At 41.9% G+C, this 57,671-nt stretch carries 50 protein-coding genes, 4 tRNA genes and 1 riboswitch; of the genes, 30 read left to right on the forward strand and 24 right to left on the reverse strand.

Translation table 11 applies throughout. The features are described from left to right. Window positions 1-66: 66 nt before the first annotated feature. A tRNA-Tyr gene (locus tag L4C39_RS05105) sits at window positions 67-151 on the forward strand. A 97-nt stretch (window positions 152-248) separates the two neighbouring features. After that, window positions 249-333 (forward strand) — tRNA-Tyr (locus L4C39_RS05110). Between the two features lie 457 nt (window positions 334-790). Here L4C39_RS05110 and yfbV read toward each other — a convergent pair. Continuing rightward, on the reverse strand, window positions 791-1,243 hold the full coding sequence (gene yfbV, locus L4C39_RS05115; protein ID WP_017051502.1) for a terminus macrodomain insulation protein YfbV: 453 nt from the start codon (window positions 1,241-1,243) through the stop codon (window positions 791-793). Window positions 1,244-1,582: 339 nt separating this feature from the next. Here yfbV and L4C39_RS05120 point away from each other — a divergent pair, with 339 nt between their 5' ends. Together L4C39_RS05120 and pta are read left to right on the forward strand one after the other, a co-directional pair. Next, window positions 1,583-2,779 carry an acetate kinase gene (locus tag L4C39_RS05120; protein WP_429744842.1) on the forward strand — a complete coding sequence of 399 codons (1,197 nt, stop codon included), beginning with the start codon at window positions 1,583-1,585 and terminating at the stop codon, window positions 2,777-2,779. 146 nt (window positions 2,780-2,925) lie between these two features. After that, the gene (pta, locus tag L4C39_RS05125; RefSeq protein ID WP_429744844.1) at window positions 2,926-5,091 is read left to right on the forward strand and encodes a phosphate acetyltransferase; all 2,166 of its coding nucleotides are present in this window, start codon (window positions 2,926-2,928) and stop codon (window positions 5,089-5,091) included. 101 nt (window positions 5,092-5,192) lie between these two features. Here the strand turns inward: pta and L4C39_RS05130 are convergent, their stop codons facing one another. The 11 genes from L4C39_RS05130 to moaA form a co-directional block, all read right to left on the reverse strand. Next, window positions 5,193-6,140 (reverse strand): glutathione S-transferase family protein, encoded by a 948-nt coding sequence (locus L4C39_RS05130; RefSeq protein WP_429744846.1) that lies wholly within the window; start codon window positions 6,138-6,140, stop codon window positions 5,193-5,195. Between the two features lie 190 nt (window positions 6,141-6,330). Further along, window positions 6,331-7,326 (reverse strand): murein tripeptide/oligopeptide ABC transporter ATP binding protein OppF, encoded by a 996-nt coding sequence (gene oppF / locus L4C39_RS05135; protein WP_171757065.1) that lies wholly within the window; start codon window positions 7,324-7,326, stop codon window positions 6,331-6,333. Then, window positions 7,323-8,294, reverse strand: coding sequence for an ABC transporter ATP-binding protein (locus L4C39_RS05140; protein ID WP_171757071.1), 972 nt, complete (start codon window positions 8,292-8,294; stop codon window positions 7,323-7,325). Before L4C39_RS05140 ends, oppF begins: the two co-directional genes overlap by 4 nt. 36 nt (window positions 8,295-8,330) lie before the next feature. After that, window positions 8,331-9,233 carry an oligopeptide ABC transporter permease OppC gene (gene oppC, locus L4C39_RS05145; protein WP_113799975.1) on the reverse strand — a complete coding sequence of 301 codons (903 nt, stop codon included), beginning with the start codon at window positions 9,231-9,233 and terminating at the stop codon, window positions 8,331-8,333. An 11-nt stretch (window positions 9,234-9,244) separates the two neighbouring features. Then, window positions 9,245-10,165 carry an oligopeptide ABC transporter permease OppB gene (gene oppB / locus L4C39_RS05150; protein ID WP_017051495.1) on the reverse strand — a complete coding sequence of 307 codons (921 nt, stop codon included), beginning with the start codon at window positions 10,163-10,165 and terminating at the stop codon, window positions 9,245-9,247. Window positions 10,166-10,263: 98 nt separating this feature from the next. Next, window positions 10,264-11,895, reverse strand: a complete 1,632-nt coding sequence (locus L4C39_RS05155; protein ID WP_113799973.1) for an ABC transporter substrate-binding protein — start codon at window positions 11,893-11,895, stop codon at window positions 10,264-10,266. A gap of 578 nt (window positions 11,896-12,473) precedes the next feature. Next, window positions 12,474-12,929 carry a molybdopterin synthase catalytic subunit MoaE gene (gene moaE, locus L4C39_RS05160; protein ID WP_113799971.1) on the reverse strand — a complete coding sequence of 152 codons (456 nt, stop codon included), beginning with the start codon at window positions 12,927-12,929 and terminating at the stop codon, window positions 12,474-12,476. Between the two features lie 2 nt (window positions 12,930-12,931). Further along, entirely contained in the window at window positions 12,932-13,177 is a 246-nt protein-coding gene (gene moaD / locus L4C39_RS05165) for a molybdopterin synthase sulfur carrier subunit (protein WP_113799968.1), read from the reverse strand. Continuing rightward, window positions 13,174-13,653, reverse strand: a complete 480-nt coding sequence (gene moaC, locus L4C39_RS05170) for a cyclic pyranopterin monophosphate synthase MoaC (RefSeq protein WP_171757064.1) — start codon at window positions 13,651-13,653, stop codon at window positions 13,174-13,176. Before moaC ends, moaD begins: the two co-directional genes overlap by 4 nt. Before the next feature lie 34 nt (window positions 13,654-13,687). Next, a complete protein-coding gene (gene moaB, locus L4C39_RS05175; RefSeq protein WP_017051490.1) occupies window positions 13,688-14,200 on the reverse strand; it encodes a molybdenum cofactor biosynthesis protein B in 513 nt (170 codons plus the stop codon). Between the two features lie 86 nt (window positions 14,201-14,286). Further along, on the reverse strand, window positions 14,287-15,276 hold the full coding sequence (gene moaA / locus L4C39_RS05180) for a GTP 3',8-cyclase MoaA (RefSeq protein WP_429744851.1): 990 nt from the start codon (window positions 15,274-15,276) through the stop codon (window positions 14,287-14,289). Next, a riboswitch (molybdenum cofactor riboswitch) is annotated at window positions 15,265-15,428 on the reverse strand. It overlaps the preceding gene by 12 nt. A 180-nt stretch (window positions 15,429-15,608) precedes the next feature. Here moaA and L4C39_RS05185 point away from each other — a divergent pair. Next, entirely contained in the window at window positions 15,609-16,496 is an 888-nt protein-coding gene (locus L4C39_RS05185; RefSeq protein WP_029203240.1) for a YvcK family protein, read from the forward strand. A 67-nt stretch (window positions 16,497-16,563) separates the two neighbouring features. Here L4C39_RS05185 and luxU read toward each other — a convergent pair whose 3' ends face one another. The 3 genes from luxU to uvrB form a co-directional block, all read right to left on the reverse strand. Continuing rightward, complete coding sequence (gene luxU, locus L4C39_RS05190) at window positions 16,564-16,905, reverse strand: quorum-sensing phosphorelay protein LuxU (RefSeq protein ID WP_429744853.1); 342 nt, start codon at window positions 16,903-16,905, stop codon at window positions 16,564-16,566. Window position 16,906: 1 nt separating this feature from the next. Beyond that, on the reverse strand, window positions 16,907-18,307 hold the full coding sequence (gene luxO / locus L4C39_RS05195; RefSeq protein WP_113799964.1) for a quorum-sensing sigma-54 dependent transcriptional regulator LuxO: 1,401 nt from the start codon (window positions 18,305-18,307) through the stop codon (window positions 16,907-16,909). Window positions 18,308-18,584: 277 nt separating this feature from the next. Continuing rightward, window positions 18,585-20,615, reverse strand: coding sequence for an excinuclease ABC subunit UvrB (gene uvrB / locus L4C39_RS05200; RefSeq protein WP_429744856.1), 2,031 nt, complete (start codon window positions 20,613-20,615; stop codon window positions 18,585-18,587). A gap of 522 nt (window positions 20,616-21,137) precedes the next feature. On the opposite strand from uvrB, the gene L4C39_RS05205 reads away from it, so the two are divergent. The 9 genes from L4C39_RS05205 to gloA all read left to right on the forward strand — a co-directional run bounded on the left by L4C39_RS05205 (window position 21,138) and on the right by gloA (window position 28,774). Beyond that, window positions 21,138-21,213: transfer RNA gene (locus L4C39_RS05205), tRNA-Asn, on the forward strand. Between the two features lie 190 nt (window positions 21,214-21,403). Further along, the gene (gene rsxA, locus L4C39_RS05210; protein ID WP_017051484.1) at window positions 21,404-21,985 is read left to right on the forward strand and encodes an electron transport complex subunit RsxA; all 582 of its coding nucleotides are present in this window, start codon (window positions 21,404-21,406) and stop codon (window positions 21,983-21,985) included. Then, entirely contained in the window at window positions 21,985-22,581 is a 597-nt protein-coding gene (gene rsxB / locus L4C39_RS05215; RefSeq protein WP_136994263.1) for an electron transport complex subunit RsxB, read from the forward strand. Before rsxA ends, rsxB begins: the two co-directional genes overlap by 1 nt. An 8-nt stretch (window positions 22,582-22,589) precedes the next feature. After that, window positions 22,590-25,226, forward strand: a complete 2,637-nt coding sequence (gene rsxC / locus L4C39_RS05220; protein WP_429744858.1) for an electron transport complex subunit RsxC — start codon at window positions 22,590-22,592, stop codon at window positions 25,224-25,226. Next, on the forward strand, window positions 25,226-26,272 hold the full coding sequence (gene rsxD / locus L4C39_RS05225) for an electron transport complex subunit RsxD (protein ID WP_429744860.1): 1,047 nt from the start codon (window positions 25,226-25,228) through the stop codon (window positions 26,270-26,272). Before rsxC ends, rsxD begins: the two co-directional genes overlap by 1 nt. Window positions 26,273-26,280: 8 nt before the next feature. Continuing rightward, window positions 26,281-26,916, forward strand: a complete 636-nt coding sequence (gene rsxG / locus L4C39_RS05230) for an electron transport complex subunit RsxG (protein WP_017053478.1) — start codon at window positions 26,281-26,283, stop codon at window positions 26,914-26,916. Next, window positions 26,909-27,598: an electron transport complex subunit E gene (locus L4C39_RS05235; protein WP_171757060.1), complete on the forward strand. Its 690-nt coding sequence runs from the start codon at window positions 26,909-26,911 to the stop codon at window positions 27,596-27,598. The genes rsxG and L4C39_RS05235 overlap by 8 nt, the downstream gene beginning before the upstream one ends. 75 nt (window positions 27,599-27,673) lie before the next feature. Continuing rightward, window positions 27,674-28,309 carry an endonuclease III gene (gene nth / locus L4C39_RS05240; protein ID WP_017053476.1) on the forward strand — a complete coding sequence of 212 codons (636 nt, stop codon included), beginning with the start codon at window positions 27,674-27,676 and terminating at the stop codon, window positions 28,307-28,309. Window positions 28,310-28,363: 54 nt separating this feature from the next. Then, entirely contained in the window at window positions 28,364-28,774 is a 411-nt protein-coding gene (gene gloA, locus L4C39_RS05245) for a lactoylglutathione lyase (RefSeq protein WP_017053475.1), read from the forward strand. A gap of 88 nt (window positions 28,775-28,862) precedes the next feature. On the opposite strand, the gene motY is transcribed toward gloA, so the two are convergent. Continuing rightward, window positions 28,863-29,744: a flagellar protein MotY gene (gene motY / locus L4C39_RS05250; protein WP_113799952.1), complete on the reverse strand. Its 882-nt coding sequence runs from the start codon at window positions 29,742-29,744 to the stop codon at window positions 28,863-28,865. Between the two features lie 185 nt (window positions 29,745-29,929). On the opposite strand from motY, the gene rnt reads away from it, so the two are divergent. After that, window positions 29,930-30,586: a ribonuclease T gene (gene rnt, locus L4C39_RS05255; RefSeq protein ID WP_017053621.1), complete on the forward strand. Its 657-nt coding sequence runs from the start codon at window positions 29,930-29,932 to the stop codon at window positions 30,584-30,586. 55 nt (window positions 30,587-30,641) lie between these two features. Further along, window positions 30,642-31,967 (forward strand): Na+/H+ antiporter family protein, encoded by a 1,326-nt coding sequence (locus L4C39_RS05260; RefSeq protein ID WP_113799950.1) that lies wholly within the window; start codon window positions 30,642-30,644, stop codon window positions 31,965-31,967. Between the two features lie 111 nt (window positions 31,968-32,078). Here the strand turns inward: L4C39_RS05260 and L4C39_RS05265 are convergent, their stop codons facing one another. Both L4C39_RS05265 and L4C39_RS05270 read right to left on the reverse strand, forming a co-directional pair. Then, on the reverse strand, window positions 32,079-32,711 hold the full coding sequence (locus tag L4C39_RS05265) for a DsbA family protein (RefSeq protein ID WP_017053619.1): 633 nt from the start codon (window positions 32,709-32,711) through the stop codon (window positions 32,079-32,081). Window positions 32,712-32,817: 106 nt separating this feature from the next. After that, window positions 32,818-33,153: a Grx4 family monothiol glutaredoxin gene (locus L4C39_RS05270; protein WP_017053618.1), complete on the reverse strand. Its 336-nt coding sequence runs from the start codon at window positions 33,151-33,153 to the stop codon at window positions 32,818-32,820. Window positions 33,154-33,447: 294 nt separating this feature from the next. Between L4C39_RS05270 and sodB the strand changes: the two genes are divergently transcribed. The 3 genes from sodB (at window position 33,448) to L4C39_RS05285 (ending at window position 35,611) form a co-directional block, all read left to right on the forward strand. Further along, window positions 33,448-34,032: a superoxide dismutase [Fe] gene (sodB, locus tag L4C39_RS05275; RefSeq protein WP_017053617.1), complete on the forward strand. Its 585-nt coding sequence runs from the start codon at window positions 33,448-33,450 to the stop codon at window positions 34,030-34,032. A 178-nt stretch (window positions 34,033-34,210) separates the two neighbouring features. Further along, complete coding sequence (locus tag L4C39_RS05280; protein ID WP_429744865.1) at window positions 34,211-34,723, forward strand: VC2046/SO_2500 family protein; 513 nt, start codon at window positions 34,211-34,213, stop codon at window positions 34,721-34,723. Between the two features lie 204 nt (window positions 34,724-34,927). Further along, window positions 34,928-35,611: an SDR family oxidoreductase gene (locus L4C39_RS05285; RefSeq protein WP_113799944.1), complete on the forward strand. Its 684-nt coding sequence runs from the start codon at window positions 34,928-34,930 to the stop codon at window positions 35,609-35,611. 213 nt (window positions 35,612-35,824) lie between these two features. Here the strand turns inward: L4C39_RS05285 and adhE are convergent, their stop codons facing one another. Then, window positions 35,825-38,482, reverse strand: coding sequence for a bifunctional acetaldehyde-CoA/alcohol dehydrogenase (adhE, locus tag L4C39_RS05290; RefSeq protein ID WP_113799942.1), 2,658 nt, complete (start codon window positions 38,480-38,482; stop codon window positions 35,825-35,827). 641 nt (window positions 38,483-39,123) lie between these two features. Here adhE and L4C39_RS05295 point away from each other — a divergent pair. Continuing rightward, entirely contained in the window at window positions 39,124-39,765 is a 642-nt protein-coding gene (locus tag L4C39_RS05295; RefSeq protein WP_429744867.1) for a YchE family NAAT transporter, read from the forward strand. 64 nt (window positions 39,766-39,829) lie between these two features. Further along, a complete protein-coding gene (locus L4C39_RS05300; RefSeq protein ID WP_113799995.1) occupies window positions 39,830-40,687 on the forward strand; it encodes an ion transporter in 858 nt (285 codons plus the stop codon). Between the two features lie 129 nt (window positions 40,688-40,816). Here the strand turns inward: L4C39_RS05300 and asd are convergent, their stop codons facing one another. Continuing rightward, on the reverse strand, window positions 40,817-41,944 hold the full coding sequence (asd, locus tag L4C39_RS05305; RefSeq protein WP_029203471.1) for an aspartate-semialdehyde dehydrogenase: 1,128 nt from the start codon (window positions 41,942-41,944) through the stop codon (window positions 40,817-40,819). Window positions 41,945-42,348: 404 nt separating this feature from the next. Here asd and nhaC point away from each other — a divergent pair, with 404 nt between their 5' ends. Beyond that, on the forward strand, window positions 42,349-43,785 hold the full coding sequence (gene nhaC / locus L4C39_RS05310) for a Na+/H+ antiporter NhaC (RefSeq protein WP_429744869.1): 1,437 nt from the start codon (window positions 42,349-42,351) through the stop codon (window positions 43,783-43,785). Between the two features lie 89 nt (window positions 43,786-43,874). Here nhaC and L4C39_RS05315 read toward each other — a convergent pair whose 3' ends face one another. Continuing rightward, window positions 43,875-45,041: an amidohydrolase gene (locus L4C39_RS05315; protein ID WP_429744871.1), complete on the reverse strand. Its 1,167-nt coding sequence runs from the start codon at window positions 45,039-45,041 to the stop codon at window positions 43,875-43,877. A 330-nt stretch (window positions 45,042-45,371) separates the two neighbouring features. Between L4C39_RS05315 and L4C39_RS05320 the strand changes: the two genes are divergently transcribed. After that, the gene (locus L4C39_RS05320; protein WP_113799936.1) at window positions 45,372-46,898 is read left to right on the forward strand and encodes a YfcC family protein; all 1,527 of its coding nucleotides are present in this window, start codon (window positions 45,372-45,374) and stop codon (window positions 46,896-46,898) included. A 128-nt stretch (window positions 46,899-47,026) separates the two neighbouring features. Here L4C39_RS05320 and L4C39_RS05325 read toward each other — a convergent pair whose 3' ends face one another. From L4C39_RS05325 to yejK, 3 genes are all read right to left on the reverse strand, one after another. Continuing rightward, on the reverse strand, window positions 47,027-47,842 hold the full coding sequence (locus L4C39_RS05325; protein WP_113799934.1) for a bifunctional 5,10-methylenetetrahydrofolate dehydrogenase/5,10-methenyltetrahydrofolate cyclohydrolase: 816 nt from the start codon (window positions 47,840-47,842) through the stop codon (window positions 47,027-47,029). A gap of 15 nt (window positions 47,843-47,857) precedes the next feature. Next, entirely contained in the window at window positions 47,858-49,213 is a 1,356-nt protein-coding gene (locus tag L4C39_RS05330) for an Hpt domain-containing protein (RefSeq protein ID WP_429744874.1), read from the reverse strand. A 96-nt stretch (window positions 49,214-49,309) separates the two neighbouring features. Continuing rightward, window positions 49,310-50,311: a nucleoid-associated protein YejK gene (yejK, locus tag L4C39_RS05335; RefSeq protein ID WP_017053605.1), complete on the reverse strand. Its 1,002-nt coding sequence runs from the start codon at window positions 50,309-50,311 to the stop codon at window positions 49,310-49,312. Window positions 50,312-50,393: 82 nt separating this feature from the next. On the opposite strand from yejK, the gene L4C39_RS05340 reads away from it, so the two are divergent. The 7 genes from L4C39_RS05340 (at window position 50,394) to vpsN (ending at window position 57,665) form a co-directional block, all read left to right on the forward strand. Continuing rightward, complete coding sequence (locus tag L4C39_RS05340; RefSeq protein ID WP_017053604.1) at window positions 50,394-50,621, forward strand: YejL family protein; 228 nt, start codon at window positions 50,394-50,396, stop codon at window positions 50,619-50,621. Between the two features lie 26 nt (window positions 50,622-50,647). Next, entirely contained in the window at window positions 50,648-52,459 is a 1,812-nt protein-coding gene (locus L4C39_RS05345; RefSeq protein WP_429744877.1) for a DUF3413 domain-containing protein, read from the forward strand. Window positions 52,460-52,717: 258 nt separating this feature from the next. Beyond that, window positions 52,718-52,808 (forward strand) — tRNA-Ser (locus tag L4C39_RS05350). Between the two features lie 225 nt (window positions 52,809-53,033). After that, window positions 53,034-53,978 carry a DUF4382 domain-containing protein gene (locus L4C39_RS05355; protein ID WP_113799928.1) on the forward strand — a complete coding sequence of 315 codons (945 nt, stop codon included), beginning with the start codon at window positions 53,034-53,036 and terminating at the stop codon, window positions 53,976-53,978. A gap of 552 nt (window positions 53,979-54,530) precedes the next feature. Then, window positions 54,531-55,931: an exopolysaccharide biosynthesis glycosyltransferase VpsL gene (vpsL, locus tag L4C39_RS05360; protein ID WP_429744879.1), complete on the forward strand. Its 1,401-nt coding sequence runs from the start codon at window positions 54,531-54,533 to the stop codon at window positions 55,929-55,931. A gap of 21 nt (window positions 55,932-55,952) precedes the next feature. Further along, the gene (locus tag L4C39_RS05365) at window positions 55,953-57,140 is read left to right on the forward strand and encodes an outer membrane beta-barrel protein (protein ID WP_429744881.1); all 1,188 of its coding nucleotides are present in this window, start codon (window positions 55,953-55,955) and stop codon (window positions 57,138-57,140) included. A gap of 6 nt (window positions 57,141-57,146) precedes the next feature. Continuing rightward, entirely contained in the window at window positions 57,147-57,665 is a 519-nt protein-coding gene (vpsN, locus tag L4C39_RS05370) for an exopolysaccharide export protein VpsN (RefSeq protein ID WP_017053511.1), read from the forward strand. Window positions 57,666-57,671 lie beyond the last annotated feature (6 nt).

Here is a 57,671-nt window from a genome sequence, read left to right on the forward strand (position 1 = left end):
CACTTGATTGATGTGTTGGGAAAACCTCAATTAAGCTTACTTTGTAAAGAAGTAAGAAAACACCCTGGAGGGGTTCCCGAGTGGCCAAAGGGATCAGACTGTAAATCTGACGGCACTGCCTTCGATGGTTCGAATCCGTCCCCCTCCACCATATTYTCTTAAGCGATTTRTCGTTTAGGAARCACTTGATTGATGTGTTGGGAAAACCTCAATTAAGCTTAYTTTGTAAAGAAGTAAGAAAACACCCTGGAGGGGTTCCCGAGTGGCCAAAGGGATCAGACTGTAAATCTGACGGCACTGCCTTCGATGGTTCGAATCCGTCCCCCTCCACCATATTCTTTTTAAAAAGAACACTAAACCAGCTCATTGAGCTGGTTTTTTTGTATCTATCATCTGGTGATAGGTGATGATGATTTGAAATGGCTAGCGTTTCAAAGCCCGCCCTGATTCAAAACCGTAAACCGCTCGACGCGGCCAAAAGCTCAGAAGTCAAATTACGGATCACAGCTCGCAATCAATTATGACTTATCGAAACCTCGCATTAACCAAAAGATGTTCCCTATCCGAATGGCGGAAAATAAAAAACCTCACTCCCTCCAGAAAAATAATCTGGGTGAAATGAGGCTTATATTTTTTCTTAATGCGTTCCCGCATAAATGTAAGGCACAGTCCTGCTCTCGAATGGATAACACAAGACTCAGTGTTATCTATCTACTAGCCCAGCAATTAGCGCTTTGCCAACATATACATATACAGAGCTCGAATAAAGCCGCTCAACAATATGAATGTCTTAAAACCAACGCTCTAGAGATGATTTATCTAGCTGTCTAAAGGCACGGTTAAGTATGATCGCCAACTCTTTATAGCGAGGCTTAGGTTTCATTGGCTCTAAGGCACACCCTGTTTCGATAATTTTTTGATGAAGCTCTCTATACCAACCAGCCAGTGCTGGGGGTAATTGTGTTTTTGAACGATTGCCCAACCACCACATACCTTGCAGCGGTAAACTGATCGCAAACAGCGCCACTACAATAGCTTGTGGCATCGCTTGGCCATTTTGAAAAACCATTTGAGTTAAAACACTGATCGCAGCAATCGCAGGCATCACTTTGATGCCAAATTTTGTCGCTTTAATAATACGTTGCTCTGGAAAAATAGGGTTCAGTTCTTTACGAACAGGCCAAATATCCATGTAAGCTTGGCCATCTTTTAAGCTATGCGCTAATCCGACTTTGTTGTTCATACGGCTCTCTCACTAAAAAATAATTGAATAGTTCAACTAAAAGCGCAAAAAATTGATAAAAGTTAATATTCTTTCAAATTTTTTTTGTTATATTTGACGATTATCGCTATCCTTTGCAGGCCCTCATCTCATTGTTGCTGTTATTTTCGATTAAGGCAACCATGAGACGACATCTGCAAGGAATGCACTGGTGATTTTTTTGTAAGAAATCGCTTCTCATTATATGGATATTAAAGTTTTTTTGACCAAGACTAGTACGCACTGCCTGCCAGTTCGTCTATTCTTGTGAGTAATTTTAATCCAAACTGATTTTTATCAGACGAATAACAGGTAGCACTCATGTCTAAGCTGGTTTTAGTTTTAAACTGTGGTAGTTCTTCTCTTAAATTTGCTGTAGTTGACGCAGTATCTGGTGACGAGCATCTAACAGGTCTTGCAGAATGTCTGCATCTTCCTGAAGCTCGTATCAAGTGGAAACTTGATGGTAAACACGAAGCTCAACTAGGTAATGGCGCAGCACACGAAGAAGCACTAGCCTTCATGGTAGAAACTATTCTTGCTTCTAAGCCAGAACTTTCTGAAAACCTTGCAGCAATCGGTCACCGTGTTGTGCATGGTGGTGAAAACTTTACTTCATCAGCACTAATCACTGATGAAGTAATTAAAGGTATCGAAGATGCAGCGACTTTCGCTCCTCTTCACAACCCTGCGCACCTTATCGGTATTAAAGCAGCTCAAAAATCATTCCCAGCACTAAAAAACGTTGCTGTATTTGATACTGCTTTCCACACGACAATGCCAGAAGAAGCTTACCTATACGCGCTTCCATACAACCTATACACAGATCACGGTATTCGTCGTTACGGTGCACATGGTACATCTCACCTATTTATTACTCGTGAGTGTGCCACGCTTCTAGACAAACCTATTGAAGAAGTTAACATCATTAACTGTCACCTAGGTAACGGCGCATCTGTTTGTGCAGTCAAGAATGGCCAATCTGTAGATACTTCTATGGGCCTTACTCCTCTTGAAGGTCTTGTAATGGGTACTCGCTGTGGCGACCTTGACCCTGCTGTTATGTTCCACCTACATGACAAACTAGGCATGAGCGTTGATGAAATCAACACAATGTTCACTAAAGAGTCTGGCCTACAAGGTCTAACTCAAGTAACTTCTGACTGTCGTTTCGTTGAAGACAACTACGGCGAGAAAGAAGAAGCTACTCGTGCAATGGACGTATTCTGTCACCGTCTAGCTAAATACGTTGCAAGCTACACTGCAACTCTAGAAGGTCGTCTTGACGCTATCGTATTCACTGGTGGCATCGGTGAAAACTCAGCGCCAATCCGTGAAATGGTTCTTAACCGTCTTGCATTCTTCGGTATCGAAGTAGATAGCGCAGCTAACCTTAAAGCTCGTTTCGGCGGCGAAGGTACTATCACGACTGAAAACAGCCGTGTACCAGCAATTGTTATCTCTACTAATGAAGAGCTAGTAATTGCAGAAGATACAGCTGAACTAGCAGGTCTTTAATCGAATTTTCTGACTAGCTTCACTCGAAGCTAGTCAGATTTTTATCTAAGAAAAATGGGGCTCAACTTTTATTCCTACCCCTATATAAATGTTGGTAGGAACAGGAGTTGAGCTTTTTTCATTCCAATAGTTAAAGGTACTCCTCAATGTCCCGTACTATTATGCTTATCCCTACAAGCGCTGGTGTTGGTCTTACTAGTGTAAGCATGGGTGTTCTTCGCGCGATGGAGCGCAAAGGCGTAAGTGTTTCGTTTTACAAGCCAATCGCTCAACCTCGTAGCGGTGGCGATCAACCAGATCTAACATCAACTATCATTAGCACAAACAGCGACATCAAGATTGGTGAACCAATCGCGATGACTAAAGCTGAAGCGTTGATCGGTAGTGAAAAAATGGATGTACTTCTTGAGTCTGTTGTTGCGCAATACAACAATATCAACAAAGATGCAGAAGTAACGCTAATCGAAGGTCTAGTTCCTACTCGTAAGCACCCATTTGCTAACCAAGTAAACGCGGAAATCGCGAAAACACTTGGCGCGGAGATCGTATTCGTTGCGACTCCTGGTACTGACAACCCTACGCAACTTAAAGAGCGTATCGAAGTAGCATGTTCTAACTTCGGCGGTACTAAGAACAAAAACATTAAAGGCGTAATCATTAACAAGCTAAACGCTCCTGTTGATGATGCTGGCCGTACTCGTCCTGACCTATCTGAAATCTTTGACGATGCAGATAGCGCTCAGCAAGCGAACCTTGAAGTGATGCAGATCTTCAACTCTAGCCCTATCCGTGTTCTTGGCTGCGTGCCGTGGAGCATTGATCTAATCGCAACTCGTGCGGTTGATATGGCTAAGCACCTTAACGCTGAAATCATCAACGAAGGTGAAATCTCAACGCGTCGTATTAAGAGCATCACTTTCTGTGCACGTTCTCTACCGCACATGATTGAGCACTTCAAACCAGGTTCACTGCTAGTAACTTCTGCAGACCGTCCTGACGTTATCGTTGCTGCGGCTCTTGCTGCGAAAAACGGTGTTGAGATTGGCGCAATTCTACTAACTGGCGGTTACGATATCCCAGAAAGCATTGCTAACCTTTGTGCACCTGCATTTGCGACAGGCCTTCCGATCTTCAAAGCGCAAGGTAACACTTGGCAGACGTCTCTTAACCTACAGAGCTTCAACCTAGAAGTACCTGCAGACGATAAAGAGCGTATCGAGTTCGTTAACGATCACGTTGCAAGCCACATTGATGGCCCTTGGATTGATTCTCTATCTGAAGGCACTCAAGGTATCCGTCGTCTAAGCCCACCAGCATTCCGTTACCAACTAACAGAATTTGCTCGTAAAGCGGCTAAGCGCATCGTTCTTCCTGAAGGTGATGAGCCACGTACTGTTAAAGCGGCTTCTATCTGTGCTGAGCGCGGAATCGCAACTTGTGTACTTCTAGGTAACCCTGAAGAAATTCGTCGCGTTGCTGCACAGCAAGGTGTTGAGCTAGGTGCTGGCGTTGAGATCATCGATTCTGCATCAGTTCGTGAAAACTACGTAGCTCGCCTAGTAGAACTTCGTGGCGCTAAAGGTATGACTGAAGTTGTAGCTCGTGAGAAGCTAGAAGATTCAGTATTCCTAGGTACTATGATGCTTGAAGCTGGTGAAGTTGACGGCCTAGTTTCTGGTGCTGTTCACACAACGGCGAACACAATTGTTCCTCCGTTCCAGATCATCAAGACTGCTCCTGATGCTTCTATCGTATCTTCAATCTTCTTTATGCTTCTGCCTGATCAAGTTCTTGTATACGGTGACTGTGCGATCAACCCAGATCCAACAGCTGAACAGCTTGCTGAAATCGCTATCCAATCTGCAGATTCTGCTGCGGCATTCGGTATCGACCCACGCGTTGCTATGATCTCTTACTCTACTGGTGAATCTGGTAAAGGTGCCGACGTAGATAAAGTACGTGAAGCAACCAAACTTGCTCAAGAGAAACGTCCTGATCTCGTGATCGACGGCCCTCTACAGTACGATGCAGCAATTATGGAAAACGTAGCCGCTTCTAAAGCGCCTAACTCTCCAGTTGCAGGTAAAGCGACAGTATTCGTATTCCCAGACTTAAACACGGGTAACACGACTTACAAAGCAGTACAGCGTTCAGCAGATCTAGTATCTATAGGTCCAATGCTTCAAGGTATGCGCAAGCCAGTAAATGACTTGTCTCGTGGCGCTCTAGTAGACGACATCGTTTACACTGTAGCTCTAACGGCTATCCAAGCAGACCAAGCAGCTCAAGCTGAAGAAAAAGTAGTTAACTAATTTTCTTTTATAGAAAACAAAAACCCTAGATTTTTATCTAGGGTTTTTTATATCTGACAGATATCTTTGTTTTGATCTACGACGGTTTGATCGCCGTAACTTTAACCCAACGGTTTTCGACCGTGCGCTGATTCAAGATCTAACTCAGGCCCTTTGGGTACCACTTGTGTTGGGTTGATCCCTGTATGGCTATAATAGTAGTGACGCTTGATATGGTAGAAATCGGTCGTCTCTTTGATGCCTTTAACTTGGTATAGCTCTTTTAAGTAACCCTGAATATGGGCGTAATCTGAAATTCTCTGCTTGTTACACTTGAAATGGCCGACATACACCGCATCGAATCTAACTAGAGTGGTAAACAATCTCCAATCCGCTTCTGTAATCTCGCTCCCCGCTAAATAACGGTGCTCACTAAGATGTGCATCTACTTTGTCTAACGCGTCAAATAACGCGTCATACGCTTCTTCATAAGCATCTTGAGTGGTAGCAAATCCACACTTATAAACGCCATTATTAATATTTGGATAAATATAATCATTCCATTCATCAATTTTCTTCGTCAGTGCCATAGGATAGTAATCATCCGTGTTGCCCGTTAATTCATTAAATTCCGAGTTGAACATACGAATAATTTCAGATGACTCGTTACTCACGATGGTGTTAGTTTCTTTATCCCACAATACCGGCACAGTAACTCGCCCCGTATAATTCGGCTTAGCTTGAGTATAGATTTGATGCATATAGGTATGACCAAACAAAGGCTCAGGCAAGCCCATTTTCCAGCCCCCGCTCATCATATCCGGGCAGACCGCCGTCACATCAATATGCTCGGTAAGATCTTTAAGTTCACGGAAAATCAGAGTCCGATGTGCCCACGGGCAAGCTAATGATACATATAGATGATACCGCCCACTTTCTGGCTGAAATGGTTCACCGACTTTATTCTCTATCCAATGACGAAAACCCGCATCTTCGCGAACAAATTTACCGCCACTTGATTTTGTGTCGTACCAAACATCGTGCCAAACACCTTCCACTAACTTACCCATAATCATCTCCTATCTGCCACTAATTCGATAAGGTTTATGAGCCCATTATAAAAAAAGCCAATTCATTCAAAACTAGAATAAATTGGCTTAGTTGTTCAGATAAATTGAAGAAGTTTAAACACAAAAAAAGCGCGACTCGATATAGCAGTCGCGCTTAAGCCTGTCACAGGCTGAAATAATGCTTATTTATTTAAGCATCGACCATCAAACAAGAAACTGCATGTCTATCCGATCCTTTAATTGCTGGTTTCTGCTTCGCACATGCCTCTGTTGCAATTGGGCAACGAGTACGGAAAACACAACCAGACGGAGGATTAATTGGCGAAGGTAAATCACCTTCTAACATTTCAATTTTCTTGTTACGTTCAAGTCTTGGATCTGGAATTGGTACCGCAGACATAAGCGCACGCGTATATGGGTGCTTAGGATCGGCAAACAACGCATCCGATTCTCCTAACTCAACAGCATTACCTAAATACATTACCAAAACACGGTCTGAGATATGCTTAACAACCGAAAGGTCGTGAGCAATAAAGACAAGACTTAGGCCTAACTCTTTTTGTAACTCTTTCAGAAGGTTAACAACTTGCGCTTGAATCGATACGTCCAGTGCTGATACTGGTTCATCACAGATGATCATCTTAGGTTTAAGGATCAACGCACGAGCGATACCAATACGCTGACATTGACCACCAGAGAATTCATGTGGGTAACGGTTAATTACGTTTGGTAGCAAACCAACTTTAGCCATCATCTCTTTAACGCGATCTTTCACTTCTTGCTTTGAAAGTTCTGGATAAAAAGTTTCTAGCGGCTCAGCAATGATCGCACCCACTGACATTCTTGGGTTCAGTGACGCCAGTGGATCCTGGAAAATCATCTGGATCTCTTTACGAGTCTCACGGCGTTGTACTGATTGCATGCGAGTCAGGTCTTGACCTAACCACATTACTTCACCTTCAGTCGCTTCAACTAAACCGATAATGGCACGAGCAAATGTTGATTTACCACAGCCAGATTCGCCCACTACACCAAGAGTTTCACCTTCATATAAACGAACATCAACACCATCAACCGCTTTTAAGTTAGAAGGCTTAGACCATGGCCACGCAGATTTTGAAGCAATGCTAAAGTGGACTTTAAGGTTCTTAATATCCAGTAATAGTTCTTTATTATCTACACTCATTTTTTCCAAGTCTCCCAGTCAGAAAAACATGCACGCTGACGATCAGTACCAAATGGCTGAAGGATAGGTGCTTCTTGCTTACAACGGTCCATTACGCGGTGGCAACGCTCTTGATAAGGGCAGCCTGGTGGTAGACGAAGTAAGTTCGGTGGGTTACCTGGAATTGTCGGTAAAATTTCACCTTCTGTATCCAGACGAGGAATCGCTTTCAGTAGACCTTCTGCATATGGGTGGCTAGGCTCGTAGAAAATTTCATCAACGGTGCCATATTCCATAGTACGACCAGCATACATAACAAGAACCTTGTCACATGAGCCAGCAACGACGCCTAAATCGTGAGTGATCATGATGATTGCGGTATTGAACTCAGATTTCAGTTCATTCAACAAATCCATAATCTGCGCTTGAATCGTTACATCAAGTGCGGTTGTTGGTTCATCAGCAATCAGCAGCTTAGGGCGACACAATAGTGCCATTGCGATCATTACACGTTGACGCATACCGCCTGAAAATTCATGCGGGTACATCGTAATACGCTTGCGTGCTTCAGGGATCTTAACCGCTTCAAGCATACGTACTGATTCTTCAAATGCTTCCGCCTTACCCATGCCTTTATGCAGCATCAGCACTTCCATAAGCTGATCGCTTACTTTCATGTATGGGTTCAGTGACGTCATTGGATCTTGGAAGATCATTGCAATCTGTTCAGCACGAACTTTGTTCAATGCTTTTTCAGGTAGGTTCAGTATTTCGTTACCTTCAAACTTTGCACTACCAGAGATAATACCGTTCTTAGCCAGCAGTCCCATAATTGCGAATACAGTTTGAGATTTACCTGAACCTGACTCACCAACAATACCTAGGGTTTCGCCCTGCTCTAGTGAGAAATTCAAATCGTTAACTGCGGTTACGATACCATCTTGCGTGGTAAATTCGACGCGCAGGTCTTGGACATCTAATAAGCTCATCATTCTTTCCTTATTGATTCTTATAAACCAAAAGATTTATCTGTCTTTTGGATCTAGCGCATCACGCAGGCCATCACCGATATAGTTGAAACAAAATAGTGTCACAATCATAAATATCGCTGGGAATGTTAATTGCCAAATAGCAACTTCCATTGTTTGTGAGCCTTCTTGAAGTAGAGCGCCCCAACTTGTCATAGGTTCTTGAACACCTAGACCAAGGAAACTCAGGAAAGATTCAGTTAAAATCATGCTTGGAACGAGAAGCGTTGAGTAAACCGCTACAATCCCTAATACATTTGGAATGATGTGGCGCTTGATAATATTCCAAGTACTTACACCAGAAACATGTGCCGCTTCGATAAACTCTTTACTACGTAAACTTAGCGTTTGACCACGTACAATACGAGCCATATCCAGCCAAGCAATTGCACCAATAGCAACGAAGATTAGGAAAATATTACGACCAAAGAAGGTTACTAATACAATCACAAGGAACATGAATGGAATTGAGTACAAAATTTCAAGAACACGCATCATCGCGCGGTCAACCTTGCCACCAATAAAGCCAGAAGCTGCGCCGTAAACAGTACCAATTAATACTGCAACCAGTGCGCCCATAACACCAACCATAAGTGAGATTCGACCACCGATTAAGGTACGCACGAATAAATCACGGCCTAGGCTATCGGTACCAAATAGATGTTCCGATGACGGTGCTGCATGCATTGCATACCAGTCCGTATCATCAAAAGCATATTGGCTCAGCATTGGAGCAAAAATTACCGCTAGTGAAATTATAGTTAGAACAAACAAGCTCACCATTGCTGCTTTATTACGCATAAAGCGAATTCGTGCATCTTGCCAAAGACTACGCCCTTCGATCTCTAAGTTTTCAGAGAACTTTTCCAGCGCATCTATATTATCTTTTTTAGTAATCATAGGAGCCGTCCTTAGTAACGAATTTTTGGATCAACGTAAGCCAGTAAAATATCAACGATAGCGTTGAATACAATGAAGAGGAAACCAATCAAAATGGTCACTCCCATTACTAGCGAGTAGTCACGGTTAAAGGCGGCATTAACAAATAGCTTACCAATTCCTGGCAGGCCAAAAATAGTTTCGATAACAACAGAACCAGTGATGATACCTACGAAAGCAGGCCCCATGTAAGAAACAACTGGCAACATTGCAGGCTTCAGAGCGTGCTTCACAACAATGTATGAATAGCTCAAGCCTTTCGCTCTTGCGGTACGGATAAAGTTACTGTTTAGAGTCTCGATCATGCTACCACGTGTGATACGTGCGAAAGTGGCAACATACAACATCGACATACCTAATACGGGCAAGATCATGTATTTCATTGACCCATCTAACCAGCCACCCGCAGGGAACCAACCTAGATTAATCGAAAACATGTAAATCAACGCAGGTGCTAGCACGAAGGATGGCATAACCACCCCGAGCATGGCCGAGGACATGATCGTATAGTCAAGCCAGGTATTTTGCCGCAGAGCCGCGATCGTTCCGACACTGACACCAAAGATAAGAGCGAAAATGAAGGCTACTGCACCGATTTTTGCCGAAACAGGCAAAGCAGAAGCAACGAGTTCATTTACGGTAAAGTCTTTGTATTTAAAAGATGGACCAAAGTCACCTTGGATAACATTGGTTAAATAGGTGGTGTATTGCTCAAACACAGGCTTATCAAGGCCGTATTTAGCATTAATATTCGCCATTACTTGGGGTGGAAGTGTTCTTTCGCTCGAAAAAGGGCTACCTGGAGCAAAGCGCATCAGGAAGAAAGAAACGGTAATCAATACCAACATAGTGGGTATTGCTTCCATCATTCGTTTTAAAATGAATTTCAGCATAATCTCACTCAATCTGTGACAATTTAAATATGGGAAAAGGCTGCATACACTTACTGTGTATGCAGTCTGATATTAAATTTTATTATTATAGGTAACGTTTACTCAGCGATGATGTACATATCTTTAGAGTAAAGTTTATCTTCAGCGTTGTTTTCTGCGTAGCCACCTACATGAGGGTTAACTAGACGCGCAGTTACGTACTGGTAGATAGGAGCAATCGGCATGTCTTTCGTTAGAAGCGCCTCTTGAGCGTAGTAAAGCTCTTTACGTTCTTCTTCAGAAGTTGCACGAATTGCATCAGCAGTTAGCTTATCGTATTCAGCACTCTTGTAGTGAATACCGCCAGTTGTGTTCTTGCCTTCCATTAATGAAGTAAATGTTGATGCTTCATTGTAGTCACCACACCAACCAGCACGAGCCGCTTCGAAATCGCCCTGCTTCTTAGTTTCTAGGTATGTTTTCCACTCTTGGTTTTCAAGAACAACATCCACACCTAGGTTTTTCTTCCACATAGAGCCAATTGCTACAGCAATTTTCTTGTGGTTTTCAGATGTGTTGTACAACAGCGTAAATTTAAGCGGGTTAGATTTGTTGTATCCAGCCTCTTCAAGAAGCGCTTTTGCTTTAGCATTACGCTCTTTCTGGCTTAGTTTACCGTAATCTGGCGTTTCAGGGCTGAAGTTCGCAACGATCTCAGGCGTTAGGAAGTAAGCAGGCTTCTGACCTTGACCAAGAATCGCATTTGCTACGATGTCACGATCGATTGTGTAAGAAATTGCTTTACGTACACGAACGTCATCAAATGGTGGCTTATGAGTATTAAAGTTGTAGTAGTAAGTACAAAGGTTACCTTTGATTGCTACAGACTCAGAATGTTCTTTTTGTAGACGACGGAAGTGCTCGTTTGGCAGGCTAGATGTAAAGTCAATTTCGCCTGATAGGAAACGGTTCATTTCAGCAACTTGGTTTTCGATAGGAAGGTAAGTTACTTTTGTTAATACTGTATTTGCGTTATCCCAGTATTTTTCGTTACGAACAAGTTCAATACGCTCGTTCACAACCCAGTTACCAACAGTGAATGCACCGTTACCAACAAAGTTTTCTGGTTTCGTCCACTTGTCGCCATACTTTTCAACAGTTGCTTTATGTACAGGCTTAACTGTCGTGTGACCCATCATCATTACGAAGTACGGTACTGGGCTTTCAAGTGTTACTTCAAATGTATTTGCATCAATTGCTTTAACACCTAAAGTTGATTTGTCTTTTTTCCCTGCAATGATATCCGATGCATTAACCATCGTTGTCATTTCTAGGTACCATGAGTAAGGTGATGCTGTGTTTGGATCAACTGCACGTTGGAAGCTGTAGACGAAATCGTCAGCCGTTACAGGATCGCCATTTGACCATTTAGCATCTTTACGAAGGTAGAACGTGAATTTTTTGTTATCTTCTGTTTCCCAACGCTCAGCAACACCTGGAATTGTTTTGCCGTTCGCATCTTGGTTAACTAGACCTTCTAGCAAGTCACGAATAACGTGAGACTCAGGAACACCTTCAGTTTTGTGAGGGTCAAGAGAAGCAACTTCAGTACCGTTACCACGGACGAGTTCTTGTACTTTTGCTAGTTTAGTTCCAGCTGGGACATCAGCTGCGAAAGTCGTAGTAGAAGTGGCAGCAACTGCCATACTCGCGCCTAGAAGAAGGGCCTGAGTGATTTTATTCTTATACATGCATTTAACTCCAAGTTTTATATTTTGCATCCATGACATCTTGGTAAGCTCACATAAACGGATAGTGATTTAGATTTATTTAGCTCAATTCCTAAGCATAAAAATCTAAAAACTTACTAAGATTGCAGCACACACTATCAATCATTGGACTATTTTGCCATTGAATATGGCAAGAAAACGCTAAACAACTACAGATTAAGCGTATATATAGTGTAAATAACTGAAAAAAATTAATGTGCCAGTTTAAATACTAACAATATCTTTCAAAAAACAGACTTTAGTATCACTACATCTAGATTGATGCATTTTTGCAGCATCTTATGCTAGATTTGATACGGAAAATTAACATTTTCCACACGACAGGTCTAATCAAAAGTAACATTTATACTAATAAACACCTTCATTTGTGAGGGTTATCACCGTTCCTAATAAACACCAGTGATAAGCACTTGCTCCTGAGAAATTGCGAAAAAATGTTAAATTTATAGAATTTAAAATGTTATTGCCGCTTATATAAAGCAAAAAAAACCAGCCTAGGGCTGGTTTCTTGATATTCTTTCATCTGGATGTTTTTATCGCTAGGTTTTCCACCGCTCAGCCGCTTTTGCATCTGAATCTCGCGATTCTACCCAACGACTTTCTTGTGTGGTTCGCTCTTTTTTCCAAAATGGAGCACTTGTTTTTAAGTAATCCATAATAAATTCACACGCTTCAAATGAAGCACCTCGATGAGCACTAGAAACACCAACATAGACAATTTGATCGCCAATATCTAAATCACCGACTCGATGAATCACTCGAACTCCAAGCAGTGGCCAGCGAGCCTCCGCTTGGTCACAGATATCAGCAAGTGATTTTTCTGTCATGCCAGGATAATGTTCCAAACGTAATCCGATAACATCATCACCTAAATTCATATCGCGGACTTTACCCACAAAAGTTACAACCGCGCCTGCAGCTGTTCCTTTTGCCAGTATTTCGTACTCATCAGCAATCGAAAAATCATCATATTGAACTGAAACACGTGGATCCATCATTACCCCCCGGTAACCGGTGGGAAAAAAGCGACTTCATCACCACTTTTAATTTCAGATTCCAACGGCACTATCGCTTGGTTTACTGCTGCCAGCAATTTACCAGGTTCTAACGCTAACTCCCATTTGCCTTGTTGAGCAAACAAGTGTGCACGAAGCTGTTCAACTGTCGAGAATTCCTCTTCTAGAGTCAATTCATCGATACCGATAAGTTCACGGGTTTGCGCAAAAAACAAAACTTTAATCATGCATCCACCTTAAAGTGTCCCGATTTTCCGCCAGTCTTTTCCAACAGACGAACACCGTCAATGATCATATCTTTCTGCACCGCTTTACACATGTCATAGATCGTTAGAGCAGCAACTGAAGCAGCCGTTAACGCTTCCATTTCAACACCTGTTTTACCTGCCAATTTACAGACAGATTCAATGCGAACTTTATTTTCTGCTTCAATAGCTTCAAGCTGCACTTCTACTTTTGACAACAAAAGAGGGTGGCAAAGAGGAATTAGATCCCATGTTTTCTTCGCCGCTTGAATTCCAGCAATACGAGCAGTGGCAAACACATCACCCTTGTGGTGTTGGCCGGAGACAATTAACTGCAATGTTTCTGGTGCCATATGAACAAAAGCTTCCGCTCTTGCCTCTCGAACGGTCTCAGATTTTGCAGATACATCCACCATATTCGCCTCACCAGAAGCGTTAATATGAGTAAATTGGTTCATCACTATTTCCTTAGTAAAAACTTAGCGCAACGACTTAAACAGATAAATGCGGCATGAAGTTACAAGGGCGATGACTTGCATCCATTTGCTGTTTGATGATCTTCGTCCAAGCAGTGCGACATGCACCCGTTGAGCCTGGCATTGCGAAAATAACAGTATGGTTAGCAAAGCCAGCGATTGCACGAGATTGAATCGTTGATGTACCGATCTCTTCGTACGAAACAGTGCGGAATAGTTCACCAAAACCTTCTACCTGCTTGTCAAATAGAGGGACCAATGCTTCAGGCGTGCTGTCACGAGAAGTGAAACCAGTACCACCAGTAATCATTACCGCTTGAATTTTTTCGTCTGCAATCCAATTCGATACAACCGCACGAATCTTATACATGTCATCAATTACAATTTTTTTGTCTGCTAGATTATGACCCGCTTCTTGCAACTGCTCAGCTAAGTAACCACCTGATGTGTCATTTTCTTCTGTACGTGTATCAGAAACGGTTAGTACTGCGATATTTGCCGGTTCGAATTTACTTTCAGCGTGACCCATTTGCTCACCTTTTTTAATTTGTTTGGAGTATGTGCACCGCTGACTATGCTCAGCCGTGCATAATTTTATTCGTCTAATTTTGGAGTTTAGCCGCCAATAGAGGCTAGATGTGGTGTCATTCCAGTATTTCCATCTTGCAAAAAGTGGCTTACGGATTTCGTTTGCAGCTGAGCTTGAATACGCTCAATAAGTTCAGCTTCTTGATTGTCCTGCTGCAAGAGATCTCGAAGCTCGACACCATGATCACCAAATAAGCATAGGTGGAGTTTTCCTTTCGCTGAAATTCTCAAGCGATTACAACTCTCACAGAAATTTTTCTCGTACGGCATGATCAGGCCGATCTCACCTTGGTAGTCAGCATGAACGAAAACTTGCGCTGGTCCATCGTTGTGAGAGCGAGCTTTCAAAATCCACCCATTCGCAATAAGCTGGTTACGAATCGCGACACCCGATACATGACGCTTATTAAATAGCTCATCCATTTCGCCCGTTTGCATTAATTCAATGAAACGTAGCTGAATTGGGCGATGTTTAATCCAGTTTAAAAATGCAGGAAGTTCGTGACTGTTTAAATCTTTCATCAGCACGACATTGACTTTAACTTGCTCGTAACCAACTTCAAATGCGCGGTCAATTCCAGACATAACCTCTTTGTATTTATTTTCACCGGTGATCTGATGAAACATACGAGGGTCTAAACTATCAACACTGACATTAATATGCGTCAAACCCGCATCACGCCAGTCAGCAACCTGCTTTTCCATCCGGTATCCATTAGTCGTGGTTGCAACTTTCTGAACACCTGAAGTACTCGCTACAGTTTGGATAATATCGAGGAAGTCTTTACGCAGACTTGGTTCACCACCTGTGATTCGCACTTTAGAAGTGCCACAGTCAGCGAAAGCTTTAACCACCCTTTTGATTTCAGGTAGCGCTAAAAAAGACGAGTTTTTCTGCCCCGAAGGCTGGTAGCCATCAGGTAGACAGTAGGTACACTTAAAGTTACAAACATCAGTAACCGACAAGCGCAAATAATAAAATTTGCGTTGGAATTTATCTTCGAATTGTTGTGCCACGGAACACCTTTCCAAATACGGGAGGCAGAATCATTTCCAATTCAGCCCTTGTGACAACATGTCACTGGCTCAAGTGGCTTATCATAAAAACACTTTACGATTAACGGATGTGCATTTATAACTTAGCCATTAGAGCTCGGAGTTATGGCAGCTATTAATAACTTTGACAGTTCAATAGCAGCTATGGGGTAAAATACTTAAAATCTATTTGTGAATCTAGCCTTAACTTGAAAAAACCTTGCTGATCCCTCAATTTACTCCCTATTGAGTATTAGAGATTAACGAAATATTCTAAATTGTAGTTGGTTATGAATAAAATGAAGAAGAAAAGAATGAATTTATATTCATCAAAGAAAGTGGTCGCAATCGGTGGAGGACATGGATTGGGGCGAATGTTAGCGGCGCTTAAAGATTTTGGTTCCAATGCAACAGGTATTGTCACCACCACTGATAATGGCGGTTCAACAGGTCGTATTCGTCACTGCCAAGGAGGCATCGCTTGGGGAGACACTCGCAACTGCATCAACCAGTTAATTACCGAACCCTCTATCAGTTCGATGATGTTCGAATATCGATTCAAAGGCACAGGTGAACTTGATGGGCATAATCTTGGTAATCTGATGCTAACTGCACTGGATAACTTGTCGGTACGCCCTTTAGAGGCCATCAATCTTATTCGAAATATGCTTGGTGTTGATCTAAATATTGTTCCAATGTCCGAACACCCCTCTGACCTTACTGCACTATCTCTTGAAGGACAGTGGGTAACCGGAGAAACGAACGTTGATGAAATGGAACAAGATCTACGCCGCTTAGATTTATCACCAGAAGTACCGGCAACGAAAGAAGCGGTTTCTGCCATCCTTGAAGCCGACTGCATCATTCTGGGCCCTGGTAGTTTCTTAACCAGTATTATGCCTCCACTCCTCCTGCCCGAGATAGGAAAAGCAATCGCTCAAAATTTAAACGCAAAATTGATATTTGTTGAGAACCTATCACCAGAGTATGGTCCTGCTGGGAGGATGTCGCTGAAACAAAAAATCGAGTGGTGCGAACGTTCATGTCAGGCACGTAAGGTTGACGCTATCTTAGGCGACACACCGCATCCTGAGCTAGAACAAGATTGGAACTGCGTAACGACAGAATTAGCCTCTCCCAACCGCGATTGGCGTCACGATCGAGAGAAACTACAACAAGCCATTGAATCACAACTACTATAATAAGTTGCGGTCATTAAACGGCGCGACCATTAATCCAACACCGTAATGAAATAAAAAGAGTGAATGACTACTGGCTGACTAAGCCTAGATATTTCACTCTTGTTTCTTGAAGTAACTCAACCATTGCCATGAGATCAATATCGGCATCAATCTGCTGATTCAGTTTAACCTTATTATCCACTTCTACCGCATACGCGCATAATTTTTCCGCACCAAAACTTGCTGCACTACTTTTTAAGGCATGGCTGATTTCTGCAAGATTAATCATCGCTTTAGCGTCATCACTGCTTGTTAAGGTTTCAATGTAAGAGCTTAATTCGCCTAAAAATATATCGAGTAGAACCGGGACATTCTCATCACCAATATCTCGAGCCAAATCGTTGATTTTATCTTGATTTAAAATATTCATATTAAGTACTTTGCTGCTCTTTATTATTCCAATTCTGAAGCTTCCGATAAAGTGTAGAAGGACTCACATCCAAATAGCCTGCCGCTCTTGGAATATTGCCATCACACGCTTTAATCGCTTGCTCAATCGCTGTTTTTTCCGTCAACCATAATGGAAAAATATCCTGTACGGAGATCTCTTCTCGGCGTTTTTTCTCTAGTGACATCTGATTTTCAATCGGGCGATTAAGTGGCGGAGGTAACATATTGAGAGTGATCTCTTTACCATGATTAAGAACCACCACGTTTCTCAGAACATTCTGTAGCTGACGTACATTTCCTGGCCATTCATACTGATTAAATCGGTCGAGAACCTCAGGCGCGAAACGAACAAAGCCTTTACCCTCTTCGAAAGACATAAAACCAAGCAATGAGTAGGCAATTTCAATGACATCCTCTCCTCTTTCACGCAGTGGTGGCAGATGAAGCGGAATAACATACAGACGATAGTATAAATCTTCTCTGAAGCGGCCTTCTTGAACTTCTTTCCAAGGATCTCGGTTGGTGGCACATACAAAACGTACATCCACACTCTTCATCTTAGACGAACCTACTTTCTGGAAAGTACCTGTCTGAATAAAGCGTAATAATTTGGTTTGAAGATCCAAATCCATCTCGCACAATTCATCGAGAAAAAGCGTTCCACCATCGGCTAGCTCCGCCGCACCTTGCCGATCAGTTGCCGCGCCAGTAAATGCACCTTTAACATGCCCAAACAGTTCACTTTCAATCAAATCTTTAGGTATCGCAGCACAGTTAATCGCAATGAATGGTTTATCACCACGTTTGCTTGCGGCATGAATCGCTTCTGCACACACCTCTTTACCTGTACCACTTTCACCTGTGATGAAAATACTGGCTTTACTGCTAGCGGCAGAATCAATGGTGCGGTATACCGCCTGCATTGTTTGGCTACTGCCGATAAAACCTTGGTAATTTTGATTATGAGGGTTTTCCGATTCGTTCTTTAATTTCGTCGCTTTACGAATCGCATTATTAACGGTGACTCTTAACCGATCCGCCTCACAAGGTTTAATTAAAAAGTCTTGAGACCCATGGCGCATCGCTTCAACAGCAGTATCAATTGAACCATGTGCAGTCATAAAAATAACCGGAACATCAGGATAAGATTGTTTCACTGCGAAGAGTACGTCCATACCTGTCATATCGGGTAAACGTAAATCGAGTAGAATAAGATCAGGCGTGCGGTGGTTTAAACTATTGATAGCATCTCGCCCAGTGCCAACAATATTAATATCAATACCCAAAGGTGTTAGATAAGAGCGATACAGCGCCGCAACGGAGGCCGTATCTTCGACCATCAGTAAATACTTAGATTTCTGAGTTTCGGGAGTTTGTTGCATAACCTAGCCATTTTATTATTGCATTTTGTTTAATAATCGCATTACGAGTTGCATTATGCAAATATAACAATGTGTACAATCAACTAAATGTTCTAACCATTCGTTTTGTATGGAATTATTGTTGGCATGCCGTATGCAAATATAAAGATGGCCTTCGGGCCACCTAGCCAACTGACGTTGTTAGTGAAGTTATTCTTCACAAATTAAAGCCAGCAGAATCTTTCTACTGGCTATTTTTTTGTTTCAATTTCCGCGAGCATAACCCCAACATTGAAGGTTAGCTATTTGCTATAAACTGAGCCCTTAATTTCTCTATTTCATCACGTTTAGCCGCTGCTAGTTCAAATTCTAAATTCTGCGCATGCTGGTACATTTCACCTTCAAGTTTACTGATCGCTTTATCGAGTTGCTGCGGCGAAAGCACCTCATACGCAGCGGAAGACTCGGCCACTTTAGATAGCGGTACTTGCTTCGATTCACGCTGTTTTCTTGACTTGGTAATATCCCCCAGCTCCATAATATCTTTAATATTACGTTTGAGAGCTTGTGGCACAATTCCCTGCTCTTCATTGTATTGTTGCTGCTTTATACGGCGTCTTCCGGTTTCATCAATCGCTTTTTTCATCGACTTGGTGATTCTGTCACCATATAAAATTGCTTTACCCTCTAGATTTCGTGCCGCACGTCCAATCGTCTGTATGAGAGATCGTTCGGAACGTAAAAAACCCTCTTTATCGGCATCCAAAATTGCCACTAAAGACACCTCAGGCATGTCTAACCCTTCTCTTAGTAAGTTAATGCCCACTAACACGTCAAACTCGCCTAATCTTAAGTCTCGAATAATTTCAACTCGCTCTACGGTATCAATATCAGAATGTAAATAGCGAACTTTGACATCATGCTCATGTAAGTACTCGGTGAGATCTTCTGACATACGCTTTGTGAGTGTGGTAACCAAAACTCGCTCACCTTTCGCGGATCGTATGCGAATTTCAGAAAGTAAATCATCGACCTGCGTAGCAACCGGACGAACTTCGATCTCTGGATCGAGCAACCCTGTCGGACGTACGACCTGATCTGCAATGTCATCGCCTGATTTGTCTAATTCATAATTGCCTGGAGTTGCCGACACAAATATGGCTTGCGGGGCAATGGATTCAAACTCATCAAACATCATTGGACGATTGTCTAGCGCTGACGGTAACCGAAAGCCAAACTCTACCAAGGTCTCTTTACGAGAACGGTCACCTTTATACATGGCACCAATTTGCGGAACCGTAACGTGAGATTCATCGATGACAAGCAGCCCATCCCTAGGAAGGTAATCAAACAGTGTTGGTGGTGCTTCACCTTCTTTACGTCCACTCAAATAACGAGAATAGTTTTCGATGCCTGAGCAGAAACCGAGTTCATTCATCATCTCAAGATCAAACAGAGTTCGCTGCGAGATCCGTTGCTCTTCCACCAGCTTATTATTCTCTTTAAGGTAGGTTTGACGCTCTTCGAGCTCTTTGCGGATTTTCTCTATGGCTTCGAGTATTTTCTCTCTCGGAGTGACGTAGTGAGTTTTGGGATAGATCGTATAACGTGGCAGATCTCGCTGCTTCACAGCCCCCGTCAATGGGTCAAAAATACTAATACAATCAATTTCATCATCAAACATCTCGATTCGAACCGCATCTTGTTCAGATTCAGCAGGGAATACATCAATTACTTCACCACGGACTCGGAACTGACCTCGTTCAAATGTCATATCATTTCGAGAATACTGTAATTCAGCCAAGCGACGTAAAATATCACGCTGATCTAAAATATCGCCCCTGCGTATATGCAGCATCATTTTCAAATAGGAATCAGGATCACCAAGGCCATAAATAGCAGAAACCGACGCAACAATAATCGCATCCTTTCTTTCTAGTAGTGCTTTTGTTGCTGACAGTCGCATCTGCTCGATGTGTTTATTGACTGCTGCGTCTTTCTCAATAAAGGTATCAGTGGTTGGTACATAAGCTTCTGGCTGGTAGTAATCGTAGTATGAGACAAAATATTCCACAGCATTATTAGGGAAAAATGATTTCATCTCCCCGTACAACTGAGCGGCTAACGTTTTATTTGGTGCCAGAATGATCGCAGGTCGTTGCGCTTCTGCAATCACATTTGCAAGAGTAAATGTTTTGCCTGATCCAGTAACGCCTAACAATGTTTGATGAGCGAGACCGTTATCTAGCCCTTCTAATAGCTGTTTTATCGCTGTTGGCTGGTCCCCTGAAGGTTTATATTCAGATACCAAATCAAAAACTTTGCTCATGTTTGTCTCTACCTATTGCTGCTCAAATCCGGAGAGTGACATTGTCGCCATAGGTCACACATAGATGCAACTTAAACCTTTAAAAAAATGGACAACAATGGTTAGAAATAGCGCTAGATTCTGTTTTTTATATTTGCTATTATCTTCGCCCCATCAGGTTTTATTCGTACTTTTCTCAAAATTTTTCATCCACGTCTTTTCCCCAATAGTAGCAATGTTATCCCCAATTTTATTTATCCTAAAAAACAAATAAAACAATAAATCAAATAAAAAACCCTAAAATCAATTAGTTAAAGATAAGGCTGTCTTGCTGTCGCTCTCCTTTATTATGCCCAAAACAGTTATCAAACTTTAACTAACACACTTATCCACAAATTTGGTGGATAAGTAAACCAAGCCCAAAGCCAGCAAGGGCTACGAAAAAGTAAAGTTTTTTTTCAATAAATAATTTTAATTTTATCGCTAATTTTTTATTGACAGGTATTAAATCTGTCGTTAATATTCGCCCCGCTTTCAAGCAATTCCCCCTTAGTTCAGTTGGTAGAACGGCGGACTGTTAATCCGTATGTCGCAAGTTCAAGTCTTGCAGGGGGAGCCAATTTTAAAGAAGCCGTATCTTAGGATACGGCTTTTTGCGTTCTAAGCTGCGGCATTTCATTCTCACCACCGATTTCCATGATTTTGCGACTAATTTTCCATCATCTATATAAAACCTTAGCTTTACTTGGTTGTTATTAAACTCGCAAAGCAGGATAATATTGGGATCGGAATTTCAGACTAAAATTATTATGACCGAATATTTTTTGTTGTTAGTCGGCACTGTGCTGGTAAACAACTTTGTACTAGTGAAGTTTTTAGGGTTATGTCCATTTATGGGGGTTTCTAAGAAATTAGAGACCGCAATAGGTATGGGCCTTGCCACTACGTTTGTGCTAACTCTGGCATCGGTATGCTCATATCTCGTTGAAAGCTATATTCTTGCTCCATTAGGGATCGAATACTTACGAACCATGAGTTTTATTCTCGTGATCGCTGTTGTGGTGCAGTTCACCGAAATGGTGGTTCATAAAACGAGTCCTACTCTCTATCGTTTATTGGGTATTTTCTTACCCCTCATCACCACTAACTGTGCGGTTTTAGGGGTAGCGTTGCTGAACGTGAATGAAAACCACAACTTTATTCAATCCATTATTTATGGCTTTGGTGCTGCGGTAGGTTTCTCTCTGGTTCTTATCCTATTCGCATCAATGCGTGAACGAATTTCTGCGGCTGATGTTCCCGCCCCATTTAAAGGCGCGTCAATTGCAATGATCACCGCAGGGTTAATGTCTCTGGCATTTATGGGCTTTACTGGTTTGGTGAAGTTGTAATGAATAGCATTCTAATAGCAATACTTGCCTTGGTTGTTCTTGCCGCCGTTTTTGGTGTCATTCTTGGTTTTGCATCTATCCGCTTCAAAGTGGAAGCTGACCCAATTGTCGACCAAATAGATTCCATTCTTCCACAAACTCAATGTGGTCAGTGTGGCTACCCTGGTTGTCGTCCGTATGCTGAAGCGATCGCCAATGGTGACAAGATCAATAAATGCCCTCCCGGCGGTCAAGCCACCATTGAAAAGCTCGCTGACCTAATGGGTGTAGAAGCAGAAGACTCCGCCCACGACTTAACAAACAACATCAAAACGGTCGCCTTCATCCACGAAGATATGTGCATTGGCTGCACTAAATGCATCCAAGCTTGTCCTGTCGATGCTATTGTCGGAGGCACTAAAGCGCTTCATACCGTGATAAAAGATGAATGTACAGGTTGCGATCTCTGTGTAGCACCTTGTCCTACTGACTGTATCGAGATGATCCCACTTGAAACAACAACTGAAAATTGGAAATGGCAAATGAACACGATTCCTGTTGTTGATATTACCAACTCAGATGTAGGTAGCTCTCAGCCGCCACACTCTCAAGCATAAGGATTGGTATGTTGTCATTAATTGAACAAATTCGTACTGGCGCACTGTGGGACTTTCCTGGTGGCGTTCATCCTGCCGAAAACAAAAAGCAATCAAATCAACACGCTATTTCAAATGCTTCAACACCAAGCGAGCTAGTTTTACCGGTTAAGCAACATATAGGTAAAGCAGGTGACTTAATTGTTAATGTGGGCGACCGAGTGCTTAAAGGGCAAGCCTTAACAAAATACACCATGAGTTTTATGCTGCCTGTTCATGCTCCAACATCCGGCACGATCACCGCTATTGAACCAAGAACCACCGCTCATCCTTCTGGCTTATCCGAGCTTTGCATCGTAATCAAACCGGATAATAAAGAGGAGTGGATTGAGAGAACGACTCATCCTGATTTTTCACAGCTCCCTTCTGAACAGTTAATTGAGATCATTCGACAAGCGGGTGTTTCCGGTATGGGTGGCGCAGGCTTCCCAACAGCAAAGAAAATTCAATCTGGATTGGCGAAAACCGACATTCTGATCATCAATGCTGCTGAATGTGAACCTTACATCACAGCTGATGATAAATTGATGCAAGAGCACGCCGACGAACTTATCCAAGGCATCGAAATTGTCGAGCAGATTCTGAAGCCTAAACTCACCATTATTGGTATTGAAGACAACAAACCTGAAGCGGTTAAAGCGCTAGAAATTGCAGCGATTAACAAGAATATTGTTATTCGTGTGATTCCAACGAAGTACCCTTCAGGTGGCGAAAAGCAGCTGATTAAGATCCTCACTAACAAAGAAGTACCTGTAGGTAGCATTCCAGCTGACATTGGTATTTTGGTTCAAAACGTTGGATCACTGCACGCAATAAAACGTGCCGTTGTTGATGGGGAGCCGCTGATAAAGCGAGTCATCACACTCACCGGAAAAACATTTAAGCAAGAGCGCAATGTATGGGCGCTTATTGGCACACCTGTTCAGGATTTGCTTAATGAGTTTGGCTATAGCGCAGATAAAAAATTCCCGCGCTTAATCATGGGCGGGCCGATGATGGGATTCACTCTCCCTCATGCGATCGTACCAATCACTAAAACGACCAACTGTATTTTAGCTCCAACTCGTAAAGAGATTGCACCAAATCGTCATGAAATGGCGTGTATTCGATGCAGCCAATGTGCGGAAGCTTGTCCTGCCTCTTTATTGCCTCAGCAACTCCAGTGGCATGCAAGAGCCGAAGAGTACGACAAATGTGAAGAACTCAATATAAAAGATTGTATTGAGTGTGGCGCTTGTGCCTTTGTTTGCCCGAGTGAAATACCGCTAGTGCAATACTACCGACAAGCGAAATCGGAAATAAAGACTCGTAAACAAGAAGCGGATTCTGCCGAAAGAGCTCGAATTCGTTTTGAAGAGAAAAACGCACGTCTTGAACGAGATAAAGCAGAACGAGAAAACCGATTTAAAAAAGCAGCCGATAACCGTCGCCAAGAGATGAAAAAAACGGGCGGTGATGATGCTATTGCAGCTGCAATTGCTCGTGTTAAAGCTCAGCAATCAACGCCAACTGCTCAGCCAGAAAAAGTCGTTAAACCTGCGGTTGCTGCGGCAATCGCTCGTGCAAAAGCAAAACAAGCTGCAGCACAGAGTGACGGTAAATCTGAACCTGATAATTCAGAGATGATGAAATTGCGTGAAGAGCGTAAACGTCAGGCAAGAGAGAAAAAAGCAAACAAGGACATAAAGGCAGACAATTCAGAAGCTCCAAGCAAGCAAGATGCTGTAGCTGCTGCCATCGCCCGCGCTAAAGCCCGTAAAGCGAAACAAGCGGAATCGGAAACCGTTGACGCTGCTGAAACCGTTCAAGCAAGTGATGAGCTAGCCGTCGAAAGCACAAAGCAAGCGCCAGCAGACACGAAAAAAGCTGCGGTTGCCGCTGCCATCGCCCGCGCTAAAGCCCGTAAGGCGAAACAAGCGGGATCGGAAACCGTTGACGCTGTTAAAACCATTCAAGCAAGTGATGAGCTAGCCGTCGAAAGCACAAAGCAAGCGCCAGCAGACACGAAAAAAGCTGCGGTTGCCGCTGCCATCGCTCGCGCTAAAGCCCGTAAGGCGAAACAAGCGGAATCGGAAACCGTTGACGCTGTTGAAACCGTTCAAGCAAGTGATGAACTAGCCGTCGAAAGCGCAGAACAAGCGCCAGCTGCGGATCCTAAAAAAGCGGCTGTTGCCGCTGCCATCGCTCGCGCTAAAGCCCGTAAAGCGAAACAAACTGAATCGGAAACAAAAACCGCCTCAGGTGCAGAGATCGATTCAGAAGCGCTACAAAAGAAAGATTTACTGGCTGACTTAGTCGAACTTGAAGTCGCAGAGCAAGCACCACCAGCCGATCCGAAAAAAGCAGCTGTCGCGGCTGCCATTGCTCGTGCGAAAGCGCGCAAAGCACAAACGGAAAAAACAGAAATGACACCGACATTGGACGCTGATGTCGATACGGTTCAAGAAACATCTAAAACGAAAAACTTACTGGCGGATATCGTGGAACTTGAAACCACGGAACAAACACCAGCAGTTGACCCGAAAAAAGCCGCCGTCGCCGCAGCCATTGCTCGCGCCAAAGCACGTAAAGCAAAACAGATGCAAGATAACGAGGAGAATGAGTAATGGCCTTTTTTATTGCCAGCTCGCCACACGCGCATAGCCGTCGTAGCACACCCGATTTGATGAAGTGGGTTGCAATTTGCGCACTACCGGGATTAATTGCTCAAACCTACTTTTTTGGATGGGGAACCCTAATTCAACTGGTTCTTGCAATTGCTGTCGCTGTTACCCTAGAAGCAGGAGTAATGCTACTTCGAAAACGATCTCCGCTCTCCGCGTTAAGAGACAACAGTGCCTTAGTCACCGCATGGTTACTTGCCGTTGCTATTCCTCCCCTTTCACCTTGGTGGATTATCGTTATCGGTCTGTTTTTTGCCATCGTAATTGCAAAACATTTGTACGGTGGAATTGGTCAAAACCCATTTAACCCCGCAATGGTGGCTTATGTGGTTTTATTGATCTCATTCCCAGTTCAAATGACGAGTTGGATTGCTCCCGACCAATTAGTCGCTGACAGCATGTCATTTAATAACGCTTTTTCATTGATATTCAGTGGCTTTAATACTGAAGGGCTATCTCTGCAACAGATCCGTGTAGGGATTGATGGCGTCACTATGGCAACACCATTGGATGCCTTTAAAACGGCACTTCATGCTGGGAACACAACAAGTGAAGCACTGGCGCAACCACAATTTAGCGGCATCGCTGGAATAGGATGGGAATGGGTTAACCTAGCGTACTTTGTCGGTGGGTTAGCCTTGATAAAACTTAGAGTGGTTCAATGGCATATCCCTGCCGCATTTTTAGGTGGTCTAGTAATTACCAGTGGCTTATTCATGCTGCTTACGCCAGGAGAAACGGCATCGCCTATTTTACATCTACTATCGGGCGCAACCATGCTTGGAGCATTTTTTATCGCTACCGATCCAGTATCAGCTTCGACAACAATTAAAGGTAGGCTCATTTATGGCACTTTCATTGGTGCTTTGGTCTTCATCATTCGCAGTTGGGGCGGTTTTCCTGATGGCGTCGCCTTTGCTGTACTCTTAGCCAATATGTGCGTGCCTCTTATTGATTACTACACAAAACCTAGAACATACGGGCATTAAGGAATCATATGCTAACCGCGATTAAAAAAAACGGTCTGACACTTGCGATCTTTGCCTGCGCATCAACAGGTTTGGTCGCTGTCACCCAGTATCTAACTAAAGATGCCATTCAACAGCAGGAAGAAGCGCAACTATTATCGGTTCTCAACCAAGTGATCCCTCCGGCGCTTCATGACAATGAACTGTATCGTTCATGTACACTAGTAAACGATCCTGCCTTAGGGACGAACCAATCAATGCCCGCTTATATTGCGACTCTGAATGGCGAGCCGAGCGCTATTGCAATAGAAGCCATTGCCCCTAACGGATATAACGGTGCTATAAAACTGATTGTTGGCATTAAGGCAGATGGCAGCATTACTGGGACACGAGTCTTATCGCATCAGGAAACTCCCGGCTTAGGTGATAAAGTCGATCTACGCGTATCGGACTGGATATTAGGCTTTACCGGGAAAAAACTGACTGAGCAGAATGAGTCTGATTGGAAAGTAAGGAAAGATGGCGGACAGTTTGATCAATTTACTGGGGCAACAATCACGCCAAGAGCCGTTGTAGGGTCAGTTAAAGATACCGTCTCTTACGTAAACAAAAATAGTCATACTTTATATAACCAAGCATTTAACTGTGGAGGCAGCGATGAGTGATCATAAAACCCTGATCAAAAACGGTTTATGGGACAATAACCCAGCCCTAGTTCAGTTGCTTGGCCTATGCCCTCTGCTTGCTGTTTCATCCACAGTCACCAACGCTCTTGGGCTAGGTATTGCAACACTACTGGTTCTAGTGGGTTCGAATGTTATTGTCTCATTAGTACGAGATTACGTACCTAAAGAGGTCCGAATTCCAGTTTTTGTCATGATCATCGCTTCTTTAGTCACTTGTGTTCAACTACTGATGAACGCCTATGCGTATGGCTTATATCTATCACTTGGTATTTTCATCCCTCTGATTGTCACCAATTGCATTATTATTGGTCGAGCAGAAGCCTTCGCGTCAAAAAATGCCGTTCTACCTTCAGCCCAAGATGGTTTTTGGATGGGATTAGGCATGACATCCGTTCTCGTTCTGCTCGGTGCAATGCGAGAACTCATCGGCAACGGAACGCTATTTGATGGTGCTGATTTGCTACTTGGTGACTGGGCCGCATCACTTCGAATTGAGGTATTCCATTTTGACAGCAGCTTCCTTCTCGCACTTCTCCCGCCAGGAGCATTCATTGGTGTCGGCTTCCTCATTGCCTTAAAAAATGTCATCGATGCAAGAAACAAATCTAAACAGCCAAAAGCAGAAAAAGCGACGATTGAACGTGCACGCGTGACAAGCTAAAGCTGTTCTCAATCGAACCTAAAACGAATTAACGATAATAAATATAAATAAAACAATACTCTAGAAGCAGCCAACATGAACAAAACAAAACGCCTTGAAATACTCAAACGGCTTCGAGAAAATAACCCGAAGCCAGAAACAGAACTCAACTGGAACAGCCCTTTTGAACTTTTGATTGCCGTTCTTCTTTCCGCTCAAGCAACCGATGTGAGTGTCAACAAAGCAACAGATAAGCTATATCCGGTTGCCAATACTCCTCAAGCGATATTCGACTTAGGTGTCGATGGAGTCAAAGAGTATATAAAGACGATTGGGCTTTTTAACTCCAAAGCTGAGAATGTCATCAAAACCTGTCGCCTATTGTTAGATAAGCATAATGGCGAAATTCCTGAGAACCGTGAAGCACTGGAAGCTTTACCTGGTGTGGGAAGAAAAACTGCAAACGTTGTACTTAATACCGCCTTTGGTTGGCCGACCATTGCCGTTGACACCCACATTTACCGTGTGTCTAACCGCACCAAGTTTGCTATGGGGAAAACAGTGGATGATGTTGAAGCCAAGTTACTTAACGTCGTACCGAAAGAGTTCAAGCTTGATGTTCATCACTGGTTAATTCTTCATGGACGTTATACTTGTATAGCCAGAAAACCTCGCTGTGGCAGTTGCCTTATCGAAGATTTATGTGAGTTTAAAGAGAAAACTGACGTATAGAAAGGCGCTAAAAAATTGAGGAACGATTTCAAATACAATTGCTAGGAGCAAATCATGTCAAACGGTCGTATTCTTCACACAATGTTTCGTGTGGGTGATTTAGACAAATCTATTGAGTTTTACACCAATGTAATGGGTATGACTCTACTGCGTAAAAATGAAAACACTGAATATAAATACACACTTGCTTTCCTAGGTTATGGAGACGAGTCACAAGGTTCTGTGATTGAGTTGACTTATAACTGGGGCACAACTGAGTATGATCATGGTGGTGCATTTGGTCATATCGCTATTGGTGTTGATGACATTTATAAGACTTGCGATGCAATTAAAGCGGCGGGTGGGAATGTCACTCGTGAAGCGGGCCCTGTAAAAGGCGGGTCAACTCACATCGCATTTGTTAAAGACCCTGATGGTTACATGATTGAACTTATTCAGAATAGCCAAGCATCGTCTGGTCTGTAAGCTCGAACGAGTCGTGACCAACATGCTATAAATGATACACGCTATCAATGGCAATAGGGCAGTACAACACTGCCCTATTTTTTTAATATCAGATTTGAGTTCGTCCTAGAGATATCACCACGCGGCGGTTTTTATCTTTACCAATTGGCGATGAATTATCTGCAATTGGACGACGTTTACCATAACCCTGCACTTGAATTCTATTTTCCGGTAATCCCAGCGATTTAAAATATTCGCGTAATGAATCTGCACGACGTTCAGATAAATCCTGAGAGCTAGATTTACTGCCGTTAGAGTCGGTATAGGTCGCCACAAGAACCAAGTCTATATCTTGATTGTATCGTACATAATCTGCAATTTGGCTTAAGCGCTTTCGTGATGCTTTATTTAATTTGTCACTATCGCGCTCATAATGAAGAATCGTAAACGAAATATCCTCGAACGAATAAGGCAATAAATTGCTGATACAATCGCTAAACACATTGTATTTTGCTTGGAATAAAACCGACGACAAAGCGACTTCAATTCGCTGATCACGACTCTGCCAATCTTGATAACTGAAAGTCGGATAGCGACCTTTCTCCAATTCCCCCAAAATCCCCCAAGCAGTTTGCCCACCAATATACCCATCAAATTGTTTAAAGAATTTGATGTTAGTGATTCGATCAGCATTTTCACCCGGCCTCCATGCAGGAGGCATAGAAATGAGACTCACATTGCGAGTTTCCCCCATCGGGCGTCTCATTTTTAGTTCAAAATCGAGATTGATTTTTTTACCCGCGGCTGATGAAAACTCTGCATCACCATAGTTTGGTATTGGGTGAACCAAACGGCACTCCAACGGTGAGTTGGTTACCATTTCCCAAGTAGATTGTTGAGGCGTCGCTACATAACGCTTTTCTATCGCCATAGAAACAGGTGATACCAAAACGGACATCAGTAAACTACTTGTCACGACCAATTTATTCATAAGGGCGAATATCTCTCAATTACGGTTCTACACGGCGACATATTGCCGTTTATTTTTATACCTTCAATTATGCAAAAACCTCGCCAAATAGTTATTTATCTTTTGGTTATTATTCTATTTCTTTGGTTTTTATCACTGTTAGAATCTGCAATAATGCAGGCATTGTTACCCAGATTTGAGCCAACATGACTGTAAAAAATGAAGCACTAACCCTAAAGAAACGCTTTCGTGGCTATTTTCCAGTAGTTATTGATGTAGAAACCGCAGGATTCAATGCGGAAACCGATGCGCTTTTAGAAATTTGTGCTATCACATTACGAATGGATGAACATGGTGATCTACACCCAGCCTCGACTATTCACTTCCATGTTGAACCTTTTGAAGGGGCAAACCTAGAAAAAGAAGCGCTTGAATTTAATGGCATAAGAGACCCATTTAGTCCTTTACGTGGCGCCGTCAGTGAACAAGAAGCACTCAAAGAGATCTACAAATTAGTTCGAAAAGAGCAGAAAGATGCCAATTGTAGCCGAGCGATCATGGTTGCTCATAATGCTACTTTCGACCTGAATTTCGTTAATGCAGCAAGTAACCGCTGCAAATTAAAAAGAGTCCCTTTCCATCCTTTCGCTACTTTTGACACAGCAGCGTTAAGTGGCCTCGCCTATGGCCAAACCGTTCTGGCTAAGGCGTGTAAAACTGCAGGGATGGATTTCGACAATAAAGAAGCGCATTCGGCACTATACGATACTCAAAAAACAGCTGAACTCTTCTGCGGCATCGTCAATAAATGGAAAGCCTTAGGTGGCTGGCCGCTTATTGAAGAGACCGAAACAAATCAATAAAACTTTTACTCTTCTCTAATAAAGACGAGCTAAACACAACTTAACCGAGAAAAATATGAATCCTGTTGTTATTTCCGTATGTATCATGCTGGTTTTAGCATTGATGCGCGTGAATGTCGTTGTTGCATTGACATTTAGTGCCATCATTGGTGGACTGGTTTCAGGAATGAGTCTTAATGACGCTGTTTCTGCCTTTGAAAGTGGCTTAGGCGGTGGTGCTACTATCGCTCTTAGCTACGCCATGTTGGGCACTTTTGCTGTCGCCATTTCTAAATCAGGTATTACCGATTTACTGGCTCAAAACGTCATCAAGCATATCCATGGCAAAGAAAATGCCGCTGCCAGTACTGGCCTTAAATACATTGTATTGGTTGCTCTTGTGCTCGTAACGATGTCATCTCAAAATGTCATTCCCGTGCATATCGCCTTTATTCCAATTTTAATCCCACCTCTTTTGGCAGTATTTGCAAAACTAAAGTTAGACCGTCGCCTTGTTGCTTGTGTTTTGACATTTGGTTTAATCACGCCATATATGGTGCTACCTATTGGTTTCGGCGGGATCTTTCTGAACAATATTCTGCTGAAAAACCTGCATGATAATGGCTTAGAAGGTGTGGTGGCGAGTCAAGTTCCAACCGCAATGTTACTCCCGGCTATGGGTATGATTTTTGGTTTACTGACCGCTATTTTCTTTAGCTACCGCAAGCCACGCGAATACAAAGAGACGGAGTTAACCGTCGTTCATAACGAGCCTGCAGCGATTAACAAAAAACACATTCTGGTTGCCTTAGTCGGTATTATCGTCGCATTAACTGTGCAACTTTATACTGGCTCGATGATTATCGGGGCTTTAGCTGGTTTCATGGTATTTACTTTTGGTGGCGTCATTGCTTGGAAAGAGACTCACGATGTCTTTAGCAAAGGCATTCACATGATGGCGATGATTGGCTTTATTATGATCGCAGCCGCTGGGTTCGCTGCTGTAATGAAGCAAACGGGTGGTGTCGAATCTTTAGTTCAAGCACTATCAACCAGTATTGGAGATAACAAACCTCTAGCCGCATTACTGATGTTGATTGTTGGTCTACTTGTTACGATGGGAATTGGTTCATCATTCTCGACGATTCCAATTCTTGCCACCATTTACGTCCCACTTGCACTCGCTTTCGGTTTTTCTCCAATGGCGACCATTGCTCTGGTTGGTACAGCAGCCGCTCTTGGTGATGCGGGTTCGCCAGCTTCCGATTCAACCTTAGGCCCGACCTCTGGTTTGAATGCAGATGGACAACATGAACACATTTGGGAAACCGTTGTCCCAACTTTTATTCACTATAATATCCCACTGATCATCTTTGGTTGGATTGCGGCGATGGTGCTTTAAACGACACGGGCGAGTAAACATTTTTATTCGCAAATGATACGTTTCACCTGCCGATCAAAAATGCGCTAAATAGTTAGCGCATTTTTTATATCTATTGTTTATTGCTGAGCTTTACTTATTGAGTGACACTAGTTCGACAATTTTCTCTCGAATCACTTTTAATGTCGGCTCTGTAGATTGGTAATCAACTGCAACGGGGAAGTAACTATCATTCACCTGAAGAACTAAGCTTGGGTAAGAGTGCACCCCAAGGCTACGAGATAAGCTTAATTGATCGTCGAATTCTTCTTCTACCACTTTTCCATTAAGGTCGTTAATGAATAACGGTAGGTCTAACCCTAACTCCTCAGCCAACTGCTGATGAGTGTCAACATCGTGCGGAGGCATCGCTCGCAAGTAATAGGCATGTTGAATCGCTTCCAGCATCTCTTGATAGCGATCTTGAAAACCTGCCGCGATAACGGCACGGCACGCAGGATAAGTAGTTCTAACTGGCTGACATGTTGTCCAATACTCATGATTGAACTCCGTGCCTAATTGCTCTTCGATCTGGTGCCAAATACTTTGTAATTTCTGCTGCATTTCTAGCGGCATCGGAACATCAGAGTCAGGAGCAAGCCCTCCCATTAAATATTCAAACTCAATGCTACTCGGCAATTGCTGCTTGAGTAATTCTAACGTTGGCTTATAGCCCCAACACCAACTGCACATTGGATCGTGTACGTAATACAGTTTTACTTTCATCGCCTATCTCCGCCACTCATAATCTTGAGGCATTCGTATTTGAGATCAAAAAAGGAGCTATATTAGCTCCTTTTATACTACTCTGGAAAGTTAATGATCCAGACGATTACTCTTCATCACCAGCAACTTTAGCCACAGCTTCTTTTACTAATGGTTGAAGTTCACCTTTTTGGAACATTTCCAAAATGATATCACAACCACCAATTAGCTCACCGTCAATCCATAGTTGAGGGAAAGTCGGCCATTGTGCATAAGCAGGAAGCTCCGCACGGATATCTGGGTTTTGTAGGATATCTACGTAAGCAAATTTCTCACCACATGCCATTAATGCTTGTGATGCTTGTGAAGAAAAGCCACAGCTAGGTAGCTTAGGAGAGCCTTTCATGTATAAAAGTACTGTGTTTTCTTCGATTTGCTGTTTGATTTTGTCGATAGTTTCCATCGGATCCTCTTAATGGATGTACTGCAGTCATTAAGAACATTCTAACCCATTAGCCAAGAATAAAAAGCACATAATATTTGTGGTTATGAGAGGTAAGTAATAGAAACAATACAATTACAATAATTTTTCATTTATGCCTTTTAATAAAGTAAAAACTTGCTAAAATAAATCCAAGTCAGAATTCGACGAATACCGATGCAAGTAATCAACTCATATTTGGGTCGGTATAACTATAATAAATCATTGGAAGCCACCGAAAGAACTCAATCTTTCAACTATATGGAGACATTCGCAATGTCATTTGAACTACCAGCTCTTCCTTACGCGAAAGACGCACTAGAACCACATATCTCAGCAGAAACTCTAGATTTCCACCACGGTAAACACCACAACACTTACGTTGTTAAGCTAAATGGTCTGATTCCTGGAACTGAATTTGAAGGCAAAACTCTAGAAGAAATCGTTAAGACTTCTACTGGCGGTGTTTTCAACAACGCAGCACAAATTTGGAACCACACGTTCTACTGGAACTGTCTTGCTCCAAATGCTGGCGGCGCTCCAACAGGTGCAGTTGCAGCAGCAATTGACTCTGCATTTGGTTCATTCGAAGAATTCAAAGCGAAATTCACAGATTCAGCAATCAACAACTTCGGTTCATCTTGGACTTGGCTTGTGAAAAACGCTGACGGTTCTCTAGCTATTGTTAACACTTCTAACGCAGCAACTCCGCTGACTGACGAAGGTGTAACACCACTGCTTACTGTTGACCTATGGGAACACGCTTACTACATCGACTTCCGCAATGTACGTCCTGATTACATGGCTGCATTCTGGTCACTAGTAAACTGGTCTTTCGTAGAAGAAAACCTAGCGAAGTAATCTCTCTATTTGAGATAGCGAGCTAAACCGAATATTAAAGCCAGCATCATTGATGTTGGCTTTTCTTTTTCCTATGACTACAGATGCTTACCTCCCATAAATCCTCACTTTTCAACGCAATAAGAGCCTAAAGTTATTTCATCTCCTGCCGCTAAATAATTATCAAGCGAGAGGTCACATGCAATTACACACTTTAGATAAAGCTGGAATCATCAACGAACTTCAATTCGGTACAGGCATTAGCCATGCTGTCGAACAAGGTCGCCGTGCTGATTTCGCTTTAATAATGTCGATGTTCTCCAATGATGTGCGAGACTGCATCCCCGCAGAAACCGTTACTGAATCGCTCAGTAGTGAGTCTATTCTGCGTAATCAACTTGGTGTACCGAAACCGCAAGCTTTGCGTTCTGATAGTGACTCGTACACGATTTCTGCCCGTCAGGCTGAACATTTTTATGAAGCAGGAATGGCAAGTGCCAAACTCAGCCACTACCTCTGCCCGACGCCTCTAGCGTTCATGCCACAAGATACTCAGGACTTCCCTGAAGATGTCTACCACAACCTATCAGGTCATGAACGCCGTATTTTACGTGAATCAAAATCTGAAAAACCCGAGATTTCAGTTCCCACTGACCTCTACGCACAGCTAAATTTTGCTAGTCGCCAGTATCAAATTCAGCAACAAGCCTAATCCCAACCTCCTGCGTTTGTCTTATTTATAATAATCGCTATGTTTTGGCTGGTATTTTTGTGAGGTAGCCCAAGTAAACAAAGCATAGATTTAGGCTAACTAAAAATGTTTGATGCTTTTCACACCACCTAATTAATTTTTCAACCATCCTAGCTTTACCACTTACAAATAGATCAGGATGATGCGGTTCTCGCGTGGAATATTATGGATATAGAAAATTCAATTATATTAGTGACTTCCGCAGGCTCAAGGCTTGGCTGCACACTCGCGACCCATTTTGCCAAGCTGGGGGCAAAGGTAGCGCTTTGTGACCAGGATTCAATATCATTAATGGAAACCTATCATCACTGCTTGCAGATTTCTGATCATGTCGCTCCTTTTCCGATAGCCAGCTCTTCTGAACAATCCATTCACACCTTGCTCGATTTAATTCAAAACCATTTTGATGCAGCTCCCAATGTGCTTGTTAATTGTTGGACAAGCTCACCTATGCCTAAGTTAACGAGCAATCAGCCTGCAAAGCCATTTGTTGAACAGCTCTCAGAGATGGCCTCTACACTTTTTAGTTTTGGGCAAGTTAGCGCAGAAAGAATGAGGTTAGGAGGTAAAAAAGGGGTGATAGTCAATGTAATTTCCCACGACAATTATCACGACTTCTCTGGCGTTGAAAGTGCGACATCGATGGTCTCTGGTTTCACAACAAGTTGGGCCAAGGAGCTCAACCCATTCAATATTCGAGTTGGGGGGGTAGTTCCTGCAATTCATCATTTATCAGGGAAAGTCGATGATCAACACTGGGCTGAAGTTCAAGACGAGTTGATTCGCAGCACTGAGTATATTGTTTCGAATGAATATTTTAGCGGCCGAGTGGTTTCTGCCGAAGTATAACTCTATGCATCGACATTATGTTTCCACAAGCACTATATCTTCACCAGCGATATATCTTCACCAGCGATATATCTTCACAAGCACTATCCCTTCACCAAAATTTTGAACCACACTTTATTCCAAACAAAAAAATGCCCCACCTTTCGGTGGGGCATTGTCTTTTCCCGATAGAGATATTACGTGCTAGCGAAAATATCTCATAAAAGCGTTATCTTACTTTTTAGCTTTCTTTGCTTTTGGCGCTTCAGTTTTTTCACTTACTGTCGCAGTTTCGCCTTCAACAAATGCTTTACCGTAGTAAGAAGCAATTAATACTTCTTTAAGCTCTTTGATTAGAGGGTAACGTGGGTTAGCACCTGTACATTGGTCATCAAACGCATCTTCAGCAATTGAGTCAACTTTAGCCATGAACGCAGCTTCATCAACACCAGCAGCTTGAATTGACAGTGGGATATCCAATGCAACTTTAAGCTCTTCTAACCAACCAAGTAACGCATTAACTTTAGTTTCAGTATTACCTTCACGGTAACCTAAATGCTCAGCAATTTCAGCGTAACGAGCACGTGCTTTAGGACGGTCGTACTGAGAGAATGCAGCTTGTTTAGTTGGGTTGTTAGTCGCATTAAAACGAACCGTGTTCGAGATTAACAACGCATTTGCAAGACCGTGTGGAATGTGGAACTCAGCACCTAGTTTATGCGCCATTGAGTGACACACACCTAGGAAAGACTGCGCAAAAGACATACCAGCAATTGTTGCTGCATTGTGTACTTTCTCACGTGCAATTGGATCTTTCTTACCGTTAGCGTAAGAGCTTGGTAAGTACTCTTTAAGCATCTTAAGTGATTGAAGAGCGTGACCATCTGAGTATTCGTTAGCAAGAACAGAAACGTAAGCTTCTAATGCGTGCGTTACTGCATCGTAACCACCGAATGCACATAAAGACTTAGGCATATCCATAACAAGGTTAGCATCAACTACAGCCATGTTTGGCGTTAGTTCGTAATCTGCTAGTGGGTATTTTTGACCTGTTTTTTCATCTGTTACAACAGCAAACGGTGTAACTTCAGAACCTGTACCAGAAGTAGTAGTAATACAAACTAGTTCAGCTTTTTGACCCATTTTAGGGAACTTGTAAATACGTTTACGGATATCCATAAAGCGCATTGATAGGTCTTCGAAATCAGTTTCTGGATGTTCGTACATCACCCACATAATTTTCGCAGCATCCATTGGTGAACCACCACCAACAGCTAAGATAACGTCAGGTTGGTAGCTTGCACATGCTTCAGCACCAGCTTTAACTACTGCTAATGTTGGATCCGCTTCTACTTCATGGAACACTTCAACTTCCATGCCTTTCTCTTTTAAGATTGCACGTAGGTCATCAATGTAACCGTTGTTGAACAAGAAACGGTCAGTAACGATTAACGCACGTTTTTTACCTTCAAGATCAGTCATTGCGATTGGTAAACAGCCGCGACGGAAGTAGATAGATTTTGGTAGTTTATGCCACAACATATTTTCTGCTCGCTTAGCTACAATTTTCTTGTTGATAAGGTGCTTAGGACCTACGTTTTCAGAGATAGCGTTACCACCCCAAGAACCACAACCTAGAGTTAGTGAAGGCGCTAATTCAAAGTTGTAAAGGTCACCGATACCACCTTGAGATGCAGGCGTGTTCACAAGAATACGAGCAGTCTTCATTTTGTCACCGAAGTACGCAATGCGCTCTTCGTTATTATCTTGGTCTGTGTAAAGTACTGAAGTATGACCAACACCACCGATGTCTAATACGATACCTGCTTGACGTACAGCATCTTCAAAGTTCTTCGCTTTGAATAGACCTAGTGTAGGAGATAGTTTTTCATGAGCAAATTCATCATCCCATGAAGCTTCTAGGCCTTCACCGATAAGAATTTTAGTCGATGTTGGAACTTTAACATTCGCTAGCTCAGCAATCTTGTATGCTGGTTGACCAACGATGTTAGCGTTAAGTGCGCCATTGATAAGTAGTACTTTACGTACTTTATCTGCATCTTCTTTGCTTAGAACGACAGCGCCGTATTGAGCGAAACGAGCTTTAACGTCATCGTAGATTGATTCAACAACGATTGCAGCTTGCTCAGAAGCACAGATAACACCGTTATCGAATGTTTTAGACATAAGGATAGAAGAAACAGCACGTTTGATATCAGCAGTTTCGTCGATAACAACAGGAGTATTACCCGCGCCAACACCGATAGCAGGTTTACCTGAAGAGTAAGCTGCTTTAACCATGCCTGGACCACCAGTAGCAAGGATCATGTTGATATCATCATGCTTCATTAGTGTATTTGACAGTTCAACAGATGGTTGGTCAATCCAACCAATGATGTCTTTTGGTGCGCCAGCTTTAATCGCAGCATCTAATACAACTTTAGCTGCATAGTTAGTTGCATTTTTAGCACGTGGGTGTGGAGAGAAGATACAGCCATTACGTGTTTTAAGACAGATTAATGCTTTAAAGATTGCTGTTGAAGTAGGGTTTGTTGTTGGAACGATTGCACAAACGATACCTAGAGGTTCAGCAATAGTGATCGTGCCACCTTCATCGTTACGATCGATGATGCCACACGTTAATTCATCTTTATATTTATTGTAGATAAACTCAGAAGCAAAGTGGTTTTTGATAACTTTGTCTTCCATGATACCCATGCCAGACTCAGTCGCTGCCATTTTTGCTAGTTCGATACGAGCTGTTGAAGCTGCTAGAGATGCAGCGCGGAAGATTGCATCAACCTTCTCTTGCGGAAAGTTCGCAAATTCTTTTTGCGCCGCTTTAACGCGTGCTACTAGAGCATCAAGTTCAGCTAAATTCGTTACAGGCATATTGTTTCTCCTAAAAATAAAAACTATAAAATTCGTTAAAAACTATTTAGTAAGGCGGCTGTTTCAGTTTTCTAACTCAGCTACATTCTTAGTAAATTGCTTTCAGGACTGAGTATAATATTTCAGAGTATGAAAAAAATTGACTCAGATCAGTTCTGAAAAACTATTTACCCACTTAGTGGTATCAAGATCACAACAAACCACCCAAGCTACTGATTACATTGAATATAAACATAAAAATCCAAGTGCTTAAAAAAACCTCACTTGAAACAAAAAATAGAAAAAATTACAACAAACTGTAAAAAAGTTTCATTTTTGAATAAAAAGGTACATGTCGACCCATATTTTCGTGCTACTGAGAGTATATCCATCTGCTTGTAAGGCACCATAAATTGACATAATTTTTATTAAAAATGTGCACTCATTAACAATTACTCAATTCACTGCAACTTATTACCCCATAATTCTTACCCATGTAACTTCCCGTTTAAACTTAGCGATGTGCAATTAGTTTTTTTTCGTTTAATCGCACCTCACGGGTTAGTTTTTTTCATTCGTCCTTTTAAGCTTTAAGCCTTACATTATCCCCTCTTAAGATACCCCCTATTATTTGCATTTTCGTGATAAGTGAGACGCCCATTATGCAATCTATTGAACTCGCTGTTTTCTTGCAGTTTTTCCTTGGCCTTGTTGCCGCAGTTAACCCTGTTGGTATCATGCCGGTGTTTGTATCGCTGACGAGCTATATGTCTCCTGCAGAAAAAAACAAAACCGCAGCCACTGCAAATATTGCCGTTGCTGTCATACTTGTTATTTCTCTACTTGCAGGACAAATTCTTCTCGACATGTTCAGTATTTCGCTGGATTCATTTCGAGTTGCAGGTGGTTTGCTGTTAATGAGCATCGCGTTTTCGATGATGAGCGGTAAGCTAGGTGAGGATAAACAAAACAAACAAGAAAAGTCCGAATACAATAGTAGAGAGCAAATTGGTGTTGTTCCTTTAGCGATGCCTTTGATGGCCGGCCCTGGTGCGATCAGTTCAACCATCGTTTATGGTGCTCGTTACCCTACAATGATGGATACAGTTGGGATTAGCATTACGATTGTTGCTTTCTCTTTGTGTACATGGCTACTATTTCGCTCAGCTCCAATCATTGTCCGTTTTCTTGGGCAAACTGGAATCAACGTTATCACTCGTATTATGGGCTTGATTCTTGGCGCTCTTGGCATTGAGTTCATTGCCAACGGTTTACGTAACCTGTTCCCAGGTCTTGCTGGTTAGGTAATTCGCGTCACCTGCCAGTAAAATGTATGATGTTGCAATGGTAAACAAACGTTGCAACATCATGACTCGTCACTCTTTAAAACATCACTTATACGTTATTATTTTTGGCACCCACACTCGCATGGGTCGCCTTTTCGATATAGCGTTAATCTTTACAATTGTAGCTTCACTGATTGTCTTAGTACTCGATTCCATTCCGAGTATCGAAAAACAGTGGGGTACAACGATCACTTACCTAGAGTACGGTTTCACAGCCCTGTTCACTATTGAGTACCTTCTTCGACTCTATTGCTCGCCAAAACCTACCGCTTATATGAGAAGTTTCTATGGCGTCATCGATTTAGTCGCGGTATTACCCACTTATCTTGCATTCTTCTTCCCTGCGGCTTCTTTCATTGGGGTAATACGAATGCTGCGAGTGATGCGGATCTTTAGAATTCTTAAACTGGTTCGTTACTTACAAGACTCAAATATATTGCTGCGTTCTTTACTGATGTCTCGCCGAAAGATTCTCATCTTTTTTAGCACGGTTGGGATTTTAGTCATTATCTTAGGTTCGATAATTTTTGTTGTGGAAGGTCCTAGCAATGGGTTTACCTCTATTCCTCAAAGCATTTATTGGGCGATTGTCACGATAACGACGGTTGGATATGGCGACCTTGTCCCTAAAACCCCTTTCGGCCAAGCGATTGCCTCACTAACCATGCTACTCGGCTATTCCATTCTTGCCGTTCCTACAGGCATTATCACAGCAGAGTTAAATCATGAGATGAATGCGCACCGTAACTTGGTTAAATGCCCAAATTGCTCTAAAACAGGGCATGAATCTGATGCGCTTTACTGCAAATTTTGTGGCAGTGAATTACCAGATCCGGATCAACGAGTGATCCCTGTGAAGCCACAATCCCCGAATACCTAATTACCTAATTACCTAATTACCTAATTACCTAATTACCTAAAACATATTTCCATCCCTAACGAAAAAAGCACCTATAATTTAGGTGCTTTTCATATGGAAAAATCTACGTTGCCCTTAGTAGAATTTTGTTTACTGCTTTTCAGCCAGAAGAATTCTCAGTGTGCGGCGTAAAGGCTCAGCAGCCCCCCATAGAAGTTGATCACCTACGGTGAAGGCATTTAAGAAATCATCTCCCATCGACATTTTACGTAATCGTCCAACAGGTACTGACATGGTTCCTGTCACTTTTGCAGGCGTCAGCTCCTGCGCGGTAATGTCTCGTTCGTTCGGAATCACTTTCACCCAATCGTTATGGCTTGCGATGATCTCTTCAATCTCATCCATTGGTACATCTTGCTTAAGCTTGATTGTTAATGCTTGAGCATGACAACGCATCGCACCAATACGAACACACGTGCCATCAATTGGGACTGGCTTTCCGTCTAGTCCTAAAATTTTGTTCGCTTCAACGCCCGCTTTCCACTCTTCCTTACTTTGCCCATTCTCACGCTTCACATCGATCCATGGAATGAGTGAGCCAGCAAGTGGGGCACCAAATTGATCCGTAGGGAATGAAGATGAACGAATGGTATCCGCCACTTTTCTATCAATATCTAAAATTGAGCTTGCTGGATTTGCGAGCTCTGAACTCACACAATCATTAACGACACCCATTTGAGAGATAAGCTCGCGCATATTTTTAGCACCAGCACCAGAAGCGGCTTGATAAGTCATTGCACTCATCCACTCAACCATGCCTTTCTCATACAAGCCACCCAACGCCATTAGCATCAAGCTTACGGTACAGTTACCACCAACGAATGTATTGGTGCCAGAATGAATTCCCTGTTGGATTTGAGCCAAGTTCACAGGATCTAGCGTAATAATTGAATCGCTGTCCATGCGAAGGGTAGACGCTGCATCAATCCAGTAGCCTTTCCAGCCAGCTTGGCGAAGCGCAGGGTACACTTTTTCGGTGTAGCCGCCACCTTGACAGGTAATAATCGCATCTAACTGTTTAAGGCTATCTATGTCGAAAGCATCTTGCAGCAAACCGGTTTCACTCTCCGTTTGCTTACTAAAAGTAGGGGCAGGTATACCAATCTGAGACGTGCTGTAAAAGACAGGTTCGATGAGATCAAAATCTCCTTCCTCTACCATTCGCTGCATTAAAACCGAGCCTACCATACCGCGCCAACCAACTAGACCTACTCTCATCATTCACTCTCCATGTATAAATTCAAAACCATCTTAACCATCTATAAGTTTTTCAGAACAAAACCTCAAGCTCTATTTGCTGAAAATAGAAACTTTTTAGTGCTTCTTAACTGAACAGCCGATATTTCTTGGTTATGTCGATGATGACACCCAAAATTATTCAGCCATTACACAGTTGCAATAAGCTGCAACATTTGTAACACATAAAAACCACACCACAAAACATCTTTGACGCTCAAATTTAACTTAAAGCGATACTTTATAATCAACAAAGTAGTTTTCACAGTTTAATATCACACCACAAGTGCATTTATTCGATATATTAATCTTAATAGGGTAAGGTTCGAGTCGTTCCGAATCATGTGCTAAACATGCTATTGCCCCCAATTTTATAAGAGGCTTATATGAAGCAAGTAAACACTCGACTACCTAGTTTGATGCAAGTTTTTGTATCATTAGGACTATTCCTATTATTGGCATTTTCCTTCACTGCAAAACTCGACCTCCCTATACAACTAGCACTATATATAGGCTGGTTCGTTATCATCACTCTTGGTTTACGTCTTGGCCACCAATATAAAGACCTTGAAAAAGCGGCGTTAAACGGTATTTCAAATGGTCTAGGTGCGGTTTTGATTCTTTTAGCCGTTGGTGCACTTGTTGGCACGTGGATTTCTGGCGGTATTGTTCCGACCATTATCTATTACGGCCTTAAAGCGATTCACCCTTCTATCTTCCTACTGGCAACAATGATTATCTGTTCATTAACAGCATTAGCAACGGGTACCTCTTGGGGTGCTGCTGGTACCGCTGGTATTGCGATGATGGGAATCGGCCAAGGTCTTGGTGTTCCTGCTCCAATTACTGCGGGTGCGGTTCTTTCTGGCTGTTACTTTGGTGATAAAATGTCGCCACTATCAGACTCAGTAATTTTAGCGTCATCAATGTCGAACGTTGAAGTCGTTGAACACATTAAAGGCATGCTACCGGTTGCCTTAATTAGCTACATCATTACGGGTGTGATGTTTACTGCATTTGGTTTTCACTACGCTGGCAATGTCGATATGAGCCAAGTGGACTCAGTCATTAAGGCAATGGAAAACCAGTTCTTTATTACTCCTTACTCTTTTGTTCCAGTTCTGATTGTTCTAGGTCTACTAGCAATGAGAATGCCGTCTTTCCCTGTGATTAGTTTCGGCTCTTTACTCGGTATTATCTGGGCGGTTATGATCCAAGATATCGATTTCCTAACAGCGTTCAATACCGCTTGGGCTCCGTTCTCTATCTCGTCAGGTGTTGATTTCATCGATTCAATCCTTAACCGCGGCGGCATGTCATCAATGCTAGGATCGGTGGCTGTGATTGTCTTTGGTCTAGGTTTTGGTGGCTTGCTAGATAAAGTTGGCTTACTAGAAACTATCGCCAAACTATTTGAACGCCGCGTTCAAAGTGCTGGCTCACTAGCAACTAGCACTATTGCAACAGCATTCATGGGTAATATTTTTGGCTCTGCAATGTATGTATCGCTAATTCTGACACCTAAGATTTGTGCGAAAAACTATGACCGCCTAGGCTACAAAAGAAAGAATCTTTCTCGTAACGCGGAGTTTGGTGGCACGCTAACATCAGGCATGGTTCCTTGGAGTGATAACGGCATTTACATGGCGAGCATTCTAGGTGTTGCCACTCTGTCTTATGCACCATTTATGTGGTTGAGCTTTGTTTGTATCATCGTAACGATTGTAACGTCTTACATGGGCTGGTTTGTTGATAAATGCGAACCAACAGCAGAACACTCTTCAGAAGAGCTTGAAGTTAATACAGAGAAACAGCCTGCTTAATTTGTAGATACATTGCATCACGCTGAAAAAAAGGAGACGTAAATGTCTCCTTTTTTGTATCTATTCACTCTGCTATGAAGCACTAATCGTTAGCGATGATGCAACTGCTGGATGATTCCAGTAAACATAGCACTTGCAGTCTCAATCAATTGATCAGGAAAATCATAGTCTGGATTATGCAGTTGTGGATGCTCTGCCCCACTCCCAATACAGAACAGAGCGCCCGGCCACTTAGCCAAAAACTCAGAGACATCTTCCGACCAACGCATTGGCTCATCTAACTCCACCAGCGGTAAACCAATTTTTTCTGCTTGTTGGCACACGATGTCACAATGTTTTGGAGAGTTCATCACGGCATTGAATGACTCTTGCCACTCGACATGACAGGTAAGATTATCTCGAACCGCTATTTCAGATACGGTTTCCAGCAGATCAGATTTCATTTTCTCAAATAGCGGCCCATCATCACTTCTCAGCGTTGCCATCACTGTCGCTTTGCCCGGAGCCGTACCGAACGCCTCTTCACCCAGATAAGCATGAACCACCGTCACTAACGTAAACGCTTCTGAGTACTTCTGTGGCAAGTTTTGCAAATACTGAATTAACTGAACCATCGCAGAGGTTGGGTTAATGCCATTCTCTGGTCTTGCAGCATGAGAAGTTTTTCCTTCCAATTCAACAATGACGCCCGTTGATGCACAAGCAAATGCGTTTGGTTTCACGATGATTGTATTTAATGGATAACCAGGGAGGTTATGATAAGCAAACACATGGTCAACATTTAACGTTGCTACTCTATTATCGTTCAGCATGCTAGCAGCACCCGTTCCAATCTCCTCCGCGGGTTGAAATAGTAGAACGACTTTCCCGAACTGAGGAGGTGTGATCGCGAGGTGTTTGGCAACCAGCATCAGACTTGCGGTGTGCCCATCGTGTCCACAAGCATGCATCACGCCTTCATGTCGAGAGCAATGCGCGATGCTATTTTTCTCGGAAATAGGCAGTGCATCGAAATCGGCTCTCAATAACGTAGTGTCACCCGCAACGCCGCTTTCGATGGTACAGATCACCCCATTCCCTCCGATTTGAGTGACAGGGAACAGCCCAAATTCGCGCAATTGTGCTGCGATCAATGTCGCGGTATTGACTTCATTAAGTGAGAGTTCAGGGTATTGATGAAGCTGTCGACGAAATTCAGTCGCGTTGAAATCAGAAAGAGTCGAAACCAAGTTATCCATATTGTAAACATCAGTCATTAATCCAAAAAGAAAGACTACTGCGGTTCATAAATCGGGTATGTGATGATAATCTCAAAAACATCATGATTATATTTATTTCACTTTCATCTAACTATGCGAATAATATGCCCATTTTATTCACGTTAATATTATATCTGCAATTTTTGTTTACCAATTCAATAATTGCGAACGCATGAAAAGTAATATATCAGATTTAAAAATCAATGATAAAATATCAAACTTAACTCATACTTTGAGACTTATACTGCAAAAATAATTCTTGTAAACGATTAGTTTACGATCACTTGGCTAGTGTCTATCCGCCAAATATAATCTAGAGGATATATTATGCAGATTGCAAAAGAATCAAATAGATCTATTCAGTTTCCTACTGCTTTTACCATTCTTTTTATCATTATGATCATTGCGATCGGGCTTACATGGGTTATTCCCGCAGGCTCGTATTCAAAACTGTCATATAACGCTAGCGATAATACATTAGATATTACCAGCCCAATGGGCAATGTAACGACAGTAACAGCGACTCAAAGCGAATTAAAAGAATTAAATGTCAATATTGATATTGAGCAATTTACTAGTGGGACGATTCGTAAACCCATCGCGATACCAGATACTTACTTGCAATTAGAAAATGTCCCCAAAGGTTTAGGAGATATTGCTGTCAGCATGGTGGAAGGCACAATTGAGGGTGCCGATATTATCGTATTTATTTTGATTCTTGGGGGAATGATCGGCGTTATCAATAAAACAGGTGCGTTTAACGCTGGCCTAATAAGCCTCTCAGAGAAAACAAAAGGTCGCGAGTTTTTATTTGTTGCACTTGTGTGTGTCGTGATGGCTTTAGGAGGCACAACATGTGGTCTAGAGGAGGAAGCGGTCGCCTTCTACCCTATTCTTGTTCCAATTTTCCTTGCCCTCGGTTTTGATTCGATTGTGTGTGTTGGTGCCATATTTTTAGCGGCCTCTATTGGTACTGCATTCTCTACCATTAACCCGTTTTCAGTCGTCATTGCATCTAACGCTGCGGGTATCTCCTTTACAGAAGGCTTAGGAGTAAGAGCATTCGGCTTGGTTGTCGGCACTGCAACCGTGATTGGCTATCTGTACTGGTACTGTAAAAAAATCAAAGCCGATCCTTCGTTTTCATATACTTACTCTGATAGAGAATCGTTTAAACAACGATTTTTGAAAGACAGCAATATGGAGCAAAAAACACCGTTTACTCTTCGTAGAAAGATCATTCTCACGCTCTTTGCTATCGCCTTTCCTATGATGGTTTGGGGTGTATCAATGGCTGGTTGGTGGTTCCCTCAAATGGCGGCATCTTTCTTAACGATTGCGATCATCATTATTTTCATTTCGGGGCTTGGTGAGAAGGAGGCGGTAGAAGCGTTTACTCAAGGTGCATCTGAGTTGGTAGCAGTATCTCTCATTATTGGTATGGCGCGTGGAGTGAATATTGTCCTTGAACAGGGAATGATATCTGACACTATTTTAGCTTATGCTTCCGATTTGGTTTCTGGTATGCATGGGAGTATTTTTGCTGTCTCTCAAATGTTTGTCTTTTTCTTCCTAGGTTTGGTTGTCCCTTCTTCATCGGGGCTAGCGGTATTATCGATGCCAATTATGGCTCCACTCGCTGACACGGTGGGAATTCCAAGAGATATTGTGGTCTCTGCCTATAACTGGGGTCAATATGCGATGCTATTCTTAGCGCCAACAGGTCTAGTTCTTGTAACACTCCAAATGCTAGGAATCCCATTTAATAAATGGGTCAAATTTGTATTCCCCATTGTTTTGTTCTTACTTGCCTTTGGTACTATTTTATTAACTGCTCAAGTTATGATGCTTTAATATCAAGATCGATCAGGTTTAAATAAATAACACATCTAGCTATTAAGTTCACTATTGAACCCAATAGCTAGAATTATTTTTAATAATAAAATTCAAGCCGTAGTAATGACATTGAATATTTATTAAGATTAATCTTTACCGTAAATCTCAGCAAGTTTAATCGCATTACCCAATACATGTAAACACGTTAACCGACCAACGCCTCCTGGTACTGGCGTAATAGCCGCAGAAGATAGAATGCCATCGTGGTGTTTAATATCACCTACTAACTTTCCATCCACGCGATTAATGCCAACATCAATAATAAGCTGGCCTTCAATAAACTGGGAGTTGTCTAAAATACCGTGAGCCCCCGTCGCCACAACAATGACATCGTACTTGTTCCAATCAACCACATTAAGATCAGAGCGACTGTTGAAACTTGCTACGGTACTTTGGCGATTAATCAATTCGATAACCAACGGCTTACCAACAATGTTACTGCGCCCGACGACCGCAACTTTTAAGCCTGAAAAATTATATTCACCGCAATGAGCTGCAATAATATCGATTGTAGCTTGGACAGTGCATGGCAAAACCGCACTCTGCCCTAAAACCAACAAACCTAACGCTTCAGAGCCAAACCCATCAACATCCACAACGGCTGGAAGATCGGGTGCAACAAGCCCATTTGGTAGCGGAAGCTGAAATAAAATAGGATGTGTCGCCGATGCAGCTAAACCATCAAGATCTGACTGACTTGTTCCAACTTGCGGTAATGTGATGTGATTGCACTCTAGATTGAGCTCGGAGAACAATCGAATTTTATTATTTACATAGACTTTACTTGCCGGATCATCCCCAACGGTGACAATTGTTAGTTTTACAGCAAGTTGTTGATCGCTGATCTTATTTTTTAATTCGACTAATTTATCTTCATATATCGTATTGATTACTGATTTCATCTCTAAACTCTAATCTCAATCTAACTGTAAATATTCTTTCGTTGCTGATATGGCATCAGCGAGAGCTTTAGATAAAGTACTCAGCTGAGCCTCACTGACGGGTTCTGACTGTTTTAGGGCTATCTCAATTTCAGTCGCAATTTCTCTTAAAGGCATAGCACCCAAACTCCCCGCCACCCCTTTCAAACTATGTGCTTTACGTTGCGCAGCCTCTAGGTCGGTATCAAGCAACTCCTTTAGTGAAATGGCATCATTAGTGTGATCTTGAACAAACACCTCTAATAACATTGCGACTGACTCGTCATCACCATTCATGGTTGCAAGCATTGCTTCTATATCAATGACTGCTGAAGCATTTGGTGCATCTATCGCTTTTTGTTTCTCGATACGATCTTGATCAGAATCACCCAGTACATCACTATCGAGAACATCGGTACTCTGTGGCTGATGGAATGCTGGTTCATCAATATCGTGAGTATTTCGAACAGCCTCCGTTGCCCTCCCCTCAGAGAATGCCATAACTTCTGCATCATTCAAAGGCTCACCATCACCACCTTCAATCAACTCATGCTCTCCATTTTGGACAGCGCTTGCACTTTCACTCGATGTTTGGACAAAAAATCGGATAAATGTAAGCATTGAAAGAGCAATAAAACTTAACACTATTGCCAACATCATATACATGCCTTGCATGTCATGAAGTTCATCTTCAAAAGCAGAAAGCTGATCGTGAACTGAATGTTTAATTAATTTCTCTACGTAATAATTTACCTGCGCGTACTCACTTAATAGCACCGATGCACTTGATAATTGTACCTGTAGTTGCTTTCGCTCATCCTGATCTAAAGCTTGCGAAGCAATTAAAATACGATCAAATGCTCGGTATATTTCTGAATTCGATTGACTTTCCGCATACAACGCTTGGAAAGTGTATGCCGAAATTTCGTTATATAGGTTTACCACTTGCTCCGAATTATCGCTATGCGCTCTTGATTCATTGATATCTTGTGCCAAATTTTTAACTTTTACTTCAACTGACAGAAAATCTCGAACATCTTCTAAAAAGCGATCGGTAACATACAGCAGTTGGTTCACATCAGGCAGAAATGGTTTAGATTTGAAATTCGATTCAACTTGCAGACGTAATGAGTAAATGAGCTGAACATCAAGGGCTATGTCATCAACCTGTACGGCTCGAAACGGTTCTGGGAAGTATAATGTACTACGAAGATCATTGACTCGGTTCCCCAACTCTTCAACTGCAACCAAATTTTGATGGGCAGTACGGCTCTGTAACACAAGAAATACCGAGCTAATCCCCCACAAAACAAGAGTAACTAGAATAATTTTAAATTGAAGACTATATCCCATCTGCCGTTGCATAAATCATGTCCATATTTTAATGCTTGAATAACAAGCATATAAGAAAGGTGAGCATTTTCAAAACTCACCTTTCATCTTACCCCTTTATTTATTTCGAGTTAATTGATCTCTCAAGTTTGGAGGGGTTCCTTTAATGGTTAATGTATCCGTTTCTGGATCGTAGAAAACACGCTCTCCTAAAAGTAAGCTATCAAAGCTCACATTTAGCCCGCCACCAGCACCCACATATTTCGTTAGCTTGCGAATGGTAGAACGATCTGCAGGGAAACTCTCTTCGAGTTCATACCCTTGCTCTTGAGTGTAATCTAAGAAACTGGTTCCATCGGTGCTTGCTGGCAACTCTCCGGACAATTCGCTCACTTCAACTTCATCACCCGATTTAAGCTGCTCATTACAGTAATCATAAACCTGCTTTTTATAGCTTACTGCTTCTTCTTTCTCTAGTTTAGAATCTGAAACAAAATCTTCAACAGCTTGCATCAAGACCTGATTCTGCTGTTTAGTATCAAGCCCAACTTCAGCTTGTAAGAAATCTAAGAAGAAATCAGCGACTTTGCGACCAACACGGCCTTTGATATAGGCCAAGTAACGATTGGAATCTTTATCAGTTTCATAGCTAGAGAGATCAATACGAGCCGCGATGTCCATTTTCGAAATATCAAGATAATCAGTTGCGCTGATATCAAGGCCTTCGGTGACTTTTAGGCTCTCATTCGAAGGTAATAACGCAATAAAAAGGTAGTCCGTAGAAAGTGATTGGTACTCCGCTAAAACGAGGGTACCTTCATCTGCAAATGGGTATTTAGACAGCTCATCTTTGAGACGTAAAGCACTGGCCTGAGAAAAATCGTAGAAGCTACGCTCATTTTTACGAAGCTCTTGCAACCATTGCTGAAAATCACTGTCCTCTTTAAAAGAACCAAAACCCTTGCCTGCTTTGGAGTTGAATACACGATGCAGTTCAGCAACTAAACTTTCTGTTGATGAATCATTCGCTAAGGATTCTGCACGGTAGTTAACGACCAGTTCTTCCTGATCGTTTTTGCGAAGTTGGTGTAAAATAACATTGGATAGATTAAGGCTCATAGAAAATATTATCGTTCAGGTTTCAGTTGTAGTGAATAGTAGGTTATTATAAGCCGCTTTTACTATCATTATTAGAGTCTTTATGCCGATTACATCTAAATACAGCGATCAACAAGTTGAAACTATCCTAGCAGAAGTAGCTGCAGTACTTGAGAAACATAGTGCTACTCCTGAGCTTTCACTGATGATTGCGGGAAATATCGCAACCAATGTCTTAAATCAGAACGTTGCTGCTTCACAACGTGTTGCAATTGCTGAAAAATTTGCTCAAGCCTTAGTGTCTTCACTAGCTGAAACAAAAACCCACTAATTTCAGAACGGATAAAAGAACAATAAATGGTAGATAGCGGAAATTCTTACGGTGAACGAGTATCACGACTAGTTGGATGGGGGCATTGGTTTGCTTTTTTCAACATCATAGCGGCGATGCTTGTTGGTACACGTTATATCACCCAATCACCTTGGCCTGAAACTCTTTTAGGACAAAGCTATTTGGCTTTTTCTTGGGTTGGGCATTTTGGGTTCTTGGTTTTCGCTCTCTACCTATTGATTCTTTTTCCACTTACGTTTGCGATCCCCTCCCGTAAACTGTTCAGATTAATCGCCGTCTGTTTTGCTACGGTAGGATTAACCGTTTTACTCGTCGATACACAAGCCTATCAGAGTATCAACTTACACTTAACGCCTGTCGTCTGGGAGTTACTTTTCACCGATGAAAAAAGTGCGGTAAGTTCAGAACTGCAACACTTATTCATTGTTCTACCTTTGATATTTCTACTAGAACTTGGATTGTCAGAGTGGGTTTGGCGTAAGCAAAGAAAACTGTCGCATAAACATATTGGTCGCCCTTTGGCTGCCGTCTTCTTTTTGAGCTTCATGGCCAGTCATGTTGTCTATATTTGGGCTGACGCCTATTTTTATGGCCCAATAACAAGCCAGAAAGCCAACTTTCCACTGTCTTACCCAATGACAGCAAAAAGCTTTATGGAAAAGCATGGTTTACTGGACCGTGATGAATACTTAAAACGCTTAGAACAAAATGAGAATAATGTTGATTTAGTTCGATACCCGCTTGAAACGATCAAGTTTAACCGTCGTGGCGAGAACTTGAATGTATTGATCGTAAGCGTCAATAATCTTCGGGCGGATATGTTAAATGCAGAGACGATGCCTAACAGCTATCAATTTGCTCAAGATAACTTGAACTTTACCAACCACTACAGCTCTAGCAATGATATGTACGGTATGTTTGGGTTGTTTTATGGCCTACCAAGCAGTTATGCAAGTAGCATTAAAGCGCAAGGCACAAGTCCTATTCTTCTTTCGGTTTTAGAAGATCAAGGTTATTCCACTGGACTATTTAGTGGTGATAACTTCGATGACACTCTCTATTCAGAAGTTATTTTCCGCAGCCAGCAATTAGCGAATCAACAAGAGAATAGTGATAATGAGCTTCATAGTGATAGCTCAGCCATTAATAACTGGGATATCTGGGTTAAAAACCAAGCTTCTTCTCCTTGGTTTAGCTTCATCGAACTGACAACCGTAGACAATTTTAGTGATTATGGTGATCATACCGATACATTAGAAGCAAGTGATCGCTTCCAGATTGATTACGCAAAATCGGCTCAAGCGGCTGATATTGAACTAAGCAAGCTCTATTCATCTCTTAATGATTTAGAGCTATTGCAAAACACTATTGTCGTTATTACTTCAAATCACGGTAGCGAGTTCAATGAAACCCAAACAAATAGTTGGGGCTCTAACGGTAATTACAGTCGCTACCAATTACAGGTACCTATGGTCATTCATTGGCCAGGCAAGCTTGCCGCTCAGTTTACTCATCAATCTAGCCACCTAGATTTCTCAGTCACACTATTGCAAGATCTACTAGGTGTTTCTTCCAACCCAAATGATTTTAGCAGCGGTAAAAGTCTATTTGATGAGAATAAACGTAAGTGGATTTTGGCGGGTGATAGCCGAGAGTTAGCGCTGATTACCAGCAACAAAACAACTGTGATTGATAAGTTTGGTAACTATAAGCTTTACGACAGCAACTACAATCGCTTGAAAGATCAGAACCCTAAGTTACCCGTCTTAATGCAAGGGTTAACTGAGCTGCAAAGGTTTTACACCAAAAGTAAGTAGCATCAAGATTTAGATACTTAAAGGGGGGAGCTTATTGAGCTCCCCCTTTATTTTTCCCTAGCAAAATATCTGCCCATTAATGAGTAAGTAGAACTCAGCATTTAGTTAACAAACCCTTTAAAATACATATAGATATAACAAAATGTTTACCTTTAAAATGTGCGAATAATTTTTTTTGCTATAAATGCGCATAATTTGTCCAAACGAACTCATTAGGGCTTTACAAGTTTTTAGAGTCCTTATATTATTCAACGCACTGGAGGGATGGCTGAGTGGTCGAAAGCACCGGTCTTGAAAACCGGCAACCGTTAATAGCGGTTCTAGGGTTCAAATCCCTATCCCTCCACCACTTTTGAAGAAACCGCTAATTATTTAGCGGTTTTTTTTCGTCTGGGGTTTCTTGTATCAAGATCTACTCTTCTCAGATTGTCATATTTCCTAAATACTCTCATTTTAGTTTTCGTTTGTACTTTTCTGCTTTTTCCTGCCGTTTTTCAGCACTTACTTGTCCTAACCCGAATAGCATGACTGAACTATCCCATACTAATGGAAGGTACTTCACGGAGCTTTCATTATGAGATACATCACTTCAGCATTGTTACTGTGCAGCCCTGTGCTATTCATTGGCTGCGGGGGCGAGAGTTCAACACCACACTACTCAAATGTCACTGTCGCAGTGTCTGATGCGCCAGTAGACACTGCATCAGAAGTTGTCATTGCCTTTCATCAAATTGAGCTAGTACAAGAAGATGATTCGATCTTTATCGATATTAGTTCGGAGAACGGCGCAAAAGATTACGCACAAGTTGATCTCATTCAATATCAAAATACCGATACTTTTGTTTTAGTGGAAGATCAGCAAGTCCCAATAGGAACTTACCAAAATGTGATCCTACACATATCACCAGATGCTGGGTTAAATTATGTCGTGGATGACACTCTTGGCCAACTGCCTCTGAAACAACCAAGTAATAAGTTACGTCTTGGTGAATTGGTTATTGAAGGTAGCGATGAAAGTTATGTGATCGAGTTTGATTTACGCCAAGCATTGGTGATGAGGGGTAACTCAAACAATAATAACGGCTACATTTTAAAACCACATGGCGTGACGATTATTAATAATGATATCTCCTCCTCTCTTGCTGGTGCTGTTGAACCCAATTTGTTACTTGGCAATGAATGCAACGTGGATGGTTTAGGATTCGTTTATCTCTATCAAGGCCATCAACTCGATAGCTCGTTATTCGTTGACTTGTTTGATGGTGACATAGTACAGAATAATCCTGTTCCACAAGGAAGCATCGCTCCTCATGCTTCGGTTGCGGTCAGTGAACAGAATGAATACGCATTTGGCTTTTTGGAACCAGGAGAGTACACAGTGGCGCTCAGTTGCGACGCCAGTGGTGATGACTCAGAGCAATACGATGGTTTAAGTATTCCGCTTCCTGTGAATCAGGTATTCGAAGTCAGCCTTACTGATGGACAACTGAGTGTCATCAATTTTAGCTCTATCCCATAACGGTGCAAATTGGTGGTCGAGCACGCTCTACTTCGCCGCGAATAATTAAGACTTAGCTCTTAATACACTTAACTAAAATACATAGCGACTAGTGCCCACTTTTCGTTGTGTATTTTAACCTAAACCCTGTGTATCGCTATTCAACGACTTATCAGGATATATCTACAAAGTTCAGACACCTTTCCTCGTCACTCCCCCTCTCAGAATAAAGTGAATCTCGATATGGCTCATAAAGCAATACTAGATCATTTACATTGCAATAGATTCCTAGAAATATTCTCTAACTTGAGACATCTCAATAATGATTCATTATATATTTGACTTACCATAGGTCACTTATAAAAAGAACGACATATATTAAGAACATGGATAGAAAACAAACACTGAAATTAAATTTAATCTCACCAAGATTCATCAATAATAAAATAAACAACAAATATCATCACTGTCTTATTTTTGATGCACTACCTACTATTGTAATCACTGCTACTTAATATGAGAATGCGCTACTTAATTTATGTTTTAACCAATAGCAGGTAGGAGATCTTGTTTATGGGTGAAAAAGGAAAAATCCGTATTACGAGTTATCAAGGTAAGGTTTTCTATCGGTTAATTGATGCTTTTGTAATACTGGTTACTATGTATGTAGCAATAAAGTACCATAATCATGTTGTAAATATGTCGTATGTTTCAATGGGATTATTGGGTGTTTTATTCTATAGCTTTATAGCCGAGAGCCTTGATATATATAGTGGTTGGCACACAACAAAGATCCGCGATTTATCACTACATACCGCATGCTGCTGGGGATTTTCAGTTTGTTGTTTAGCATTAGTTGGGTATTTCACAAAAACTGGTCACGATTTTTCTCGCTTAATTTTAGGATTCTGGTTTATAGGATCGCTATTTTTCCTCTTATTTTGGCGTTCAATTGCCTTTACTTTTGTTTATTATTTACACAAGAAAGGAATACATACTACTGATGCTGTAATCATTGGTATGACTCCCCAAGGTTTAAGATTATCTGAAAGCCTTACTAATAATCCAAAATTTGGAATAAAAATGGCTGGATTCTATGATGATAGAAAAGTTGATCGACTAAATAGCCAAATATCTGTTTTGGGTAAAGTCAATGATGCTTTGAAGTTAGCGAAAAATGGCAAAGTAAAAAGTGTTTATATAGCGTTGCCAATGCAGGCTCAGAATAGAATCAGTACTATTTTAGATGCATTTTCTGACAGTACAGTTAACACTTATATTGTTCCTGATTTTTTCACTTTCAATTTGCTTCACTCTCGTTGGTATACCATTGGTGACGTTAATGCTTTTAGTATCTCAGACACACCATTCAATGGAAATAAACTCGCAACATGGTTAAAAAGGTTTGAAGACCTTGTATTAAGCACTTTGATACTGATTCTTATAAGTCCTGTACTCATTGCCGTGGCTATTGGCGTAAAATTGAGCTCACCAGGCCCCATTATTTTTAAGCAGATGCGATATGGATTAGATGGGAAGAAGATTAAAGTATGGAAATTCAGGAGTATGAGTGTCACGGATAACGATTCTAAAGTAGTGCAAGCAACTAAGAACGATCCACGTGTTACTCCATTTGGTTCATTTATTCGAAAGACATCGCTCGATGAATTACCACAGTTCATTAATGTGCTTCAAGGAGGGATGTCTATTGTAGGTCCTCGTCCACATGCCGTTGCCCATAATGAAGAGTATCGCACCATTGTTAATCGATACATGCTAAGACATAAAGTAAAGCCTGGCATCACTGGATGGGCCCAAATTAATGGCTGGCGTGGCGAAACAGATACGCTCGATAAAATGGAAAAAAGAGTTCAATTTGATTTGGACTACATACACCATTGGTCTCTGTGGTTTGACATTAAAATTGTTTTCTTAACGATTTTTAAAGGATTCGTTGGCAAAAATGCCTACTAGAAATGGACTAAGTGTACTCAAATGAAATTTTCCAACGTGAAGCCAGCGGTTTTATTCAGCTTAACACTAGTTAGCGCAACGGCTGTACTTGCTAAGCCAGAGCCGCATCCCATCATAACTGAGTCAGGGATCGCCATCGTGCCCTTTCTCAATTTATCAGTAGGTTACAATGATAATATCGCTAAATCAGACAGTAATTTTGATCGCTCTAGCTTTTCCATTGTAGAGCCTGGAGTAAGCGTCGCATTTGAACCAACAGGGCAAAAACATGTAGCCGTTTACCGCCTACAGCGTGGTGATTTTTTTAGCTCAAGTAAAGATAACTTTACCGATCATTTCTTTGATTGGTCAAGTCAGTGGGATCTTCATTCAAAACACAAAGTGAACCTAAACTATTCACTTGCATTAGCTCATGAAAGCCGCGGTGATAACGAAGAAACTCTCAACCTTTTATACAACAAATACCACAGTACTCAAGTGAACATTGGTTACATCTACGGTGGCGACAATAGCAAAGGAAAACTAGAAACAAATCTAGGATGGGGAGAGCTTGATTACAAAAATAATCAACAAGTCACCCAATATCAAAGTTGGGAAGAGCTACGCTTCAATAGCACATTTTATTACGATGCACTTCCAAAAACATCTCTGCTGTTTCAAATCATAGCGAACGATAGAACCTATGACCTTACGGCTCCAGGTTCATCATCCAAGGACAGTAAGCACTACTTTACTTATTTGGGCACATCTTGGGACGCGACAGAGAAACTACAAGGTAGTGCAAAACTTGGTGCGCAATATAAGAACTTTGATTCATCCTTACGAGATGATTTTAAATCATTCTCCTGGGATATTAATGTCACTTATCTCATTAGATCATATTCAGCCATCCAACTCATCACCAATAGACGCTCTATGGATGCTGATGGGATTGGTAATGCTATTGATGCGAAAAACTATAACGTCAATTGGGTCCATAACTGGAATCAAAAAGTTTCAACTAAAGCTGAAATATCACGATTGGACGAAGACTATATTGGATCGGCACGAAAAGACGAAACGACCAACCTTACTTTAAATTTTGACTATGATTTTCGCCGATGGCTAACTCTCAGACTAGGCTATGGCATTGAGTCCAAAGACTCCAATATAAATACAATGAATTATGATCAGAATATCTATTATTTGGCCATTGAAGGTGTGATGTAACTTACGATGAAGTACGTGCTAGTAATTATTTTAAGCTGTCTGTCCTTGTCTGTTCTGGCAAGTGAAGCGCTATACAAGTTAGGTGTTGGCGACCAAATAAAAATTCAAGTTTATAATGAACCTGAGCTTTCTATGGAAATTCGCATCAGTGATAGCGGGCAAATAGACTACCCATTCTTAGGGCAAGTAAAACTCAAAGACAAAACGATAGAAGAAGTAAAAGTAGATATTCACGATGGGTTACTCGACGGCTACTTGATCAACCCGAATGTATTCGTAAGTGTGGTTGAATATCGCCCATATTACATTAATGGTGAAGTCGAGAATTCGGGTAGCTACCCATACAACCCTGGTTTAACAGTAAATAAAGCCATTACAATTGCTGGCGGCTTTACCGAACGAGCATCTAAAAAGAATATCTATATCTCGTCAAGTGATGATCCAAATATCAAGGCAACAAAAGTTACCTTGCTTCACAAAATTCAGCCCGGTGACATTCTCACTATCGAAGAAAGCTTTTTTTAGGTCTCC

The organism is Vibrio clamense (assembly GCF_050337905.1).
GTDB lineage: Bacteria > Pseudomonadota > Gammaproteobacteria > Enterobacterales > Vibrionaceae > Vibrio > Vibrio cortegadensis.

Bases quoted from the DNA above. Each gene is read 5' to 3' on its own strand.
- vpsL (WP_429744879.1), top strand. From the start codon at position 54,531: ATGGGTGAAAAAGGAAAAATCCGTATTACGAGTTATCAAGGTAAGGTT.
- L4C39_RS05320 (WP_113799936.1), top strand. From the start codon at position 45,372: ATGCAGATTGCAAAAGAATCAAATAGATCTATTCAGTTTCCTACTGCT.
- L4C39_RS05295 (WP_429744867.1), top strand. From the start codon at position 39,124: ATGCAATCTATTGAACTCGCTGTTTTCTTGCAGTTTTTCCTTGGCCTT.
- vpsN (WP_017053511.1), top strand. From the start codon at position 57,147: ATGAAGTACGTGCTAGTAATTATTTTAAGCTGTCTGTCCTTGTCTGTT.
- moaB (WP_017051490.1), bottom strand. From the start codon at position 14,200: ATGGGTCACGCTGAAAGTAAATTCGAACCGGCAAATATCGCAGTACTA.
- luxO (WP_113799964.1), bottom strand. From the start codon at position 18,307: ATGCAACAAACTCCCGAAACTCAGAAATCTAAGTATTTACTGATGGTC.
- L4C39_RS05355 (WP_113799928.1), top strand. From the start codon at position 53,034: ATGAGATACATCACTTCAGCATTGTTACTGTGCAGCCCTGTGCTATTC.
- yejK (WP_017053605.1), bottom strand. From the start codon at position 50,311: ATGAGCCTTAATCTATCCAATGTTATTTTACACCAACTTCGCAAAAAC.
- adhE (WP_113799942.1), bottom strand. From the start codon at position 38,482: ATGCCTGTAACGAATTTAGCTGAACTTGATGCTCTAGTAGCACGCGTT.
- moaC (WP_171757064.1), bottom strand. From the start codon at position 13,653: ATGAACCAATTTACTCATATTAACGCTTCTGGTGAGGCGAATATGGTG.
- nhaC (WP_429744869.1), top strand. From the start codon at position 42,349: ATGAAGCAAGTAAACACTCGACTACCTAGTTTGATGCAAGTTTTTGTA.
- oppC (WP_113799975.1), bottom strand. From the start codon at position 9,233: ATGATTACTAAAAAAGATAATATAGATGCGCTGGAAAAGTTCTCTGAA.
- yfbV (WP_017051502.1), bottom strand. From the start codon at position 1,243: ATGAACAACAAAGTCGGATTAGCGCATAGCTTAAAAGATGGCCAAGCT.
- L4C39_RS05185 (WP_029203240.1), top strand. From the start codon at position 15,609: ATGAATTTATATTCATCAAAGAAAGTGGTCGCAATCGGTGGAGGACAT.
- L4C39_RS05265 (WP_017053619.1), bottom strand. From the start codon at position 32,711: ATGAAAGTAAAACTGTATTACGTACACGATCCAATGTGCAGTTGGTGT.
- oppF (WP_171757065.1), bottom strand. From the start codon at position 7,326: ATGAGTGTAGATAATAAAGAACTATTACTGGATATTAAGAACCTTAAA.
- L4C39_RS05300 (WP_113799995.1), top strand. From the start codon at position 39,830: ATGACTCGTCACTCTTTAAAACATCACTTATACGTTATTATTTTTGGC.
- rsxC (WP_429744858.1), top strand. From the start codon at position 22,590: ATGTTGTCATTAATTGAACAAATTCGTACTGGCGCACTGTGGGACTTT.
- L4C39_RS05365 (WP_429744881.1), top strand. From the start codon at position 55,953: ATGAAATTTTCCAACGTGAAGCCAGCGGTTTTATTCAGCTTAACACTA.
- motY (WP_113799952.1), bottom strand. From the start codon at position 29,744: ATGAATAAATTGGTCGTGACAAGTAGTTTACTGATGTCCGTTTTGGTA.
- pta (WP_429744844.1), top strand. From the start codon at position 2,926: ATGTCCCGTACTATTATGCTTATCCCTACAAGCGCTGGTGTTGGTCTT.
- rnt (WP_017053621.1), top strand. From the start codon at position 29,930: ATGACTGTAAAAAATGAAGCACTAACCCTAAAGAAACGCTTTCGTGGC.
- asd (WP_029203471.1), bottom strand. From the start codon at position 41,944: ATGAGAGTAGGTCTAGTTGGTTGGCGCGGTATGGTAGGCTCGGTTTTA.
- L4C39_RS05140 (WP_171757071.1), bottom strand. From the start codon at position 8,294: ATGAGCTTATTAGATGTCCAAGACCTGCGCGTCGAATTTACCACGCAA.
- L4C39_RS05260 (WP_113799950.1), top strand. From the start codon at position 30,642: ATGAATCCTGTTGTTATTTCCGTATGTATCATGCTGGTTTTAGCATTG.
- L4C39_RS05270 (WP_017053618.1), bottom strand. From the start codon at position 33,153: ATGGAAACTATCGACAAAATCAAACAGCAAATCGAAGAAAACACAGTA.
- L4C39_RS05325 (WP_113799934.1), bottom strand. From the start codon at position 47,842: ATGAAATCAGTAATCAATACGATATATGAAGATAAATTAGTCGAATTA.
- L4C39_RS05330 (WP_429744874.1), bottom strand. From the start codon at position 49,213: ATGGGATATAGTCTTCAATTTAAAATTATTCTAGTTACTCTTGTTTTG.
- nth (WP_017053476.1), top strand. From the start codon at position 27,674: ATGAACAAAACAAAACGCCTTGAAATACTCAAACGGCTTCGAGAAAAT.
- sodB (WP_017053617.1), top strand. From the start codon at position 33,448: ATGTCATTTGAACTACCAGCTCTTCCTTACGCGAAAGACGCACTAGAA.
- uvrB (WP_429744856.1), bottom strand. From the start codon at position 20,615: ATGAGCAAAGTTTTTGATTTGGTATCTGAATATAAACCTTCAGGGGAC.
- rsxD (WP_429744860.1), top strand. From the start codon at position 25,226: ATGGCCTTTTTTATTGCCAGCTCGCCACACGCGCATAGCCGTCGTAGC.
- L4C39_RS05235 (WP_171757060.1), top strand. From the start codon at position 26,909: ATGAGTGATCATAAAACCCTGATCAAAAACGGTTTATGGGACAATAAC.
- gloA (WP_017053475.1), top strand. From the start codon at position 28,364: ATGTCAAACGGTCGTATTCTTCACACAATGTTTCGTGTGGGTGATTTA.
- L4C39_RS05285 (WP_113799944.1), top strand. From the start codon at position 34,928: ATGGATATAGAAAATTCAATTATATTAGTGACTTCCGCAGGCTCAAGG.
- L4C39_RS05155 (WP_113799973.1), bottom strand. From the start codon at position 11,895: ATGTATAAGAATAAAATCACTCAGGCCCTTCTTCTAGGCGCGAGTATG.
- L4C39_RS05130 (WP_429744846.1), bottom strand. From the start codon at position 6,140: ATGGGTAAGTTAGTGGAAGGTGTTTGGCACGATGTTTGGTACGACACA.
- L4C39_RS05315 (WP_429744871.1), bottom strand. From the start codon at position 45,041: ATGACTGATGTTTACAATATGGATAACTTGGTTTCGACTCTTTCTGAT.
- oppB (WP_017051495.1), bottom strand. From the start codon at position 10,165: ATGCTGAAATTCATTTTAAAACGAATGATGGAAGCAATACCCACTATG.
- luxU (WP_429744853.1), bottom strand. From the start codon at position 16,905: ATGAATATTTTAAATCAAGATAAAATCAACGATTTGGCTCGAGATATT.
- moaD (WP_113799968.1), bottom strand. From the start codon at position 13,177: ATGATTAAAGTTTTGTTTTTTGCGCAAACCCGTGAACTTATCGGTATC.
- rsxG (WP_017053478.1), top strand. From the start codon at position 26,281: ATGCTAACCGCGATTAAAAAAAACGGTCTGACACTTGCGATCTTTGCC.
- L4C39_RS05340 (WP_017053604.1), top strand. From the start codon at position 50,394: ATGCCGATTACATCTAAATACAGCGATCAACAAGTTGAAACTATCCTA.
- rsxA (WP_017051484.1), top strand. From the start codon at position 21,404: ATGACCGAATATTTTTTGTTGTTAGTCGGCACTGTGCTGGTAAACAAC.
- L4C39_RS05280 (WP_429744865.1), top strand. From the start codon at position 34,211: ATGCAATTACACACTTTAGATAAAGCTGGAATCATCAACGAACTTCAA.
- L4C39_RS05120 (WP_429744842.1), top strand. From the start codon at position 1,583: ATGTCTAAGCTGGTTTTAGTTTTAAACTGTGGTAGTTCTTCTCTTAAA.
- L4C39_RS05345 (WP_429744877.1), top strand. From the start codon at position 50,648: ATGGTAGATAGCGGAAATTCTTACGGTGAACGAGTATCACGACTAGTT.
- rsxB (WP_136994263.1), top strand. From the start codon at position 21,985: ATGAATAGCATTCTAATAGCAATACTTGCCTTGGTTGTTCTTGCCGCC.
- moaE (WP_113799971.1), bottom strand. From the start codon at position 12,929: ATGGATCCACGTGTTTCAGTTCAATATGATGATTTTTCGATTGCTGAT.